Source organism: [Enterobacter] lignolyticus SCF1, assembly GCF_000164865.1.
GTDB classification, from domain to species: domain Bacteria; phylum Pseudomonadota; class Gammaproteobacteria; order Enterobacterales; family Enterobacteriaceae; genus Enterobacter_B; species Enterobacter_B lignolyticus.
The window spans coordinates 2570508-2628178 of record NC_014618.1 but is presented as its reverse complement, the minus strand read 5'-3'; the positions used below and the strand labels follow the sequence as shown (position 1 = coordinate 2628178).

Below are 57671 nucleotides of genomic sequence, written 5' to 3'. Positions count from 1 at the left end.
GTGCACTGGCAGTCGATGTGAAAGGCCGGCATGACGGTGAGATAAATATCGTCGCTGCGAAGCTGGCATTGCCAGGCGGTGTAATACCCGGCAAAGCGCAGGTTGTAGTGGGTAATCACCACGCCTTTGGGACGTGACGTGGTGCCGGAGGTGAACAGAATTTCCGCCGTATCCTCAACGCTGAGCGGGACGGCGTGGATGAGCGTCGTCGGCTGCCCGGCTTTGAGCTGCAGAAAGTCGAGCGTCTGCGCGTCGGACTCCGCCGCCGTTTTACCAATTAACAGGATACGCTCCAGCGACGTGCTGTTTTGCGCCAGAATATGCTGATAGGCCGGGTAAAAGCCGCGAGTGGTCACCACCATTCGGGCCTGGCAGTGCTGCAACAGCCAGGCGCTTTCATCACAGAGCAGCCGGGCGTTGACAGGAACCATCACCGCGCCGATTTTCGCCAGCCCAAACCAGCAAAAAATGAATTCAGGACAGTTATCCAGATGCAGCGCGACCTTATCCCCTTTGCGTATCCCGAGCGACCAGAAAAGATTGGCGGTACGGTTAATGTCTTCATTAAGGCCGGCGTAGCTGAACTGCTGTGCTTCACCCTGCGCGGACTCAAAAATGAGCGCGGTTTTATCGCCGTAAACGTCAGCTAAATCGTCCCACATCTGACGCAAGTTTTGTCCACCAATAACATCCATCGGACGCATATCCTGTTTTCCATCGCGGGATATTCAAGTCCGGGCCGGGCCCGGCTTGAACCCTCCGGGCGATTACTCCTCTGTTTTAGCCAGCCCTTTGTCGACCAGCCCCCTGATGTCGGCCTCGCTGTAGCCGATGTTTTGCAAAATTGCCGCAGTATCCATGCCGTGAGACGGCATACCCCGCCAGATCTGGCCCGGGTTGTTTTTGAATTTCGGCATCACGTTCGGGCCTTTGCAGCTGCGGCCGTCCTGGGTCTGCCATTGGGTGATGGATTCGCGGGCCACATACTGCGGGTTGCTTTCGAGTTCCGGAATGGTCAGCACTTTGGCGCAGGCGATGTTCAGCTCCGCAAAGCGCTCCAGCACCTGGGCGATGGTGTGTGCGGCCAGCCAGGCGTCGAGTTTTTCTTCCACCAACGGGCCGTACGGGCACTCGACGCGGTGGATAAGCTGCGTACCTTCCGGTACCTCCGGCGTGCCGAGCAGGTGGGCCAGGCCGATATCCTTAAACATCTCCTGAATCTGGGTAATCCCGACCAGCTCCATCACGATGTAGCCATCGCTGCAGGCGTACAGGCCGCATCCGGCGTAGTACGGGTCTTTGCCTTTGGTCATTCGCGGGCAGATTTCGCCGCCGTTGAAGTAATCCATCATGAAGTACTGGCCCATCCGCAGCATCACTTCATACATGGCGATATCGATGCTTTCGCCTTTTCCGGTCTGGCGCGCTTTGTACAGCGCGGCGAGGGCGGAGGTAGTGGCGGTCATGCCGGAGAAGTAGTCCGCGGTATAGGGGAAGGCGGGCATCGGCTGGTCTTTATCGCCGTTTTGAATAAGATAGCCGCTGAAGGCCTGGGCAATGGTGTTATAGGCCGGTAAGTTCGTGTACTGCGGGTCGCCGTATTGTCCGAAGCCGGAAAGATGGGCGATGACGAGACGGGGGTTGCGCTCCCACAGGACCTCATCGGTGATGCCGCGGCGGGCAAACGCCGGTCCTTTGCTGGCCTCGATGAAAATGTCGGTGGTTTCCATCAGCTTGAGAAACGCCTCGCGGCCTTCGTCTTTAAAAATGTTGAGCGACAGCGCCCGCAGGTTGCGGCGCGACAGTTGCGGGTAGTTTGGCTGCACGCGGATAGTGTCGGCCCAGGCGACGTTTTCTATCCAGATAACTTCAGCCCCCCATTCGGCGAACATCTGTCCGGCAAACGGTCCGGCGATCTCAATCCCGGAAAAGACCACGCGCAGCCCGGAGAGCGGGCCAAATTCTGGCATGGGTAAATGAGCGGTCATAGCATCACCTCGTAAATAGCATCCCTGAGACCTCTGCCGGAAGGGCAGAGGTCCATCATCAATCGGTTAGCGATACTGCTTCAGAACCGAACGGCCCAGCGTCAGGATCTGCATTTCGTCTGAACCGCCCGATACGCGATCCACGCGCAGGTCGCGCCAGAAACGGGTAATGCGGTGGTTCCCGGCGATACCGACGCCGCCCAGCACCTGCATCGCGGTGTCGACAACCTCAAACGCCGCGTTGGCGCAGAAATATTTGCACATCGCCGCATCGCCGGAGGTGATGGTGCCGTTGTCGCTTTTCCACGCTGCCTCATACAGCATATTTTTCATGGCGTTAAGCTTGATGGCCATGTGGGCGAATTTCTCCTGGATCAGCTGGAAGCGGCCGATCGTTTCGCCAAACTGCACGCGTTGGTTGGCGTAGCGCGCCGCATCTTCAAACGCGCACATCGCGGTGCCGTAGTTGGTAAGGGCGACCAGGAAACGCTCGTGGTCGAACTCTTCTTTTACCCGGTTAAAGCCGTTGCCTTCGCGGCCGAACATGTCTTTTTCATCCAGCTCGACGTTATCGAAGGTGAGCTCACAGCAGCTGTCCATGCGCAGACCCAGTTTCTCCAGCTTGTTCACCTTGATGCCCGGTTTGCTCATATCGAGGCACCATTCGGTGAAAATCGGCTTGTCCGGGGACGCGGCGTCGCGCGCCATCACCACCACATAGGGGGTGTAGGCGCTGCTGGTGATAAAGCACTTGCTGCCATTCAGGTAAACCTTACCATTTTTACGGGTATAAGTAGTTTGCAAACTGCCGACGTCGGAACCGGCGCCCGGCTCGGTGATGGCGGAGTTCCACATCTGCTTGCCGGTGCCGCGAAACGCCATGATGCGGTCTATCTGCTCCGGCGTGCCTTCGCGCAGGAAGGTGTTGAAGCCGCCCGGCAGCTGATACAGCACGTAGGTTGGCGCGCCGAGACGGCCAAGCTCCATCCACACCGCCGCGACGGTGACGAAACCGGCGTCCAGCCCGCCGTGCTCCTCAGGGATAAGCAGGCTGTCGATGCCCATGTCCGCCAGCGCTTTGACGAAGCGCTCCGGGTAGACGCTGTCGCGATCGCATTCGGCGAAATAGGCCTCCCAGTTTTCGCTGGCCATCAGTTCACGGATACCCGCGACAAACAGTTCCTGCTCATCATTCAGTCTAAAATCCATCTCAATAACCTCTTAGCATGTCGTTGTAATACCAGGGACGCAGCCCAATGAGAGTCAATCTTTCCAGTTCACTTTGGCGTCTTTAATGAAGGAGAGCGTGACCATAATGTTGACGAAAAACAGCGGACAGCCGCCGGCGATAATCGCCGTCTGAATCGGCTTCAGGCCGCCGAGCGCCAGCAGAATAATGCCGATGACGCCCACCAGAACCGACCAGCCGATACGCACCAGCAGCGGCGGCTCGTCGCCGTCTTTTACCGCCCGACAGGTGGACATCGCCAGGGTGTAGGAGCAGGCGTTGATAAGCGTAACGGTGGCGATAAAGCACAGAATGAAGAATCCCCACATGGTGGCGGTGCGTAAGGGGAGCGCCGCCCAGGTTTCGATAATGGCGCGCGGTACGCCGTGCTGGCTGATGAGCTGCGGGATGTTGATGATGTTGTTATCGATAAGCTGCAGGGTGTTGCTGCCAAGGATGGTCCACAGCAGCCAGGTCGCCGCCGTCAGGCCGGCTACCATGCCGAGGCACAGTTCGCGAACGGTACGGCCTTTCGAGATGCGCGCAAGGAAGATGCTCATCTGAATGGCGTAAATCACCCACCACGCCCAGTAGAAGACGGTCCAGCCCTGCGGGAAGCCGCTCTTGCCGATAGGGTCGGTGTAGAACAGCATGCGCGGCAGGTACATCAGCAGCGTACCGACCGAATCGGTAAAGTAGTTCATGATGAAGCTGGCACCGCTGACGATAAATACCCAGCCGAGGATCAGGAAGCTCAGGTAGCTGCGCACGTCGCTGGCGATTTTAATCCCTTTCTGCAGGCCGCAGGCCACGCAGATGGCGTTAAGCACTATCCAGCAGGCGATGATGATGGCATCCAGCTCAAGGGTATGCGGAATACCGAACAGGAACTGCATACACTCGGTGACCAGCGGTGTGGCGAGACCTAAGCTGGTGCCCATGGCAAAGATCAGGGCGACTAAGTAGAAGTTGTCGATAACCGTGCCCAGCAGCCCGTTGGCGCGTTTTTCGCCCACCAGCGGAATCAGCGTGCTGCTGGGGCGGATGACCTCCATTTTGCGGACAAAAAAGAAGTAGGCGAAGGCCACCGAGAGGAAGCTATAGGTCGCCCAGGGCAGCGGTCCCCAGTGCAGCAGACTGTAGGCAAGACCGAGCTCTTTGGCCTGCACGGAGTAGGGCGCCAGACCGAACGGCGGGCTGGAAATGTAGTAGTAGATCTCAATCGATCCCCAGAACAGCACGGCCGCCGAGGTACAGGAGGCAAACATCATAAAAATCCAGCTGGCGGTGCTGAACTCCGGCGGTTCGTCGCCGAGGCGTTTTTTGGCATAACGGCCAAACACCAGCCAGAACCAGCCGCCGAACATGATGACCATGTACCACTCGAAGGCCCAGCCCCAGACGTTGGTGACGTAGCTGAATACGGCGTTAATCACGTTGTTCGCTGCATCCAGATCGCGAACCGTTAACCAACAAAGAATGCCAACAACAATCAATGGCGGGAAAAACACTTTAGGTTCTATTCCCGTTTTTTTCTTTTCTTTGCTCATAGGTAAATTCCAATTTTTTGGCACATTACGATGATCTCTACGTAATTCACTGGTGTGTTGCTATTCTGTTAATTCTGTAATAAATAGATGTTAGGTATTTCGCGCACTATGGATATAAAACTGATGCTCATCATGAATATTGGCTAAACGCAATTCTGTTATAGCGATCACATTCCATCCGACGCCGCTTTCAGGTGGCTTCATACCGTGCGGTGTTGCCTTTAATGTCTTTTAAAAACAGTTTGTTATGTTCGTTATTGCGGTCGAAGAGTCAAGGCGAGTTTCAATATTGGTGAGGAAGATAGCAATATTGAACGTCATTTATTTTTAAATTGTTGAAGTGTTCAATATTGGTGATTCAGGTTTTATTTTTGGCCGTTTTTGTATGTTACTCATATATTCCATTGGGGTAGCCAATGACGTATTTATCGATATTTCAGGAGATGTAATGAATATTATTACATGCTATAAGTGTGTTCCCGATGAACAGGATATTGCCGTAAACAGCGCTGACGGTTCACTCGATTTTTCCCGCGCGGACGGCAAAATCAGCCAGTACGATCTGAACGCCATTGAAGCGGCGGTTCAGCTCAAAGCCGGGCTGCCGGAGGCTAAGATCGTCGCGCTGAGCGTGGGCGGCGCGGCGCTGAATAACGCGAAGGGGCGCAAAGACGTGCTCTCCCGCGGGCCGGACGAGCTGGTGGTGGTGGTGGATGAGCGGTTCGAACACGCGCTGCCGCACCAGACCGCCGCAGGACTTGCGGCGGCGGCGAACAAAATTGGCTTCTCACTGATGCTCTGCGGCGACGGTTCCGCCGATCTGTATGCCCAGCAGGTGGGGCTGCTGGTGGGAGAAGCGCTGCACATCCCCGCGCTTAACGGGATTAAAAAAATTCTTGCCTTAACCCCTGAGTCCATCACGGTTGAACGTGAGCTTGAGGACGAGAGCGAAACGCTGACGGTCCCGCTTCCAGCGGTGATTGCGGTATCAACCGACATTAACGCGCCGCAGATCCCTTCGATGAAAGCCATTCTCAATGCGGCAAAGAAACCGGTGCAGGCCTGGAGCGCGGCCGATCTCGGTATCGGCGAGACGGCGGTTCTGTCCGAGCAGCGGGTTGCCGCACCGAAGCAGAAGGTGCGCCAGCGCATCATTATTGAGGGCGACGGCGACGATCAGATCGCCGCGTTTGCGGATCACCTGCGCAAAATCATCAAATAAGGGGAGAGGTTATGAGCACGTTTTCATCCGTATGGGTATTCAGCGACACCTTGTCCCGACTGCCGGAACTGATGGGGGGCGCCCGCGCCCTGGGAGACAAAATCCAGGCCTTTACGCTGAATGCGGAGCAGAGCAGCGCCGCCTTCCGGCTTGGCGCGCACGGCGTCTGGCAGCTTGAGGGAAAACCGGACGACCGAATTGTTGAAGACTACGCCGATACCATCGCCAGTACGCTGCAGGGGCAAAGCGACGGCGGGCTGGTGTTGCTGCCCAACAGCCGCCGGGGCAAACTGCTTGCCGCACGGCTCGGCGCCCGCCTTGGCGCCGCCGTCACCAACGACGCGGCCGCGCTGGCGGTCGACGGCGGCGCGCTGGTTGCCAGACATATGGTGTACGGCGGGCTGGCGTTTGGCGATGAAACGCTGCGTTCAGCCTGGTGTGTCGCTACGCTCAGCACTGGCGCATTTGACGCTATACAGCCGGATACCGCGCTCAGCGGCACCGCTCAGCTAGCGGCGTGGATAGCGCCGAAGCACAGCGTGGTGCGTACCGCCGTTCAGGCCCGGGAAAGCAACGCGGTGGATCTGGATAAAGCCCGCCTGGTGGTCAGCGTAGGGCGCGGCATCGGCAGCAAAGAGAACATCAGCCTCGCCGCCGACCTCTGCAGCGCGATTGGCGCGGAGCTCGCCTGTTCCCGCCCGGTGGCGGAGAACGAAAAGTGGATGGAGCACGAGCGCTATGTCGGGATCTCTAACCTGATGCTGAAACCTGAGCTTTATCTGGCGGTCGGCATCTCCGGGCAAATCCAGCACATGGTCGGGGCCAACGGCGCGCAGACCATCGTCGCCATCAATAAAGACAAGAATGCGCCCATTTTTCAGTACGCGGACTACGGCATTGTGGGCGATCTCTTTAAGATCCTGCCCGCGCTGACCCGCCAGCTGGAGAATTAATCTCTACTCTTCATCCCTCAGACAGCCTCTGCGTTGGCTGTTTGAATGATTTTGAGTACAACCTGGCGAGGCCAGAAATACGCTTCGCCGTTTTACTGCATGTAGTGGAGTGGTTATGTCCGAAGATGTCTTCGATGCCATTATCGTAGGGGCTGGTCTGGCGGGCTGCGTTGCGGCGCTGGTGCTCGCCAGAGAAGGGGCGCAGGTATTACTGATCGAACGCGGCAACTCCGCGGGTGGGAAAAACGTCACCGGCGGGCGAATGTATGCGCACAGCCTTGAGCGCATTATCCCAGGCTTTGCTGAAACCGCGCCGGTGGAACGGGTTATCACCCGGGAAAAGCTCTCATTTCTGAGCGGATCGCGGGCGATGACCGTGGATTACCAGAGCGGCGACGAGCGCCATCCCGGCGAGGTCTCCTGGTCGGTGCTGCGCAGCAAATTTGACGCCTGGCTGATGGAGCAGGCGGAAAACGCGGGTGCGCAGTGCATCACCGGGATCCGCGTCGACAGGTTGGTGGAAAAGGACGGCAGGGTCATTGGCGTGGAGGCCGACGGCGATGTGCTGGAGGCGAAAACGGTGATCCTCGCCGACGGCGTCAACTCGCTGCTCGCCGAACAGCTCGGGATGACGAAACCGGTGGCGGCGGAGAACGTCGCCGTCGGCGTTAAAGAGCTCATCGAATTGCCGAAAGAGGTGCTGCAGGACCGCTTTAACCTGACGGGCAATGAGGGCGTCGCCTGGCTGTTCGCCGGTGCGCCCACCGACGGTCTGATGGGCGGCGGTTTCCTGTATACCAATGAATCGACCGTGTCCCTCGGTCTGGTGTGCGGGCTGCATCATCTGAAAGAGGCGAAAAAGTCGGTGCCGCAGATGCTGGAAGATTTCAAACAGCATCCGGCCGTCGCGCCGCTGATCGCGGGCGGCAAGATGGTGGAATACGCCGCGCACGTGGTGCCGGAAGCCGGGTTGCGCATGCAGACCGAGCTGGTGCGCGACGGCGTGCTGGTGACCGGAGATGCCGCCGGAATGTGCATGAACCTCGGCTTTACCATCCGCGGGATGGATCTGGCGATTTCATCGGGCGAAGCGGCGGCTAAAGCGGTGCTGGCGGCAATGCAAAAAGCCGATTTCAGCAGGCAGAGCCTGAGCGAATACCTGCGGCTGCTGGAGGCCGGGGCGCTGCGGGACATGAAGATGTATCAGAAGATGCCCGCATTTCTCGATAATCCGCGGATGTTTTCGCAGTACCCGGAAATGGCGGTCGGCATCGCCGGGGAGCTGTTTACCGTCACCGGTAAAGCGCCGGTGCCGCTGCGCAAAACGCTGCTGCAATACGGTAAAAAAGTCGGCTTTATCAACCTGCTTAAAGACGGCCTGAAGGGAGTAACGTCACTATGAGTACGCCTGTCAATGTGGATGTCAAACTGGGCATCAATAAATTCAATGTGGATGAAGATAACCCGCACATCATCGTGAAATCGCAGCCGGATATGCAGGTGATGGAGCTGTTAACCAAAGCCTGCCCGGCGGGGCTGTATAAAAAACAGGACGACGGCTCCGTGCGCTTCGATTATGCCGGTTGCCTCGAGTGCGGCACCTGCCGGATCCTCGGGCTGGGCAGCGCGCTGGAGAAATGGGAATACCCGCGCGGAACGTTCGGTGTGGAATATCGCTACGGTTAACGATTTTTCTTCTGGTTCTCCCGCGGCTCCGTGCCCGGGAGTTTTTTTGTCCGGCGGATAACTTATTTTGGACATATAACGAGAAATAAAAATGCAAGCCAGAAATTTTGACGATATTCGATTCACATCAATACATCGCCGGATAATGCTGTGGGGAAGCGGAGGGCCGTTTCTTGATGGCTATGTTCTGGTGATAATTGGCGTGGCCCTGGAACAGCTGACGCCGTTATTACATCTTGATGCCGAGTGGATAGGCCTGCTCGGCGCCGCGACGCTGGCCGGATTATTTATTGGTACGTCATTATTTGGTTATATTTCCGACAGGGTCGGGCGACGCAAAATGTTTCTTATTGATATTGTCGCTATCGGTATTATTTCGCTCGGCACTATGTTTGTTTCTTCGCCAATGGAGCTGCTGGTGATGCGGGTGCTGATCGGCATCGTGATTGGCGCCGATTATCCCATCGCCACCTCGATGATCACCGAGTTTTCCAACACCCGCCAGCGGGCGTTCGCCGTCGGCTTTATCGCCGCGATGTGGTACGTCGGCGCCACCTGCGCCAACCTGGTGGGGTATCTGCTGTACGAGGTCGACGGCGGCTGGCGCTGGATGCTGGGCAGCGCCTTTATTCCGTGCGTAATTATCCTGATTGGCCGCTTCGATCTCCCCGAGTCGCCGCGCTGGCTGCTGCGCAAGGGGCGGGTGCAGGAGTGCGAGCAGATGATGCTGAAGCTGTTCGGCGAGCGGGTGGTTTTTGATGAGGAACCGCAGCAGGAAACGCGGTTTATGCAGTTGTTTAATAAGCGCCATTTTCCGTTTGTGCTGTTCGTCGCCGCTATCTGGACCTGCCAGGTGATCCCGATGTTCGCCATCTATACCTTCGGGCCGCAGATTGTCGGGCTGCTTGGCTGGGATGAAGGGCGCAACGCCGCGCTGGGCAACGTGGTGATCAGCCTGTTTTTTATGCTCGGCTGTATTCCGGCGATGTACTGGCTGAACAAAATTGGCCGGCGGCCGCTGCTCATCGGCAGTTTCGCCATCATGACCATTGCGCTGGCGGTGTTAGGGCTGGTCTCCAACCTCGGGATCTGGCTGGTGGTCATCGCTTTTGCCGTTTACGCCTTCTTTTCCGGCGGGCCGGGGATCCTGCAGTGGCTCTATCCTAATGAGCTTTTTCCCACCGATATCCGCGCGTCGGCGGTTGGGGTGATCATGTCCATTAGCCGGGTCGGCACCGTGGTTTCCACCTGGGCGCTGCCGGTATTTATTACCCGCTATGGCATCAGCACCGTCATGCTGATTGGCGCATTGATATCGCTGGTGGGGCTGGTTGTTTCTATTTTGTTCGCTCCGGAGACGCGCGGACTTTCTTTATCGCAAACCGGAAAGATAACCATTCTGAAAAAATATAGCTGAATGACGGAAACGATATATTTGCTGAAGCGATTTTATTCAAGTTATCCAGAATGATATTCCCCTGGATAATTAAAAGTTGATGGAAATCAATTCATGTCTGCGGAAAACAATCACCCTATATAGGCATGCATTGAATCTTGTACCGGTTGTCAAAAAGGAACAAATAAAAAGAATGGAAAATCAGTTGCTTTTTCCTGAGGGTGTCAATCGTCGTGATTTTCTTAAGCTTTGTACTGCGCTTGCAGCCACGATGGGGTTATCCCCCGGCGCGGCGGCTGAAATCGCAGACTCGGTAACGTCCCCGCAGCGCCCGCCGGTTATCTGGATTGGCGCTCAGGAGTGCACCGGCTGTACGGAATCGCTGCTGCGTGCGACCCATCCCACCATCGAGAATTTACTGCTCAACGTTATCTCCATGGAGTACCACGAGGTCCTCTCCGCCGCATTTGGCGAGCAGGCCGAAGAGAACAAGCACCGGGCGATCGCCCAGTATAAAGGCAAGTACGTGCTGGTGGTCGACGGCTCCATCCCGATGAAGGATGGCGGGATCTACTGTATGGTGGCCGGTAAGCCCATCGTCGAGCATATCCGCGACGCCGCGGAGCATGCGGCGGCGGTGATCGCCATCGGCTCCTGCGCCGCATGGGGCGGCGTGGCGGCGAGCGGCGTCAACCCGACCGGCGCGGTCAGCCTGCAGGACGTGCTGCCGGGCAAAACGGTGATTAACATTCCAGGCTGTCCGCCAAACCCGCACAACTTCCTGGCGACGGTGGCGCATATCATCACTTACCAGCGTCCTCCGAAGCTTGATGCCAAACAGCGCCCGGAATTTGCCTATGGGCGGCTTATTCACGAAAACTGCGAGCGGCGCCCGCACTTTGACGCCGGACGCTTCGCCAAACAGTTCGGCGACGAAGGCCATCGCCAGGGCTGGTGTCTCTATCACCTTGGCTGTAAAGGGCCGGAGACCTGGGGCAACTGCCCGACGCTGGAGTTCTGCGATATCGGCGGCGGAATATGGCCGGTCGGTATTGGTCATCCCTGCTACGGCTGCAACGAAGAGGGCATTGGCTTCACCAAAGGGATTGCCCAGCTGGCAAGCGTCGAGAACCCGACGCCGCGCAGCGCCAAACCCGATGTCAAAAGCCAGGAGGGCGGGCATATCAGCCCGACGGCCATCGGCCTGCTCGGCGGTGTGGTGGGCCTGGTGGCAGGCGTCAGCCTGATGACGGTAAAAGAGCTGGGACGGCAGAAAAAAACGCAGCACAAAGATGACGAGACGCCATCGCACAAGGAGTAAGCCGTGAACAGACGTCATTTTTTAAAACTGGCATCCGCAGGCGCGATGCTGGCAGGCGTCGCGCCGTCGGCTCGCGCGGGCGCCGAGAATAAACCGCCTGTCCCGAATTCCCTGGGCATGCTGTATGACTCAACGCTGTGCGTGGGCTGCCAGGCCTGCGTCAGCGAGTGCCAGCGCATCAACCATACCGATGAGCCGCACGGCGAAACCTACGCCTATGCGGGCACCGAACCGACCTGGTCGAACAACGACAAGCTCAGCCCGTACACCAACAACATCATTCAGGTCTGGCATAGCGGCAAGGGCGTGAATAAGGATCGGGTGGACGACGGTTACGCCTACATCAAAAAGCAGTGTATGCACTGCGTGGATCCCAACTGCGTCTCCGTCTGCCCGGTGCAGGCGATGCAGAAAGACCCGAAAACCGGCATCGTCCATTACAACCCCGATGTCTGTACCGGCTGCCGCTACTGCATGGTGGGGTGCCCGTTCAACGTACCGAAATACGATTACGACAACCCCTTCGGCAAAATTCACAAGTGCGAGCTGTGCAACCAGAAAGGCGTCGAGCGGCTGGATAACGGCGGTCTGCCGGGCTGCGTCGACGTCTGCCCGACGGGGGCGGTCATCTTCGGCACCCGCGAGCAGCTGATGGAGGAAGCCCACAAGCGGCTGGCCGCCAAACCTGGGGAAACCTACCGCTACCCGCGCCAGACGCTGCAGAGCAGCGATCGCTATGAGCACCCGGTGGCGCACTATGAGCCGCATCTGTACGGCGAAAAAGAGGGGGGCGGCACGCAGGTACTGGTGCTGGCGGGGGTGCCGTTTGACAACCTTGGCCTGCCCGCGCTGGCGGAGCTGTCGACCGGCGCGCGTTCGGAGCATATACAGCATTCGCTGTACAAGGGGATGGTGCTGCCGTTTGCCGCGCTCGCCGGGATAACCTTCCTGGTGCAGCGCAACATGCGCCATAAGCCTGCGGATAAGCACGAAGACAAAAAGGATGATAACCATGGCGACGCATAAAATGAGCCCTCTCGGCGGGCGCCTGGTGAGCTGGCCGGTGATGCTGATGGCGCCGTTTGTCGTGCTGTGCCTGCTGCTCATCGTCAAGCGTCTGGTGTTTGGCATTGGCGATGTTTCCGATCTTAACGGCGGCTATCCCTGGGGGATCTGGATAGCCTTCGACCTGCTGGTGGGCACTGGGCTGGCGTGCGGCGGCTGGGCGTTGGCCTGGGCGGTGTATGTCTTTAACCGCGGCGAATATCACCCGCTGGTGCGACCGGCGCTGCTGGCCAGCCTGTTCGGCTACTCGCTGGGCGGTCTGTCTATCACCATTGACGTCGGCCGCTACTGGAACCTGCCGTACTTCTACATCCCGGGCTATTTCAACACCTCGTCGGTGCTGTTCGAAACGGCGGTCTGTATGACGATTTACATCGGCATCGTCACGCTTGAGTTCGCGCCGGCGCTGTGCGAGCGCCTCGGCTGGAAGCGTCCGCTGCGCTGGCTGAACAAAGCGATGTTTCTGATTATCGCCCTTGGCGCCTTGCTGCCGTCGATGCACCAGTCGTCGATGGGGTCGCTGATGATCGCCGCCGGCTACAAGGTACATCCGCTGTGGCAGAGCTACGAGATGCTGCCGCTGTTCTCGCTGCTGACCGCCGCCATTCTGGGCTTTTCGATCGTCATTTTCGAAGGCTCGCTGGTACAGTCGGGGCTGCGGGGCAAGGGGGCTGACGAAACGCCGCTGTTTACCCGCCTGACGCGGCTTATCGAGGTCTTCCTGCTGCTGTTTATCGTCCTGCGCTTTGGCGAAATCATTGTGCGCGACAAGACGGCGTACCTGTGGCATTTCGACCGTTTCGCCCTCTCTTTCTGGGTGGAAACGCTGCTGATGCTGACCCCGCTGCTGATTTTCCGCTGGAAGCGCAACCGCCGCGACCCGCGCTGGCTGTTTGTCGGCGCGCTGTGCATGGTCTGCGGCGCGGCGTTCTGGCGTCTTAACTATGCGCTGCTGGCCTATGACCCGGGCAACGGCTACGGCTATTTCCCGACCCCCAGCGAGCTGCTGATTTCCATTGGCTTTGTCGCCATTGAGGTGTGTGCGTACATCCTGCTTGTCCGGCTGCTGCCGGTGCTGCCAGCGCACGAACGCCAGAGTGAACATAAAAATTTAGAGGTAGAGCATGAGCCAACGCATCACCATTGATCCCGTTACCCGCATTGAGGGGCACCTGCGTATCGACTGCGAGATTGAAGGGGGCAAAGTCGTCAAAGCCTGGTCTTCCGGGACAATGTGGCGCGGTATGGAGGAGATTGTTAAAGGCAACGACCCGCGAGATGCGTGGATGATCGTGCAGCGCATCTGCGGCGTGTGCACCACCATTCATGCGCTGGCCTCGGTACGCGCGGTGGAGAATGCGCTGGGCATGGAGGTGCCGGTCAACGCCCAGTACATTCGCAACATTATCGCCGCCGCCCACAGCATTCACGACCATATCGTGCATTTTTATCAGCTCTCGGCGCTGGACTGGGTGGACGTGACGTCGGCGCTGAAGGCCGACCCGCAAAAAGCCGCCGACCTGCTGCGCGGCCTGTCAAACTGGCCGCTGAACAGCGCGGCCGAGTTCAGTAAAGTGCAGCAGAAGATTAAAACCCTGGTGGACAGCGGCCAATTGGGTATTTTCGCCAATGGTTACTGGGGACATCCGGCAATGGCGCTGCCGCCGGAGGTTAACCTGATAGCCGTAGCGCATTATCTGCAGGCGCTGGAGTGCCAGCGCGATGCAAACCGAATTGTCGCCGTGCTTGGCGGGAAAACGCCGCATATCCAGAACCTCGCGGTCGGCGGGGTGGCGAACCCGATCAACCTCGACTCGCCGGGCGTGCTGAACCTCGAACGGCTGATGTACCTGAAAAGCTTTATCGACAAGCTGGGCGACTTTATCGAGCAGGTTTATCTGGTCGACAGCGCGGTCATCGCCGCGCACTACCCGCAGTGGCTGGAAATGGGCAAGGGCGCCGACTGCTATCTTTGCGTGCCTGAGCTGCCGGTCGACCGCAAAGGCGACACCTTTTTGCTGCCGGGGGGCTACCTGGAAAAAGGCGTCTTCCGCCCGATTGCCAGCCAGCGCGACGACTACCTGCTCAAGGGCATTGAGGAGAGCGGCAAGCATGCCTGGTATCAGGATGACCAGCCGCTGGCGCCGTGGGAAGGGCTGACCCGCCCGAACTACACCGGCTGGCAGGAAGACGGCAAATATTCGTGGGTAAAAGCGCCGACCTTCTACGGCAACGCGGTCGAAATGGGGCCGCTGGCCTGGCTGCTGTGCAGCCTGCAGACCGGACATCAGCCGACCAAAGACACTTTCGCGCGGGTCAACGCCTCTTACAAAGCGCTGACCGGCAACGCGCTGACCACTGAACAGCTGCCGTCCACTCTGGGACGCGTCGTCGGGCGCGCGGTGCATGCCTGCGTGCTGCACCAGACGCTGGGCGAGCAGTGGCAGGCGCTGGTGACCAATATCGGCAAAGGCGATCACGAAACCTTTATTCCGCCGAATATCCCGCTGAACGGCGAAGTTCGCGGCGTCGGATTTATCGAAGCGCCGCGCGGGGCGCTGTCGCACTGGGTGGTGATCCGCGACGGTAAAATCGCTAACTATCAGGCGGTGGTGCCGTCCACGTGGAACGCCGGGCCGCGCAACTTCAACGACGAACCCGGACCGTACGAGCGCTCGCTGGTGGGAACGCCGGTCGCTGACCCGGCGAAACCGCTGGAGGTGGTGCGTACTATCCACTCGTTTGACCCTTGCATGTCCTGTGCGGTGCATATCGTCGACGCCACCGGCGGCGAGGTGACCCGGGTGAAGGTGCTGTGATGCGCATTCTGGTACTCGGGATTGGCAACCTGCTGCTCGGCGATGAGGCGGTAGGCGTGCGTATCGTCGAAGCGCTGGAGCAGCGCTATACGTTACCCTGTCACGTTGAGGTGCTTGACGGCGGCACCTCCGGAATGGAGCTGCTGGATGTGATGGCGGGGAGGGATCATCTGATTGTCGCTGACGCGATACTGACCGGCGCGACGCCGGGCAGCGTGGCGGTACTGCATGATGACGAGATCCCCGCGTTTTTTTCCCGCAAGGTTTCGCCCCACCAGCTGGGGCTTTGCGATGTGCTGATGGCGCTGAAGCTGACCGAGGAGTTTCCCCGTCGGCTGACGCTGGTCGGCGTGGTGCCGTCGTCGCTTGAGCCGGGGATCCGCTTAACGCCGGTGGTGAGCGAGGCGATTGAGCCCGCTCTGGCGCAGGTGCTGGCGGCGCTGAGGGAGAGCGGCGTCGAGGCGACGCGCAAAACGGAGGTGGCCGATGCCGGACGTGATTAACGGACTGATGCAGGACCCGACGCCGCAGCTGGAGGCGGCGTTCCAGGCGATCGCCGACCGGGAGATGCGCGAGCTGCCGTTTTATCGCCCGCAGATCCCGGTGCGCGCCTGCGGGTTTCAGCGCTTCGAGCAGCAGTGGGTTGGCAGCATGCTGACGCCCTGGATGCTGAGCCTGCTGGTGCTGCCGGGGCCGGGCGAGACGTGGCAGCGGCGCGTGGTAGGGGAAAAGCTGGCGCTGCGTCTGCCGTGCGGCGACGTCCTTTTTTCCGTCGGGGAGATAGACGGTTGCGGACAGTACCTGGCGGCGTCGCTGATGTCGCCTGTCGATAAGCACCTGACGGCGGAGCAGATGCTGGATCTGGCCGAAAACAGCGTGCGGATGGCGCTGTCATTGCCGGTGGCGGACGCCAGCGAGCCGGCGAACCCCGGGCGTCGGGCGCTTTTCCGCCTGCCGCAAAGGAGCTGAACCTGTGCATGAATTAAGCCTCTGTCTGAACATGATAGAGCTGATTGAGCAGCACGCCCGCCAGCACAAGGCCCGGCGGGTGACGGCCGTATGGCTGGAGATTGGCGCGCTCTCCTGTATTGAGGAGCACGCGCTGCGTTTTGGTTTTGACGCCGCCAGCCGACGTTCGGTGGCGCAGGGGTGCCAGCTGTGGCTGGACTATCAGCCCGCCCGAGCCTGGTGCTGGGACTGCGGCACCAGCGTGCAGATTGATAAACACGATGCGCCGTGCCCGCAGTGCGGCGGGCACGCGCTACGCATTGAGAGCGGCGATAGCCTGCGGATAAAACAACTGGAAGTGGAATAGCGTTAAGGAGTCGAAGTTATGTGTACTACCTGCGGTTGCGCCAGCGGAGAACGCCATATTGAGGGTGATGCGCATCATCACCATGAGCACGAGCATGAACACCACCACGACGGGCACCACCATCACGAGCATGGCCATCACGCGCCCGCCGCGGTCATTATTCACCATCACCACTATTATTCCCATCACGGGGACGTCCACCATCACTATGCGGAGCCCGGCAATGCGGCGCAATTTACGCCGCAGGTTCAGCCGGAAACTCAGGATCTGCACTATGGCCACGGCGAGGCCGGTGGGCATGCGCCGGGGATGGGGCAGCGCCGTTTGCTGCAGATCGAGCAGGATGTGCTGAGTGAGAATAACCGCCAGGCGGCGCATAACCGCGAGCATTTTGCGGCACAGAACATTCTGGCGCTCAACCTGGTTTCCAGCCCCGGTTCCGGAAAAACGACGCTGCTGACGGCAACGCTGCAGCATCTGGCGCCGCAGCGGCCGTGCGCGGTGATCGAAGGCGATCAGCAGACCAGCAACGACGCCCGACGCATTCGCGCCACCGGGGTGCCCGCGATTCAAGTGAATACCGGTAAGGGCTGCCACCTGGACGCGCAGATGGTGCATGAGGCGGCGCACCGCCTGGGCTTGCAGGATAACAGCCTGCTGTTTATCGAAAACGTCGGCAATCTGGTGTGTCCTGCCAGCTTTGACCTTGGCGAGCGGCATAAGGTTGCGGTGCTGTCGGTCACGGAGGGGGAAGACAAGCCGCTGAAGTACCCGCATATGTTTGCCGCGGCGACGCTGATGGTCATCAACAAAATCGACCTGTTGCCCTACGTCGATTTCTCGGTCCAGCAGTGCATTGCGGCCGCCCGGCAGGTGAACCCGGCGATTGAGGTGATCACGCTTTCCGCGACCAGCGGCGAGGGGATGGATAGCTGGCTTGCCTGGCTGGAGGCGCAATAATGTGCCTTGGCGTACCCGGCAGAGTGACTGCCGTTGGCGAAGATTGCCATCAGCTGGCGACCGCCGACGTCTGCGGCGTGGCGGTGAAAGTCAATATTGCGCTGGTGTGCGAGGAGACGCCGCAGGCGCTTCTCGGCCAGTGGGTGCTGGTGCACGTGGGCTTCGCCATGAGCATCCTTGATGAGCAGGAGGCGCTCGATACCCTGGCCGCGCTGGAGCATATGCGCGCCGTCGGCCTGGCGCCGGATGATGAGGGCCGAGATGCGCTACGTTGATGAGTTTCGCGATCCGGCGCTGTGCGAGGCGTTGCTGCGCCGCATTGAACACCTGATGCTGAACATGCCGCAGGCCCAGCGCCTGCCGCTGCAGATTATGGAGGTCTGCGGCGGCCATACCCACGCCATTTTCCGCTTCGGAATCGACAAACTGGTGCCGGACAACCTGGAGTTTGTCCACGGGCCGGGCTGTCCGGTGTGCGTTTTGCCGATGGGGCGGATAGACAGCTGCATTGAGATAGCCTCCCGCCCGGAGGTTATCTTTTGTACCTACGGCGACGCGATGCGGGTGCCGGGGCGCAGCGGTTCGCTGCTTGACGCCCGCCAGCGCGGCGCCGACGTTCGTATCGTCTATTCACCGCTCGATGCGCTACAGCTGGCCGTTGATAACCCGCAGCGCGAAGTTGTGTTCTTCGGCCTCGGTTTTGAAACCACCATGCCCGCAAGCGCCATGACGCTCCAGCAGGCACTGCTGCGCAACGTTGGCAACTTCAGCCTGTTCTGTCAGCACATCACTATTACCCCGACGCTGCGTAGCCTGCTGCAGCAGCCCGATGTGCGGATCGACGGCTTTCTGGCCCCGGGCCACGTCAGCATGGTCATTGGTGCGCATCCGTACCGCTTTATCAGCGAGACGTTCGGCAAACCGCTGGTCATCAGCGGCTTTGAGCCGCTGGATATCCTGCAGGCGCTGGTGATGCTGCTGGAGCAGTTCAGCGACGGCCGCTGCGCAGTGGAAAACCAGTACCGGCGGATTGTGCCCGAGCAGGGCAACCGTCTTGCGCAGCAGGCGCTGGAGGCGGTGTTCAGCCTGAAGGCGAGCAGCGAGTGGCGCGGCCTGGGGGAGATACCGTTCTCCGGCGTGCAGATAAACCCTGAATATGCCGACTTCGACGCCGAGCGGCGCTTTACGCCGCAGGCCCGGGACGTGGCGGACGATCCGCGCTCGCGCTGCGGCGATGTGCTGACAGGCCGCTGTAAACCTGCGGCCTGTCCGCTGTTTGGCCGCGAGTGTACGCCGCAAAACGCCTTTGGCGCCCTGATGGTCTCTTCGGAAGGCGCCTGCGCGGCGTTTTATCAGTACCGTCGCGAGACGGCGTGACGCCATGGGTGAAATTGTGCCCTGACCGCATAACTTTACGGCAGGGCGCCTGATTTTCCGCCATACTGTCAATAATTCTTGACAGCCATCTTCCCGACGGCAGAGAACTGTCTTATTATCCTCAGGTCATTGGCTGTTAAGGGTGAAAATTCCCATGCGTCTTGAAGTTTTCTGCGAGGACCGCCTTGGTCTGACCCGCGAATTGCTCGATCTTCTGGTTCTGCGCGGCATCGACCTGCGCGGTATCGACATCGACCCTATTGGCCGTATCTATCTTAATTTTGCTGAGCTTGAATTTAACAACTTCAGCAGCCTGATGGCGGAAATCCGCCGCATTCATGGCGTCACGGACGTGCGTACGGTTCCGTGGATGCCGTCTGAGCGTGAGCACCTCGCCCTGAGCGCGCTGCTGGAAGCCATGCCTGAACCGGTGCTGTCGCTGGACACCAAAAGCAAAGTCGAACTGGTGAACCCGGCCGGCTGCCAGCTGTTCGGCCAGAGCCTGGATCGTTTGCGCAGCCACACGGCCGGGCAGCTCATCAACGGCTTCAACTTTCAGCGCTGGCTGGAGGGCAGCCCCGTGGAGTCGCACATCGAGCATGTGGTGATCAACGGGCAAAACTTCCTGCTGGAAATCACCCCGGTATACCTCGACGGCGAAGACAACGCCCGCGTGCTGATGGGGGCGGTGGTGATGCTGCGTTCCACGCTGCGCATGGGACGTCAGCTGCAAACCCAGACCCGTCAGGATATGAGCGCCTTTAGCCAGGTTATCGCCGCCAGCCCCAAAATGCGCCACGTCGTCGAGCAGGCGCGCAAGCTGGCCCTGCTGACCGCGCCGCTGCTGATCATGGGCGACACAGGCACCGGTAAGGATTTGCTGGCCCACGCCTGCCATCTGGCAAGCCCGCGCGCGCAGAAGCCGTATCTGGCGCTGAACTGCGCGTCTATCCCGGAAGATGCTGTCGAGAGCGAGCTGTTCGGCCATGCGCCAGAGGGCAAAAAAGGCTTCTTCGAGCAGGCTAACGGCGGCTCGGTGCTGCTGGATGAGATCGGCGAAATGTCGCCGGGCATGCAGGTGAAGCTGCTGCGTTTCCTTAATGACGGCACCTTCCGCCGCGTCGGGGAAGATCACGAGGTGCACGTTGACGTGCGGGTGATTTGCGCCACGCAGAAAAACCTGGTGGAGCTGGTGCAAAAAGGGCTGTTCCGCGAGGACCTCTATTACCGCCTGAACGTGCTGACGCTGACGCTGCCGCCGCTGCGCGACCGTCCGCAGGACATCATGCCGCTGACCGAACTGTTCGTGGCGCGGTTTGCCGATGAGCAGGGCATCGCGCGGCCGAAGCTGTCCGCTGACCTGAACAGCGTGCTGACGCGCTACGGCTGGCCGGGCAACGTCCGCCAGCTGAAGAATGCTATCTACCGGGCGTTAACCCAGCTTGAAGGCTATGAGCTGCGTCCGCAGGACATTCTGCTGCCGGACTACGACACCGCCACGGTGGCGGTGGGCGAAGATGCGATGGAGGGCTCGCTCGACGACATCACCCGCCGCTTCGAGCGTTCGGTGCTGACGCAGCTTTACCGCAGCTTCCCGAGCACCCGCAAGCTGGCAAAACGCCTGGGCGTATCGCACACGGCGATTGCCAATAAGCTTCGCGAGTATGGCCTCAGCCAGAAGAAGGGTGATGAGTAAGGCGCTGCTGCCCTGGCTAATACTGCTGCTGGTCTCAGCAGCAGTCTCCTCCCTGTTATTCTATCTCCACCTGCCGGCGGCGTTCCTGCTAGGACCGATGGCGGCAGGCATCACGCTTAGCCTCTGCGGCGCGACGCTGCGCATTCCGCGCCCGTGCTGCCTCGTCGCCCAGGCGATTCTCGGCTGCATGATAGCGCAAACGCTGTCGCCCGCGATTCTGGGAGTGCTGGCGGCCAACTGGCCGGTCGTGCTGCTTATTCTGTTCACCACTCTCGGAATCAGCGGGCTTTCCGGCTGGCTGCTGGTGCGCTATAGCGCGCTGCCCGGCGTGACCGGCGCGTGGGGCTCTTCGCCCGGCGGCGCCGCAGCGATGGTGGCAATGGCCCACGACTACGGCGCCGACGTGCGTCTGGTTGCCTTTATGCAGTATCTGCGGGTGCTGTTTGTCGCAGGCGCTGCAGCGCTGGTGGTGCGTTTTGCCATGGGGGAGAACGCCCAGGCGATGAGCCAGCAGGTCGTCTGGTTTCCGCCGCTGGACGCGGGATTTCTCTGGACGCTGCTGCTGACGGCGGTCGCCGGGGGGATTGGCTTTTTGCTGCGCATTCCGTCCGGCGTCATGCTGCTGCCGATGCTTATCGGCGCCGGTTTGCAAACCGGCGGCTGGCTGCACATCGAGCTGCCGGAATGGCTGCTGGTGCTGGCCTATATGGTGCTCGGCTGGAGTGTGGGGCTTGAATTCAGTAAAGCGATATTCATACTGGCGCTAAAGACACTGCCGCAGATTCTGCTGTCGATTTTCTGCATGATCCTGCTTTGCGGGCTGATGGCGTACGGACTGACGCGATGGCTGGGGCTGGATTTTCTGACCGCCTACCTGGCGACCAGCCCGGGAGGTATGGATTCGGTGGCGATTATTGCGGCCGGAAGCTCTGCTGATATGTCGTTTATCATGGCGATGCAGACGCTGAGGCTGTTCAGTATTTTGCTGACCGGTCCGGCGATTGCGCGGTTTATTTCCCGGCACGCGCCGCGGGAGAATCCGCTGAGGGAGGCGTCCTGACCCGCAGGTCAGGACGTGGGGATTATGCTTTCAGCACATCCAGCGCGGAGGTGTAGTCCGGCTCGGTGGTAATTTCGTTGACCAGCTGGCTGAAGACGACGTTGTCGTTTTCATCAATGACCACGACGGCACGCGCCGCCAGGCCTTTCAGCGCGCCTTCGGCGATGCCGACGCCGTACTGCTGCATGAACTCAGGTGCGCGCAGCGTGGACAGCGTAATGACATTGCTCAGACCTTCCGCGCCGCAGAAGCGGGACTGGGCGAACGGCAGGTCAGCGGAAATGCACAGCACCACGGTGTTGTCCATTTCGGTCGCCAGCTGGTTGAATTTACGCACGGATGCCGCGCAAACGCCGGTATCGATGCTTGGGAAAATGTTAAGCACTTTGCGTTTACCCGCGAACTGGCTCAGTGCGACGTCGGAGAGATCTTTGGCAACCAGCGTGAAGGCTGGCGCTTTGCTGCCCGCGTGGGGAATGGCGCCCTGAACGGAAACGGGATTGCCCTGAAAATGCACAGTTTGTGACATGATTAATCTTCCTGTTTACATATAGTTAACGTCGTGGCTAGTGTATGCCATCAATAGCGAGCACGGCAAATCCTTTTGTGTCTGGCCGAAGAGGTGCAGGGAATGAGAAGTTTGAGAGTGTATGAGGAAGCCTGGCCGCTGCATACGCCGTTCGTTATTGCGCGCGGCAGCCGCAGCGAGGCGAAGGTGGTGGTCGTGGAAATCGAAGAGGACGGCGTTAAAGGCATAGGGGAATGCACGCCGTATCCACGCTACGGCGAAAGCATCGTGTCGGTGATGGCGCAGGTCACTACGGCGTGCGACGCGCTGGAAGCCGGCGCCAGCCGGGAAATGCTGCAATTGCTGCTGCCCGCGGGCGCCGCGCGTAACGCCATCGACTGCGCGCTGTGGGATCTGGCGGCGCGCAGGGCGCAGAAAAGCCTGAGCGCGCTGCTGGGCGTGACGCTGCCTGCCAGCGTGACCACGGCGCAAACGGTGGTGATAGGCACTCCGGACCAGATGGCCAACAGCGCCAAAACGCTCTGGCAGACCGGCGCGCGCCTGCTGAAGGTGAAGCTGGATGACCACCTGATCAGCGAACGCATGTTCGCCATCCGCGCCGCCGTCCCCGAGGCGACGCTTATTGTCGATGCCAATGAGTCCTGGCGCAGCGACGGCCTGGCCGCCCGCTGCCAGCTGCTGGCGGATCTCAATGTCGCAATGCTTGAGCAGCCGCTGCCGGCAGGGGAAGACGAGGCGCTGGCGCATTTTATCCACCCGCTGCCCATCTGCGCCGACGAAAGCTGCCACACCCGCGACAGCCTGCCGGGGCTGGCGGGACGCTATGACATGGTTAACATCAAGCTCGATAAAACCGGCGGATTGACCGAGGCGCTGGCGCTTGCCGCGGAGGCCAGCGCGCAGGGGTATGGGTTGATGCTCGGCTGCATGCTGTGCACCTCGCGGGCGATTGCCGCCGCGCTGCCGCTTACGCCGCAGGCGCGTTTCGCCGATCTCGACGGCCCGACCTGGCTTGCGGTGGATGCGAAACCGTCGCTACGCTTTTCCAGCGGTACGCTTCATCTGTGACGTTTCAGGATGCCAGTGCAGCAGCCCGGTCATGGCCGCCAGGTATTTTTCGCTGGCCTCGTCTGAGGAGATGGGCGGGAACTCTGCGGTGATGCAGTGCATGCCGATATCAGCGCACCAGCTGCCGAACGAGCCGGGCGTGGCGTAGCCGACGCTGCTCACCAGCGGCAGTGCGAACGCCTCTGCCAGCCATTTGCCCAGCGGTGAATGGCGGGGGTCCTCAATGCAGGCCAGCGGGTCGTGAAACGACACCACCCAGGCCGGGTGAATTTTGTGGATCAGCTGGCACAGCGCCTGCGTTTCCGGCTCGGAGCCCGGATGCTCGCCGGTGAGCAGCACCACGTCGCGCTCATCCGCCGAGCTGTTCCAGCGGTACACCGTCTCGCCGGCCTTCCAGTTCGCCGCCGGAAAATTGCGGTTCAGGTCCACGCCGTTGGCGTTTGCCCGCAGCCCCAGCTGGCAGCCGTCCGGGTTAACGGTCAGCACCACGTGATGGCGCCGCAGGTCAGGCGACAGGGTGCGCAGCGCGCAGGAGAGGGTGACGATAGAGGAATTTTCGTCGCCATGCGTTCCCGCGATAATCAGCCCGCTGGCATGGTCGGCCAGCGGCGCCGGAAACCAGATAAGCGGCGCGCCCAGCAGCGAGCGGCCATAGTGTTGGGTGCCGGGCGGAAACGCGCCGCGCTGCTGGCGAGGACGAGTAGCTGGCATAGTCATTCCTGGATAGCGAGAGGGTTTCTGGCAGTGTTGTGCAAAACAGGCCGATAATCAAATAGTTTCCGCACTCTGCAGCGAAGCGGCAATAAGCGCTGCGGTAGTCAATTTTCTGTCACAAGTTATTTGCAATTCTTCCTGATGAAACAAATAATTATCCGGTTCTTTTATTCTTTAGGGGATCCCATGAAGCTGCCTGTTTCGTTAACCTGCTGCGCGCTGTGGTTCGGCGCCTTTTCTTCGTTATCCTGGGCGGCGGACGTGCCGCCGGGAACGGTCCTTGCCAAACAGCAGGAACTGGTTCGCCATATCAAAGATGAACCTGCTTCGTTGGATCCGGCCAAAGCCGTGGGGCTGCCTGAAATCCAGGTGATCCGCGACCTGTTTGAAGGGCTGGTCAATCAGGACGATAAAGGCAATATCATCCCCGGCGTAGCGAGCAAATGGCAGACCAATGACAACCGGGTCTGGACCTTTACGCTGCGCGAGAACGCAAAATGGTCCGACGGTACGCCGGTGACCGCGCAGGATTTTGTCTACAGCTGGCAGCGGCTGGTCGACCCGAAAACCACCTCGCCGTTCGCCTGGTTTGCGGCGCTGGCGGGGATTAACAACGCCCAGAACATCATTGATGGCAAAGCGACGCCGGATAAGCTCGGCGTCATTGCGCTCGATGCCCGCACGCTGCAGGTCCAGCTGGATAAGCCACTGCCGTGGTTTGTCAACCTGACGGCCAACTTCTCGCTGTACCCGGTCAACAAGGCCAATGTGGAAAGCGACCCGAACTGGACGCGTCCGGGCAAACTGGTGGGCAACGGCGCCTATGTGCTGAAAGATCGCGTCGTGAACGAAAAGCTGGTGGCGGTGCCGAATACCCACTACTGGGACAACGGCAAAACGGTGATTCAACAGGTCACCTTCGTGCCGATCAACCAGGAGTCGGCGGCGACTAAACGCTATCTGGCGGGCGATATCGATATCACCGAATCTTTCCCGAAAAACCAGTATCAGAAGCTGTTGAAGGATATCCCGGGCCAGGTTTATACGCCGCCGCAGCTGGGCACCTATTACTATGCGTTCAACACCCAGAAGGGACCGACGGCCGACGCCCGCGTGCGCCTGGCACTCAGTATGACCATCGACCGACGCATTATGGCGGAGAAGGTGTTAGGCACCGGCGAAAAACCGGCATGGCATTTTACGCCTGACGTGACCGCGGGCTTTACGCCGCAGCCGTCGGCGATGGAGCAGATGAGCCAGGAAGAGCTGAATGCGCAGGCGAAAACGCTGCTGCAGGCGGCGGGCTATGGCCCGAATCGTCCGCTGAAGCTGACGCTGCTGTACAACACGTCGGAAAACCACCAGAAAATCGCTATCGCGGTGGCGTCGATGTGGAAGAAGAACCTCGGCGTGGACGTGAAGCTGCAGAATCAGGAGTGGAAAACCTATATCGACAGCCGCAATACAGGCAACTTCGATGTGATTCGCGCGTCGTGGGTCGGCGACTATAACGAACCTTCCACCTTCCTGTCGCTGTTGACCTCGACCCACAGCGGCAATATCTCCCGCTTTAACGATCCGGCGTACGACAAAGTGATCCACCAGGCGACGCTGGAAACGACCGCCAAAGCGCGCAATGCGGATTATAACGAAGCGGAAAAAATCGTTGCCGAGAAAGCGCCGATCGCGCCGATTTATCAGTACACCAACGGGCGTTTAATCAAGCCCTGGCTGAAGGGGTATCCCATCAATAACCCGGAAGACGTGGCCTACAGCCGCACAATGTATATTGTGAAGCACTGAGTCGGATGACGTTTCTGTAAACCCGGAACTGGCGCGATGCACGCGCCAGTTTTTCTTTTCAGCCCTTACTGCTGCAGCACCTCGACAAATTTCGCCAGCCACTGCGGATGCGCGGGCCAGGCGGGGGCGGTGACCAGATTGCCGTCAACATACGCCTGATCGATACCGATTTCGGCATAATGCCCGCCGCTAAGCCGCACCTCCGGCGCACAGGCCGGGTAGGCGCTGCAGGTCCGGCCTTTCAGCACCCCGGCCGCCGCCAGCAGCTGAGGGCCGTGGCACACGGCGGCAATCGGCTTATACGCGGCGTTAAACTCCTGCACCAGCTTGAGCACTCGGTCATTCAGCCGCAGATATTCCGGCGCCCGTCCGCCGGGGATCAGCAGCGCGTCGTAATCCTGCTCTTTGACTGGCGCAAAATCGGCGTTGAGGATAAAGCGGTGACCCGGTTTCTCGCTGTAGGTCTGGGCGCCGTCAAAATCGTGAATCGCCGTCATGATGTAGTCGCCTTTGGCTTTGTCAGGACAGACCGCATCCACCTGATAGCCCAGCATCTGTAATGCCTGAAACGGTACCATGGTTTCGTAATCTTCGGCGTAATCGCCAACCAGCATCAGAATCTTCTTGCCCATCATCACCGTACCTGTATGAAGAAAGATGTCTAAAAGATATAGCCTGGCGGGAGAGGGAATGCGAACTGCGAACAGCGCGATGGATGCAATGTTTCCGCTGCAGGCAACAGAAACATTGCACGTCAGGTGGGTTATCAGAAGACGTACTTCAGGCTGACCGCCAGCACGTTGTCCGTCATGATGCCTGCGTTTTGCGTGAAGGTGTTGTTATCAAGTAAATTGATCTTGTAGTCCACATAGGTCTGCATGTTTTTGTTGAAGTTGTAGGTAAATCCGAGATCGACAAACTTGACCAGGTCTTCGGTATCATAGCTGTTACCCTTGATATCCGTCCCTAAATTATTCCCGCGCGTCTGGTTGTAGGCAATAAACGGAACCCAGCCGGACTCGAAGGTATAGCCTGCATAAAGCTCAACGGCCTGTGATTCGTTGGCAAAACCGTAGGCGGTTCCTTTTGTCGAACCAAATTTCGCCGCATTATAGGCTTGGGTATACATCGCTGCCAGATACAGGTTGTTGGCATTATATTTTATCGCAGCGGTATAACCTTCTGCTTTATTTCCGCCCCCCATGATTCCCGGCGCCATGTTTTGCTCATCGGTACGGTTTGAGTTAAAGAACGCACCCGCAACGCTGATTCCTGAATTAAAGTCATAACTCAACGACGCGCCGTAGCCGTCGCCGTTTTGCGTCAGCACGCTGCGGGTGCCGGCTTCCGCTGCGCCGCTGTCGTTTTTCCCCTGGTACTGAAGCGCAAGCTTCAGACCGTCAACCAGACCAAAGAAGTCGCTATTACGATACGTCGCGATACCATTGCCGCGTTTGAACAGGAACTGGTCTGAGCCGTAGGTGCCCGCATCGAACTCAGGCTGCATATCAGTATATGCGGCAGCATCGTACAGGACCCCCGTATTACGACCATAGTCGAAGGAGCTGGTGCCCCAAAATTTCACGCCAGCATATGCATAGCGGGTGAATGCTGTGCTTGAACTTTCAGCTTGGTTGCCTTGTACCTGATATTCCCAACGACCAAATCCCACGACATCATCCGAAACCTGGGTCTGCCCTTTAAACCCAAAGCGCATATAGGTCTTGTCGCCATTGGAGCCTGGATCGTCAGAAAAATAATGCATGCCGTTAATAAAACCATATAAATCTAATTTATTGCCGTTTTTGTTATAGATTTCGGCCGCCCCGGCGGTCGCAGAGGCCAGCAGCGCCGGCAGCAATAAAGATAATACACTTGCTTTCATGTTATATGTCCTTGTGGATATTCAAATTTATCAAATGTTATATTTTTCTTAATAATACGGAGTGTTTTTAAATAAAATGTTCGGAGACCCTCTTTACTTTACATAGCGATTCTTAAAATATGCTCAGTGAGCTAATTCGGTGACGGGTGCAGATGCCGTTTTGTTATTAACGGGTTCCTGTACCGGAATATCCTCAAAGCCCAGCAGCAGGGTCAGGACGAAAGAGAGCACCACCGCCAGCGCCATCACCCCAAAGACCCAGACGATGCTCATCGGGTTGGCCGGGTCGAAGAACTGCACGCTGGTGAACAGCCCCGGCGCCGCCATCGAGTGGCTGGCAAGCCCGGCGATGCCAGCCACCGCGCCGCAGACAAAGCCGCTTATCAGGCTGGCAATCAGCGGGCGCTTCAGGCGCACTGCCACGCCGTACAGCGCCGGTTCGGAGATCCCCGCCAGAATGGCCGAGGCGGCGGCGGCCAGCGCCGTCTGGCGCAGCTCCGGGTTTTTGGTTTTCCACGCCACGGCGAGCGACGAACCGCCAAGCGACAGGTTGGCGCCGATTTCCGACGGCATCACCATGCCTTCCCTGCCGGTTTCGGCGATGGTCTGAATGATGGTGGGGGTGAACACGCGGTGCATCCCGGTCATCACCAGCAGCGGCCACAGCGCGCCCATGATGGCGACCGACAGCCAGCCCAGGTAGCCGTGAATGGTGTACACCAGCGCGGAGATGGCGCTGCCGATCCAGATACCGACGGGGCCAATCAGCAGGATGGCCAGCGGGGCGGCGATCAGCACGATAAGCATCGGCTTGAGGAAGTTTTTGGTGACCGCCGGGGTGATACGGTCCACCCAGCGTTCGATATACGACAGGCACCAGGTCATCACCAGCGCCGGGATCACGGTGTAGGTGTACTTCACCGCGGTCACCGGGATAAGGGCAAACTCGACGTGCTCGCCCTGCGCGGCTTTCGCCATCAGCTCAATAAAGCTCGGGTGCACCAGCACGCCGGCGATGGCGATGGCCAGCGACATGTTGGTTTTAAATTTGATGGCGGCGGAGGCGGCCACCATCAGCGGCAGGAAGAAGAAAGCGCCGTCGCCGATGGTGGTGAGGATGGTCAGGGTCGGGGAGCCTTTCGTCAGCACGCCGCTCATCTCCAGCACCATCGCCAGCAGCTTGACCATCGACCCGCCGATAATCGCCGGGATCAGCGGCGACATGGTGCCAATCAGCGCATCGAGGATGCCGGCGCCGATCCGGCGCAGCGTCAGCGGCGGTTTGCCCTGGGGTTCGGCGGGCTGCAGGTTTTCCGGCAGCAGCCGGACCACTTCCCGGTAGGCCTGGGACACGGTATTGCCGATAATGACCTGGCACTGGTTGTCGCTGCGCACGACGCCCATCACGCCCTTAATGCTTTTCAGCGCCGCGCTGTCCGCGAGGGTCGGGTCCTGCAAAACAAAGCGCAGGCGGGTCATACAGTGGGTGGCGGCGACAATGTTGCCCGCGCCGCCCAGCGCCAGCACAACGTCGCCGGCCAGCGCGGCATAGTTTTTAGACATCGGATTTCTATCCTGTGTTATCAGTAAGGGACAGTTTCATGTTGCTGCCTTTCATACCCTGGATTACGGTATGAAACACCTATAGGAAACCGGTTCCACATAAAAGACATTTTGACTATAAAAAAGTCAATTAAAAAACAAATAAAACATTAATAATTGTGATGCGGGCTACATAAATGGGGCGATAAAACCGTCAGTATGTGGGCCTCTCACGAGATGGTTTTAAAAAGCGATGACGGATTTAGATATTTTTAAATATTCAGGATATTAAAATGAACGATTCTCTGGCGAGGTACCGGCTTTTTGAATCTGTAAAACAGGGTAGGCATATTTTCCCCCCCAAATAAGGCACTGTGGGGGGATGTTGGCCGGGTTAAAATAAGTGAAAAATTAAATCTCGATATCAATTCATCGCGATGCAACGAATTATTCCCGGGGCTATCCGGCGTTAAACGGCAGCCCCCCGATCGATGGCGAGATCGAAGAAATGACGCTGGCTTTCCTCCAGGGCGAGCGCCGACTCTCTGAACGGCGCGGGAAGGGCGGGCGCCAGTGGAGGGTAGACGACGTCGTCTCCGGCGACCGGGTCGGCGTCACCGCTCAGGATGCGCTGTATGAGCGCCAGGTTGCGCTCATACTGACTGACGATAGCCATCGCCTGCTGCCGTATTTCTGACGACGGATCTGCAGCGACCTTTCCCATGCTAAATGCAAGCTTATCTGTTTCAATAAGCATGTTTTTGACGATATTCAGTATCTCATGCCCTTTTTGCAACAGCGCGTCGTGGGTGCCTTCCGCGCTGCGCCACGACGGTTCAAGCGCCACCCGGGCGGCAAGATCTTCGCACTCGGTCAACGCCATAAACGCCGGAGTTCGGCCCTGCTGATGCTCCGCCGGGCTATGCAGCCAGTTTTTGAGGCTGTCGATAAGCTTCGCCAGGCGCGAGAGCATTATTTCCCCTTCACGTTCCGGCGAAATCGTCGCATGAACAATGCCCGCGACGGCGATACCGAGGATGATGCCTACCAGGCGATCCCGCACTTCGGTCAGGTTCACCACTGGTCCAAACGACTCCAGCACCGCCAGCGAAAAGGTAAACATTATCTGGATCCCCGCGTAGCTGATACGCTCCGGCCCGGCGGATATCCAGGACGAAATCGCAAGGATCGGCAGCACAATGCCCAGCAGGCCAAAGAGCGAGTCGACATGGGGAGTGATAAAAACGATAGCGATCAGCGCCAGCAGGCTGCCGATGGCGGCCCCGGTAAAACGCAGAATGATTTTTCGCTGCGTATTGCCAAGCCCAGGCTGCGCCACAATCAGGCAACTGAGCATGATGGTATGAATCCCCGCCCAGTCGGTAGCGGTGTAAAAGAGATAGCACAGCACGGCGCTCAGAAGCGTCTTTAGCGCAAAAATAACGTAGCGCGGGTTGCTGAAGGCATCGTCAATCAAAAAGGGCGCGGCCGCCGCTGCCTGGCGGGAGTCGGCCTTAGCGCCCGAAGAATCCTGCTGCTGGGGCGCTGCATGCAGTATGCGCCACATCAGGTTGAGCGGAGGATACTCTGAGTCGGCTGGCGCATCGGTCGCCGTGGTCAGCGGCTGTCCGCCGTGCGCCATGGCCTGCACGTGGCGCAAGGCCTCCTGCAGCCGCCGGGCGCTGGTAACATTATGTTCGCCTGTCAGGTATTCCGGCAGCTGGCAGGATGCTGCGCGCAGTTCGCAGACCATCGTCACCAGCGCGAGGGGGTTATTGTCGTTGAATTCGCCGGTGGTATCGCGCATCGCCGCGTAGCGCAGCAGCCGGTACAGCGACTGCGCATCGCTGCCCGCGCGGTTGGCGTCGTCGGTCCGTCTGGCGTTGGCGGCGGCGGGATCGAGCTGACGGATAACCAGCGCCAGCTGGCGGTCGATAGCGGCCATCAGCTGCTTGTGCGGCTCTGCGGGCATCAGCAGGGTGTTGACCAGCAGCGTGACGGCGATGGGATAGTTGACGGCAACCCAGACCCACAAAATTCCCCTGACCAGCAAATCCGCATCGGGGGTGCTGTCGACCAGGCTTTGGGTGTAGATCGCCACAATCGCCACGACGAAAAAAATCACGCCGATCCTGCTGGTTCGCATCAGAAACACGCTGGCGAAAAAGACGCTGAATGCCGCCATAATTCGTAAAAATGGCACATCCCAGGTGATTTTCAGTATCAGCAGCGACACGGCAATCGCCGCCGTGGAACCGAGAATAAAAAACAGGCCGGTCAGCTTCGTCACCACCACATTGGTTTGCGTGACGAAAAACACGGTGATAAGCGACAGCGCCAGCAGGGGAACCTGCAGGCTCTGCGAAATAATCACGACTGCGGTGCAGGAGACCAGTGCCCGGAGGACGTGATTGCTCCGTCCCGGGTAGGGCATCAGCGCCTGCATTAGCCCTGAAAGCGTATCGGTTTTACCGCTCATCATGGCTCCGGGACGCCGGGGCGTCGCGATAGACGGTCACCACCGCAGAGGCGCCTATGCGAAACAGCGACGGATCAGGGCTGGTGATGCGAATTTTGGTGGGAAAACGCTGCGAAACGTGAACCCAGTTAATGGTTTTCTCGACAAACGGCAGGCCGCCTGGCGCCGCGCTGTCGCCTGTCGCTACGCCGTAGCTGACCGAATCAACGGTACCGGAAAAGGGCTCACGGGTATTTCCCATGATAAAGACCTCGGCCCTGCTGCCGGCCGAAATGCCGTTAAGATCGGTTTCGCGGAAGTTGGCGATGACGTACCACTGGCGAATATCGATAAGCGTCATAATGGACTGCGCCGGAGATGCGTACTGACCCACGGTCGTTTTGAGCGAGGCCACACGACCGTCAAAGGGCGCGCGGACTTCGCTGTATTCCAGGTTCAGCTGCGCTTCGGCGATCTGCGCTTTGACCTCCTCCCGCTGGGCGACCAGCGCATCCACTCCGCTGACCGCTGCCGTGGCCTGGCGGGCCTGCAGGCGGGCCGCGTTATAGTTCGCCTCGGCGCTGTCCTTAACGGTTTTGGCCTGATCGAGCTCCTCTTTGGACACGTAGTTTTTGCCGATCAGCGCGCGCTTGCGTTCCCAGGTATCTTTGGCCTGCTGGAACTGCACGCGGGCGCTTTCTACCTGGGCGGTTACCGCATCGGCGTTATATTGCTGGGCGTTAACCGACCGTTGGGTGAGCTTGATCTGCTCATTCAGCGTCGCGAGCCTTGCGGTCCCGGCATTGAGAGCGTTCTGAAAGGGGCGAGGATCGATGCGAAAAAGCAGGTCGCCTTTGCGCACCAGCTGGTTGTCCTGGACGGGCAGCGCAATGATGCGTCCGCTGACTTCAGGAACGACGTTGATGGTATCGGCATAGACATAAGCGTCGTCCGTGCCAGGCGCGCGATCGATTTTAACCAGCACAATGGCCAGAACCAGCAGCGTTACCGCCAACAGACCGGCAATGTAGATTTTTTTCTTCAGTGGCATGGCGGGCACCTTAATGTGGAAATACCAATAACCAGGTCAGCATGGCGATAAGCGCGGTAACGCAGGGATACACCACGGCGGCGGGCTGCAGCCATTGTGTTTTCTTGCGCCGTACCGATACCACATGCAGCAGGATCATGCCCGCCACACCGGCCCCGGTGCACAGCAGCCAGTCGGGGAAGGCGGCGCCAAATAGCACGATGGAGGGCGCAGGCGCGCAGCCGGTGAGCGAAAGCAGGGCGGCCAACGGCCCGAGCCGCTTCCCTGACGCCAGGCGCTTACTTACTTTTGATGTGTGCATGATAGTTAACTTGATGATAATTATGAATAAAACAAACAAATTTGAATTATTATTCAAATTTACTCTATCCCAATTTGAAAAATTACTCAAGGTTGATTATTTTTGGAGACCTATTTACACGACATGGAGCTCTGATGCTGAAAAGTCCCCAGGGGCAGTCCCGTCTCCCCAGTCAGAAAAGAGGGCACAAGCGCGTGCAGCAGATTCTGGACGCTGCCGCGGAAATACTGAGCGATGCATCGGAACCGCTGACCATCAAGTCGCTTGCCGCCCGTTCAGGAACGGCGCCGGGCTCGCTATATCACTTTTTTTCGGATATTGAATCGGTGAAGGCGCAGCTTAAGGAAGAGTATGATGCGCAGCTTGAAGCGATGCTGGAGAAAATAAAAAACAGCCATCCGGCGCAGGCGTGGGCCACCATGAGGCCAGCGGCGGCGATAGCCAATCTGTTTACGCCTTATGCGAATTTTATCATTGAGCACAAAGCCTATTTGCCGCTGCAGGAACAAAGCAACTTTGATTTCAGAAACTCGCGGTTTCTGCAGTTTATTATCGACGTTCTGACGCTCAGAATGCCGCCGGAGCGCGCGCCGGATATCGTGAAAGAGGCTATTTTTCTGCACGCGCTGTCGATAGGTACGCTGCAGCAGGCAGGCCAGCATGGCAAAAGCTTACCCTACGATTTTATTCCGCGGATCCTGAGCGTGCTGGCGCTGTATCTGGAAAATATTGAACAACTGCCAGCCCAGTGACGGGCGTAAAAAAGCCCGTCAGAGAAACGGGCAAACGATAAAAGCAAATTATGCATTAGCGCTTCTCATGACAGGATGCGCTAATGGCCTAATTTTACATGGCTTTCCCTCCGGCTGAACCTGACAATTTTTGTAGGTTGCCTTTCAGGCCGCCAGCACCTTATTGCGCCCGCCGTTTTTGGCCTGATAGAGCGCGGCGTCCACCCGGCGGAAAAGGGCGTCCCGCGTTTCGCCGGGCTGGTGGCGCGCCACGCCGATGCTGACGGTAAACTCAGGCAGCTCGCTGTTAACGCTTTTTGTGACAGCGTCACGCATGCTTTCCGCCACCGCCAGCGCGGTTTCAAGAGAAGTGCGCGGAAGCAGGACCGCAAACTCCTCGCCGCCCCAGCGGAAGATGTAATCGCCTTTACGGCTACAGGATTCCAGTATTCGGGAGAGATGGATCAGCACCTCATCGCCCTTCAGGTGGCCATAGCTGTCGTTGATGGACTTGAAATTGTCGGTGTCCACCAGCAGCAGGCAGTAGTCGCTGGTGAACGGAATCGGCAACGCGCTGTGGCTTTCCGTTAAAGCGTAAAATTGTCGACGGTTGAGCAGCCCGGTCAGCGAATCCCGCAGCGCGGCATGTTCTAACTCCTGTTCCAGGCGCTTTTGCTCGGTAATATCATGCACAATGCACAGCATCAGCTTATCGCCGTCAATCTCAAGCGGACCGGCATAGGTTTGCACGTGCCGGAGCGCGCCATCGGCCATTTTATGGATAAAATTTAACGGTTTGTGTCCGCCCGGGAGCCGTGAGATTTCCGCCATTACCGGCAGCACCTGACGGCCAAGCGAATTGATTTCCCAGGTATGCCTTTGGCACATTTCGTGTCGGGAATAGCCATAGAATCGCAGCGCCGCAATATTTGCATCGACGATAAGCCCATCGCGCGCGGGGTCGATCAGCAGCATCGGCGCGGAGGTGGTCATAAAAAAACGATGGTAGAAATTATGCTTATGCGGCTTATAGGTGGCGGACCGCGCATAGTTTTCGGAAGCGGCGTGGCTGATATTGGCCCCTTCGAAAATAATCACATCGGGAAAATCGGAAAAACTCGCCTGCGACAAGCGACAGCGCAGCGCCAGAACGCCTTTTGCGGTTTTGATTGACCAGATTTCGACGACCTCGTGCTGATTTTTCAGATCGGCCATGTAGGCGGTGAGGCGGGTTTGCGCGCAGGCGGACAGCGCGCCTGAGCGAAGGGCGGCAAGCGACATCTCGCCTGTCAGCGTTTGCGCGGCGCGATTGGAAAAAAGCAGGCTTTCGCAGACAGGGTCGACCACCCAGATAGGGGTGCTCAGGTAGTTAAAGGCTGACAGTTCTGCAGGCAACATGATGCTCGCTCTCCCAACAACGCACTGGCTCTCAGATTCCGCGAGTATTAAACATAAACATTTTTGTTACATCATGCCTGCTTTTTTTGCACGAAAACGGAGCATCCGGGGAGGGTTGCGGTTTTCTGACGCCCAGGCGCGCCAGCGGCGGTTGTTGATCCTGCGTTTCGAGTTAGAGAGCGATGGTGTTTCTGGAAAATAGTTTTATGGGGGGCGTCGGTTATTAATTCTGTACTCATAAAAAACCTCTTAAGCATGGCTTAATAACTGTGAATCGCCAATAAAATACGTCCTGCGGCGGTGAGGTGGTAAACTGTTGATTTGCAGTAATGTGCTGGTAAATCATCAGTTTTTGGCGTTTTATTCTGCTTTTGTACGGTGTTTTTGTATTACCGCTATGCTAAAGGCAAATTCTCCGGGCTTAACGGCGAAGATGATTTTCTGATGCCGGGAATATGGCAACAGCGAAGCCAGCTGCTATAACCATATTACCCGTCCAGGTGTCCATGTGAGTTTAATTATGCTAAAAAATACAAGCATCAGAACATTTATACTCATTTTCCTGTTGGTGGATTTCTTACTGATTGATGTCGCAGCTTTTTTACTTTCTGCAAGTATGATTACGTTAGCCATGCTAAATATATTTTGGCTGGCGACGTTTATTCTTTTGTGGCTGTACATGACCCGATATCTTGTTTCGCCGATCAATGCGGTGCGTGAAAGTATTAATGAAGTGACTTCAGGGAATTTATCGGTTTGCATTCCGGTATTTGGTAATAACTGCGCCGGGCGACTGATTCCCGGTATTAACAGCCTGTCGAGTAATATTTCCACGCTGGTATCCGATATTCGGATATCTTCCCAGACGGCAATGAGCTTATCCGAGCAGCTGGCGAACCGCAGTACCGAGCTGTCGGTGAAAACGGAAGAGCAATCGGCAACGCTGATGCAAACGACCTCCAGTATGGAGGAGATCGCTGCCAGCACGAAAAACAATGCGGAAAATACGCGTCTCGCCAGCGAACGGGCGGGCGAAGCAACGCTGTGCGCCCGCAGAGGCGGCGAGCTGATGGTGGAGGTCGCGACGAATATGCAGTCGATTACGGACTGCGCCCGCCAGATGACGGAAATCATTACCTTAATTGATGGTATTGCCTTTCAGACCAATATCCTGGCGCTGAATGCGGCCGTGGAGGCCGCCCGGGCGGGCGATCATGGCAAAGGGTTTTCTGTGGTTGCCGGCGAGGTGCGCAATTTGGCGCATCGCAGCGCCGAAGCGGCCAAAAATATCAAAACGCTGATCGGCGTCACCAGCGAAAACGTCACCCAGGGGGCAAACATTGTTCATGAAGCGGAAAAAAATATGCAGGACATCGTTTCGGGATCCGGGTTGCTCAGCAGCCTGATGGAGCAAATCTCCGTATCGACCCTGCAGCAGGAAAAAGGGATTGATCAAATTACCCTCGCGTTGTCCGAACTGGAGAAAGTGACGCAGAGTAACGTGGCGGTTGTGGAAGAGCTGGCGGGATCGTCCGATGTTCTGAAGCAGCAGGTGGTTTCGCTGCAGGCCCGCACCCGTAATTTTCGGCTGGGAAGCGATGCGCCAGCCGCCGCCGTGGCGCCTGCGCGGCTGACCAGACCGTCCGCCGCGGGTCCGGTCGACGATCCGAACTTCTGGCGCGCTTTCTGATAAAGCGCGCACGGCCTGCAGGGATGCAGGCCTTTTTATTCAAACAGCACCCAACGGTTGCGCCCCTGCTGTTTTGCCTGGTACAGCGCTTTATCCGCATTATGGATAAGCGTCCGCGCCTTCATCCCTTCTGACCAGCTTGCCACACCAAGGCTTACCGTCACCCGCGGCAGTACGGGAGAAGTCAGGTGCTCGATGTTCTGTAGCCTCATCTCCTGGGCGATGTCGCGGGCGACATCCAGGGCTTCACTCGGGGTGCTACGGGGCAGCAGCAGCACAAACTCCTCGCCGCCAAAGCGCCCCGGAATTCCGGTCACGGGTAGCGCCGCTCGCGCGAGGCACTGGGCGATCGTCACCAGGCAACGGTCGCCGCGCTGGTGTCCGTAGTAGTCGTTGTAAAGCTTGAAATGATCGACGTCGAGCATGATAAGCGTAAAGGTGCCGCCTTCACGCTTGTGGCGCGCGATTTCCTGGTCCATTCGGGATTCGAACGCCCGTCGGTTGGCGATTCCGGTGAGCGGATCGCGGTTTGCGAGCAGTTCGAGCTGGTCTATCAGGTCGGCATTCTCCTGCTGATGGCGTAGCGCCAGTAAAAACCAGCGGTTAAGCATTTGCCGCCCGGACTCGATAAGACCCGCCAGCAGCACCCACATAAAGGCGTTAATCACGGTCAGATTCGCCGTATAGAACAGTGACATAACCAGCACGGTAAGCCAGATAGGGGCGATGAACCCCAACAGGATCCGCGGGTCGAAGTACAGCGAAATTAACGCCGTGAATAGCAGCAGGGCGGTAAACGGGAAAATAATCCGCATGTCCTCATTGATAATAAGGACGTAGAACCCCACCGACCAGCAGAGACTCAGCGTGAGGATGGTGGCTTTCGCCAGCTTCCGCAGCCAAAGAGCATCCTGAAACGGCGCCATCCGCATAATGAATATCACGCTCGCCGAAATGAACAGCACCAGCAGCGCCATTGTTTCCAGCAGCGCCGCAAGGGTGTGGGGGGCAACAATCAGCGACTGCGGAGCGAACCAGCTGCGGCCGAGAATAAAGAGCGAAAAAAGAATGTTCACCCATAAAAACCAGGGCGTACTGGTTTTGATCGCCGTTTCGCGCATTTCTGCCAGGCGTAGATCAAATGCCCGACAGGGCTGGTTTTTCGACACTGCATTGCTCCGGATACATTTTCGCTACACTATTACTGCTGTTAATTAACTTTAACGATTTACCCGTTGTTGTCTATCTTATCCTGGTAAAAAATCTTATTTTCGCCATGAAATTCAGTGCGATGGCCGTGTTCATGGTTGCTTATTGGCCTTAGAACGCTAGACTAACTGCACAAAAGAGCACGATACGGAGGCGTTGTGGAAGCCATTAGGGGATCGGAAATGAATGTGCCTGATGCCGTTTTTGCCTGGCAACTGGATGGTAAAGGGGGCGTCAGCCCGCTAACGGACAACGATACGGTCGACAGAGAGCGCCCGTGCTGGCTGCATCTTAACTATACCCATGCGCAAAGCGCGCAGTGGCTGGCGACAACTACGCTGCTGCCGAATAATGTTCGCGATGCGCTTGCCGGGGAAAGTACCCGTCCGCGCGTGACCCGCATCGGCGAGGGGACGCTTATTACGCTGCGCTGTATCAACGGCAGCACCGACGAACGTCCCGATCAGCTGGTCGCGATGCGCCTTTATATGGACGAGCGTCTTATCGTGTCGACGCGCCAGCGCAAGGTGCTGGCGCTGGACGATGTGGTCAACGACCTGGAAGAGGGAACCGGGCCGGTGGACTGCGGCGCATGGCTGGTGGACGTCTGCGATGCGCTGACCGATCACGCCAGCGAATTTATTGAAGAACTTCACGACCGGATTATAGATCTGGAGGATAACCTGCTCGATCAGAAGATCCCACCGCGTGGGCATATGGCGCTGCTGCGTAAACAGCTCATCGTGATGCGTCGCTATATGGCGCCTCAGCGCGATGTCTACGCCCGTCTTTCCAGTGAGCGGCTTGCGTGGATGAATGATGACCAGCGCCGACGGATGCAGGATATCGCCGACCGGCTGGGGAGAGGGCTCGACGAGATCGATGCCTGTATCGCGCGAACCGGCGTAATGGCTGATGAAATCACCCAGGTGATGCAGGAGTCGCTGGCGCGCAGAACCTACACCATGTCGCTGATGGCGATGGTCTTTTTGCCCAGCACCTTCCTGACGGGGCTGTTTGGGGTAAACCTGGGGGGAATTCCCGGCGGCGGCTGGCAGTTTGGTTTTTCGCTCTTTTGCATTATGTTGGTTGTGTTGATTGGTGGTGTTACATGGTGGTTACATCGTAGTAACTGGTTGTAAAAGAGAAGATTTTTTCCTGACAATGGGGCTTAAAACGCGGGGAAAATTGAGCGAAGTCAATAAACAATCTCCCTGTTCGGGGCAATATCATTCCCGCAGGTGAATGCAACGTCAAGCGATGGGCGTTGCGCTCCATATTGTCTTACTTCCTTTTTTGAATTACTGCATAGCACAATTGATTCGTACGACGCCGGCTTAGATAAGTCGGCTTTTTTTTTTTGCCCTTCGTTCAGCAGACTCTACCCTTATAAGGGACCCTGAAGAAATGGAGGCCAGTATGACACGGTATCAGTTACGGGTGAGCGACCCTATTCCAAACGATCCGGTGCCGATTCCCAACCCCATACCCAAACCCCAGCCGATTCCTGAACCACCGGTTGATCCGGACCCGCATCCGATCGTAGTTCCGCCTGCGTGCTGATAGCAAGCGCCCTCCGGCAAGGGGGGCGAATGACGTTTACTGAACGATGGCGTTTTCTTTGAGCTCATCGTAAGGCACCAGATGTTCGCCATTGAACACCGTAATGTCGCGTTCTGCCGCTTCGCCAGGTGATAGCGCGGGAACTTTGTCTGAGTCAAATCCGGCGATCCACTCGAAGAGCGACATGAATTTTCTCGCACTTATCGGCGTATCGTCGGTGATATGTTTTTTCGTATCGCTGGTAAACAAGAAGAGCGGAATATTAAAGTTTTGACGTGCGTCCGCGCCGTGACGTACCGGGCGCTCGCTCTCATCGACGGTCATTCCGTGATCGGAAAAATAGATCAGCGCATACGACTCACCGCGCTGTTCCAGAATCTGATGGGCGTGTTCAAGGAAAGCGTCGAGTTTTTGCAGCGTTGCCAGATAACAGTTCAGCTTTTGCTGATGGCTGATGTTGAAATTCACAGGGAAGTCGTTAAGCCTGGAACAGGTATCCGGATGCGAGCCGATCATATGCAAAAATACGGCATTGTGCGCATTGTCATTGTTCTTCACCACGCGCTGAAGTTCACCTAATAGCGCCATGTCATCGGTACTATTGGTATTGTAATCTCCTTTTTTGAAGAAAACTTTATGCTGCGCCTTACTGGCAATAACGGTAGCCGGGGTATCATATTCGCCAAGAAAACCCTGGTTGGAAATCCAGTGAGTAGAAAAGCCGGCTTTTTTAGCCAGCGCGACGATACTGTTGTATTCTTCTGTTTTAACGCCATCGCTGATCGTGAGCGTACGCGACAGAGACAGAAAGGTGTTTGGCGCGGCGGAAATATAGTGCGTGTAGAAGTAGCCCGGCGCCGTATTTAACCATGGTGTGGTGTTATGCGGATAGCCATACACAGACAGGTAGTCACGGGCGACGCTCTCGCCAATCACGACGACGACATTCTTATACTTTTTATGGTTACTGATGATTTGAAAATTGTCCGGAACATTACTGTTTTGCTCAAGGCCAGCGAGCGCTGAGTTGGCCTGTTGCGCGTACGCCGCCGTTGCCGTCAGCATTCGCTTCGGCCAGGCATTCAGATTGATTAAAATAAAGGCGATGAGGTAGATTGTGCGGTATTTCTTATCAAAATCCTGACCATTTCGGGCAAACAGATAAATAGCTAAAATGGCCGAGCTCGTCAGCAGCCAGGCATTAAGGCTGGTTCCCCGGAGAAACTCCAGAAATTCACCGCTGTTCGTCTGCAGTGCGGAAACGACATACGCATAGCTTATCTTGCCAAAGCTATAGCCGACTGGAATGTACAGGGAAAGACAGAGCAGGGCTGTGCACGAAAAATAAAAGGTGAGTGGATTTTTTCTCGAGAGGTACAGGGTGACAAAAGTCACTATACAACTGGATATCCCGTTATAACCCATGTTCAGTGGGATAATTAGTGAGATAATAATTACAGGCGTTATCCAGGATAATGCTCTTCTTATTGCTGTCGTTTTGCTTTCTGTGCGCGAAAAAACACCAGAAAGGTGTAAAAGTTTCCCAAACATTATTATTATTCCAGAGTAAAAATGCCCGGGCATTATAGGCATTTTCTTATGGAAGCAAAGCTATTTATAAAATATGGGAAAATTTAATTTAAGTTGAATTAAATTTTTGCAGCAAGAATGCGCGGCAGTAAAAACCCTCCATCAGGAGGGTTCGTCTGTTACTTGATTTCTACAATATCCAGGCGGTTAGCGAGGGGGGCGGCGTCATCCTCTTCCGGCTGCCAGCCTGCGGGCTGCAGCGGGATCTCTTCGCGATCGAAGGCTAAATCCCCGCCGTCAACGACCGCTGAGCCGTGGGTAAGTCCTTTGAAATCGAACATCTCGCCGTCGCACAGGTGTGACGGCACCACGTTTTGCATGGCGCTGAACATCGTCTCAATACGGCCTGGATAGCGTTTGTCCCAGTCACGCAGCATGTCGGCAATGACCTGGCGCTGCAGGTTAGGCTGCGAACCGCACAGGTTGCAGGGGATAATTGGAAACGCTTTAGCCTGCGCAAAACGCTCAATATCTTTCTCGCGACAATAGGCCAGCGGACGAATAACGATATGCTTGCCGTCATCGCTCATCAGCTTAGGCGGCATGCCTTTCATTTTTCCGCCGTAGAACATATTCAGAAACAGGGTTTGCAGAATGTCATCGCGGTGGTGCCCAAGTGCAATTTTGGTGGCGCCCAGCTCGGTGGCCGTGCGGTACAGGATCCCGCGGCGCAGACGGGAACACAGCGAACAGGTCGTTTTACCTTCCGGGATCTTCTCTTTGACGATGCCGTAGGTATTTTCTTCCACGATTTTATACTCAACGCCCAGCTGCTCGAGGTACTCCGGCAGCACGTGCTCCGGGAAGCCCGGCTGCTTCTGGTCGAGGTTCACCGCCACCAGCGAGAAGTTTACCGGCGCGCTTTGCTGCAGATTACGCAGGATCTCCAGCATGGTGTAGCTGTCTTTGCCGCCAGACAGGCACACCATAATGCGGTCGCCTTCTTCAATCATGTTGAAATCGGCAATCGCTTCTCCGACGTATCGGCGCAGGCGTTTCTGGAGTTTATTGAGGTTGTATTGCTCTTTTTTGCTAATATCTTGATTCTGCTGCATCTGGATCTCTGTTCAATACGGGACAGCATCGCGCGAAGGATGAGGGTGCCGTTGCTGATTATGCATAGTATGCCGCGTATGGTACGGATTACGGCGACGAATACCAGCATGTTTTGCTGTTGCGCGGCAACTAAATGAAAAAAATCCCCGCCACGGCTGACGAGGATTTTTGGCGCCGGAGGCCGGCCGTGTTCAGCTAGCTCAGCGTAAAGTCATTGACCAAGGAGTCGGAGCTGATTTGATACCCTTTACCCATTCCGGCGCCATCCGAGATGGTCACCGTATCGGTGTTGCCGTTAACAGGAAGGCCGCCAATCCACCAGTTATTTGAACTGCCGGTGTGCCCCTGTCCCAGATACAGATTGGCTAAAAATACTTTGCCATAGATAGTGAAGCTGACCGCCAGGCCAAAATAGAAGTTCAGCTGCTCAGGAGCGTTGTCCGATGCGCCGAGACCGTACATATGCGGCAAACTGCTGCTTGCGGTTGCATAGCGACTGGCGACCTCTCCCGATCCTTTTCTGCCGCAGTTCCAGTGGATTGACCAGGTATTGCCGCTTCTTGTGATAATCGGTGAGTTTTGATGCGGCTGCCCGGAGGTAATATCAAAGCTGTCGGGGATATATTGTATATTTGTAATGTTAGCGCAGGAGAGGGTGACAAGATTATCATGCGTTGATGTTCTCAATGATTCAAATTCGGTGCTTAGCGTAGTCATGAAAATAGCCTCAAGAAACACGAAGTGAGATGTCAGTATAGAATTCTATTGGCTTAGGGTTATTTTGCGAAAACTCTAAGAAATAATCTGATATGTACAATATATTCGGAGCGCAGCGGTTTACTTTTTTATTGTTTCTCAAGGTTAATTTCATCCCCCCCTGTGGGAGCTGAAAAACCTCTGCTGCTTAAGTATGAAGGTGAGTATGATTCTTTTATGATTTTTTAGCGTTTCGCGCTTATTTTCGTTGTTTTCTTTCTTGTTTGCTCTGTGATTTATTGTGATTTTGGGTTTTAATGCTAATGGCTATGTTTATTGTTATGTTGGCCGCGCGATCTGCCGTTTTATCAAAGAGACGCATCGAACAACAGATAATTTAAAGCGTTATGAAGCGGTACGCGACAGCAGCCGTTTCCTCTGTCGCGTCCTGTCGATTGAAGACGTTTGGAAGATGAACCATGGATATCAGCTCAGTAGCGATAGTTTATAGCCGTTGTGCTGTAAGAGATCATCTGATTGTATTAAAGCTGAATGTTGTTTCATGCATCAAAGGTTGTTTAACCTTTCAATTACGTAGAAAATGGGAAGGAACAGGCCCGCTGCTGCCAGCGGGCCAGATGCATCAGAACTGGTAAACCAGGCCCAGGGCGACAATGTTATCGGTGCTGATACCATTATCTTTGTAGAAGTCATCATTACCGTCCAGCAGGTTGATTTTGTAATCAACGTAGGTGGACATGTTTTTGTTGAAATAATAGGTCGCGCCAACGTCCATATATTTCACCAGATCTTTATCGGAATCTCCGCCGTTAACCAGGTTCAGATCCTTGCCTTTAGACTGCAGGTAGGAAATGGCCGGACGCAGGCCGAAATCAAACTGATATTGCGCAGTGATTTCAAAGTTCTGGGTTTTGTTGGCAATACCGCCGCCGCTGGCGCTGTCTGCAGAACCATATGGCGTCATATTGCGCGTTTCTGAGTACATCGTTGCCAGGTAAATATTATTAGCGTCATATTTTGCGCCAACGGTCCATGCGTCAGCTTTTTCACCGTTGGCATACTGTGAAGAAACATCGTCAAAGGCATTTTTCTGGTCACTGGTACGGTCAGAGGATGCATAGGCGGCGCCCACGCTGAAACCCTGGCCGATATCATAGGTTGAGGAGATACCGAAACCGTCGCCGTTAGCATTACGGAAGCTGCGATCGCCATTGTTGGTGCCTTCGCCGCTGCCTGGGTTTTCGTTCTTACCCTGATACTGCAGGGCGAAGTTCAGGCCATTAACCAGGCCAAAGAAATCGCTGTTGCGGTACGTTGCCACGCCGTTCGCACGGTTCGTCATGAAGTTATCGGCCTGCGAATAGGAGTCGCCGCCAAACTCCGGCAGCATATCGGTCCAGCCTTCCACGTCGTACAGCACGCCGTAGTTACGACCGTAGTCGAATGAACCGTAGTCGCCGAATTTCAGACCGGCGAATGCCAGACGGGTCCAGGACTGGTTCGCGTTATCGCTGGTGGATTCTGCGTTATTGGCCTGTACGTTGTATTCCCACTGGCCGTAGCCGGTCAGCTGATCGGTAATCTGCGTTTCGCCTTTGAAGCCAAAACGAACGTAGCTCTGATCGCCGTCTTTACCTGAATCACTGGAGAAGTAATGCAGACCGTCTACCTTGCCGTAAACATCTAATTTATTGCCGTCTTTGTTATAAATTTCCGCCGCATGGGCAGCACCTGCCGCTAAAAGCGCAGGGATAACGAGGGCCAGTACTTTTCTTTTCATTTGAATAATCCTTTAGCTGTTATTTTATACTTACTTCTTCATGCTGCTTCCGAATGAGAAGTTAATTAATGCTAATGGAGTTAGTTCCCTGAAGGTAAAAAACATTTGTTACTAAATAAGTGAAATATCGATGAATTACTTCTGTTGAAATGATGATAATTTTCGTGAATGATTTGCGCTAAATATATATAAAATAAAAATTATACGCATATGCCATTAGGTTTTATGATGGCCGCGTTATATGCCAATTATTGTCACACATCGAATCATCCGTTGCCGTGTGTCTTTTAATTATTTTTGTACTTTGCCCTTAATTAACAAGCCCGAATGATTATTCGGGCTTTTTTCATTTATACCGTCGGAGCGTCCGTTACTTTATTCCGATTCCGTTTTCTCCGCTTTACCGGCAAGCTGAGCGAGGAAGTCGTAGCGCTTTTGCAAATCCGCCGCGGCGTCTTTCCAGATCTGCTCCGCCACCTCCGGCTGCTGAGCGTTAAGACGACGGAACCGCTGTTCGTTGAGCAACGTTTCCGCCAGCGCGTCTGACGGCGGGCGGGAATCGAGCGCCAGCGGCAGTTTACCTTCATCAGCGCGGCGCGGGTCAAAGCGATACAGCGGCCAGAAGCCCGTAGCGGTGAGCTGGCGCATCTGATCGTGGCTCAGCGCCAGGTCATAACCATGCTCTTCGCACGGGCTGTAGGCGATAATCAGCGACGGGCCAGGATAAGCTTCCGCCTCCTGAATCGCCTTCACCGTCTGGTTAAGCTGTGCGCCAAGCGATATCTGGGCCACGTAAACATGTCCGTACATCATCATGCTGACGCCGAGATCTTTACGCGCCTTACGCTTGCCGTGCTCGCCAAACTTAGTGACCGCGCCGAGCGGGGTGGCTTTAGACGCCTGGCCGCCGGTATTGGAGTAACACTGGGTATCCAGGACCAGAATATTGACGTTTTCAGTCAGGCTCAGGACGTGGTCGAGGCCGCCGAAGCCGATATCGTAGGCCCAGCCGTCGCCGCCGATAAGCCAGATGGATTTCTCAACCAGCGCGTCTGCATCGGTCAGCAGCTCTTCGGCGCCCTGTTGGCCTGCCAGATGCTGACGCAGCGCGGCGACCTGCTCGCGACGCTGCTCCGGCGTGGCGTCCGCATGCAGCGCATCGTTCAGCGCCGCGGGCAGCTTATCGGCAACATTGTCCAGCAGGCGCATGACGCGCTGGCGATGCTGGTCGACCGACAGGCGGAAGCCCAGCCCGAACTCGGCGTTATCTTCAAAGAGCGAGTTGGCCCATGCCGGGCCGCGGCCGTTGGCATCGGTGGTATACGGTGTTGAGGGCAGGTTGCCGCCGTAAATCGACGAGCAGCCGGTGGCGTTGGCGATCAGCATGCGGTCGCCGTACAGCTGGGTCAGCAGCTTGATGTACGGCGTTTCGCCGCAGCCGGAGCAGGCGCCGGAGTATTCAAACAGCGGGGTGATGAGCTGCGACGTGCGAATGTCGATGCGCTCAAGCTTGCTGCGGTCGATTTCCGGTAGATTGAGGAAGTAATCGTAATTGATCTTTTCCTCTTCCACATGCTCAAGGCGGGACATCATATTGATGGCCTTGATGTCCGGGTTCTGGCGATCTTTCGCCGGGCAGACCTCAACGCACAGGTTGCAGCCGGTGCAGTCTTCCGGCGCCACCTGCAGAACGTATTTCTGGCCGCGCATATCGCGGGATTTGACGTCCAGCGAGTGCAGGCTGGCCGGCGCGTTTTCCATTGCCTCCGGCGGAACGACCTTAGCGCGGATGGCTGAATGCGGACAGGCCGCGACGCAGTGGTTGCACTGCGTGCAGAGCTCCTCTTTCCAGATGGGGATCTCTTCGGCGATGTTGCGTTTTTCCCAGCGGGTGGTGCCCATCGGCCAGGTGCCGTCCGGCGGTAGCGCCGAGACGGGAAGGGCGTCGCCCAGGCCCGCCAGCATCGCGGCGGTGACGGTTTTGACAAAATCAGGCGCCGCATCGGAGACCACCGGCGGTCGGTTCGGGCTGCTGGCGTTTACCGGCTGCAGCGGCACCTCCGCTAAGGATTCGCGGGCCAGCGCCAGCGCCTGCCAGTTACGTTCGACCAGCTCCTTGCCTTTGCTGCTGTAGCTTTTGGCGATAGCGCCCTGCAGTTCCGCCAGCGCGCTGTCGCCGGGCAGAATGTTCGTCAGGTGGAAGAAGGCCATCTGCATCACGGTGTTAATACGCGCCGCGAGGCCGCATTCGCGGGCGATTTTAGCCGCGTTGACGACAAAGAAGCGGGCTTTCTTCTGATTCAGCACGGCCTGCACTTCCTGCGGCAGGCGTGACCAGACCTCATCCGCGCTGTAGGGCGTATTGAGCAGGAAAATGCCGCCAGGCTTCAGGCGTTCGGCCATCTGGTATTTATCGATGAACTGCAGCTGGTGACAGCCGACGAAATCCGCCTGCGATACCAGATAGGCGGAGCGAATCGGCTGCTCGGAGACGCGCAGGTGCGAAACGGTCAACCCGCCGGCCTTTTTCGAGTCATAAACGAAATAGCCCTGGGCGTACCACGGCGTCGAGTTGCCGATAATTTTGATGTTGTTCTTGGTGGCGGAGACGCTGCCGTCGCTGCCAAGACCATAGAACAGCGCTTCCAGTTTGGCGGTAGAGGGCAGGGAATTTTCCGGCAGCGGTAGCGACAGATTAGTGACATCGTCATAGATACCGACGGTAAAGCGCGGCTTCGGCTGCGCGGTGTTCAGCTCGTTAAAAATAGCCAGCACGCACTCCGGTCCGAACTCTTTTGACGACAGCCCGTAGCGGCCGCCGATCGTGCGCGGCAGGGTGGCGCGTTCGCCGCGGTTGAAGGCTTCCGCCAGCGCCGTCATCACGTCGAGGTACAGCGGTTCGGCCTGCGCGCCCGGCTCTTTGGTGCGGTCGAGCACGGCGACGGTGCGCGCCGATGTTGGCAGTTCGCTTAACAGGTGGGCAGCCGAGAACGGGCGATACAGCCGCACTTTCAGCACCCCGACCTTCTCACCGCGGGTCAGCAGTTCATCGACGACCTCTTCGCAGGTGCCAATCGCCGAGCCCATCAGCACAATGACGCGCTCCGCCTGCGGGTGGCCATAGTATTCAAACGGTTTGTACCGGCGTCCGGTTTCGGCGGCAAAATCGTTCATGGCCTGTTCGACGTGCTGACAGACGGCGTCATACCACGGGTTGGTGGCCTCACGGGACTGGAAATAGGTATCCGGGTTGGCGGAGGTGCCGCGGATCACCGGGTGCTCCGGGTTCAGCGCGCGCGCGCGGTGCGCGTCTATCTCCGGCTGCGGCAGCAGCTTAAGAATGGTGCTGTCGGCCAGCGGCACGATTTTATTGATTTCGTGCGAGGTGCGGAAACCGTCAAAGAAATGGATAAACGGCACGCGGCTCTTCAGCGTGGCGATATGGGAAATCAGCGCGAAATCCTGCGCTTCCTGAACGTTTGCCGCACTGAGCATGGCGCAGCCGGTCTGGCGTACCGCCATCACGTCGGAATGGTCGCCGAATATCGACAGCGCGTGGGTCGCTACGGTGCGGGCGGCGACGTGCAGAACAAACGGCGTGAGCTGTCCCGCCAGCTTGTAAAGCGTCGGGATCATTAACAGCAACCCCTGCGAGGAGGTAAAGGAGGTCGAAAGCGCGCCGGTCTGCAGTGCGCCGTGCACCGCGCCGATGGCCCCGGCTTCCGACTGCATCTCCACGACCCGAGGAACATCGCCCCAGACGTTTTTTAATCCGTCGCCTGCCCAGGCGTCCGCCTGTTCCGCCATGGTTGAACTGGGCGTAATCGGGTAGATGGCGATCACTTCACTGGTGCGAAACGCCACCGACGCGACTGCGCCGTTACCGTCAATCGTAATCATAAGACACCCTTACATTGCGCAAAAAAGGGACCCGCAAAAACGTCCGCGAGTCCAGTAATTATGCGCCAGTATAGGACGAACGGGTATTCCATTGAAGTTATGGGGCTTTCGAGTGCACAAATTGATCCATGGAGCCGTAACCGCATCCGTTAGCGCGCGAAAGGGGCAGGTTTCTTAACTATTTTACTTATAAATTATCACCGTATGGCATCAAATGCTTAAAAGCGTTTGTTTTCTCGCTGGCAGAATTCGGGCAACCATTATTGTTGATGAGAACAGAGGTATTATGAAGAAAACGGCATTGTTAGCGGTGGGTTTTTTGATGTTGTCTGGTCAGGCGGCTGTCGCCGGAACAAAAACCTTGGTCGAATACGGCACGGTACAGGAAAGCCATATTATCAGCAGCTCGCAGGGCAGTCGCCCGCTGCGCACGCTTGCCGCAGGGGCCGTCGGCGGGGCAATCGGCCATCAGTTTGGCAGCGGTAATGGAAATACGGCAATGACAATCGCTGGCGCAGCGGCAGGAGCGGGTATTTCACATAACCGGCAAAGCAAGCAGCAGAGCGCCCAGACCGTTGATTTATTGATTAAAACGAATGGCGGCCAGCTAATAGAGGTTACGCAGCCTTATAACGGCTCGCTTATTTTTAATAAAGGGGACAAGGTGCGTATATTGACGTCAGGTTCAGATACCAGCGTTGATAAAAACGTGTAGCCGGGGGTTTGAATAAAAAAATGCGGGGATGGCTCCCCGCATGCATCATGAAACAACCAGGGATTAGAACTGGTACACTAAGCCCATCGCGACGATGTTGTCGGTCGCAATACCGTTGTCTTTGTAGAACTTGTCGTTGCCGTCCAGCAGGTTGATTTTGTAATCAATATAGGTGGACATGTTTTTGTTGAAGTAGTAGGTCGCGCCCACTTCCATGTAGTTAACCAGATCTTTGTCATCACCGCCGCCGATCAGGTTCAGGTCCTTACCTTTAGACTGCAGGTAGGAGATGCTCGGACGCAGACCGAAATCGAACTGGTACTGAGCAACGATTTCAAAGTTCTGGGTTTTGCTCGCGATACCGCCGCCGTTGGTGCTGTTAGCATCACCGTACCAGGTCATGTTGCGGGTTTCGGAGTACATGGTTGCCAGGTAGATGTTGTTCGCATCGTACTTCATACCCACGGTCCATGCGTCGGCCTTATCGCCGTCAGTGTACTGCTGGCCGTGCGTGGCGTAGGCGTTTTTCTGCTCCAGAGTGCGGTTAGAGGTGGTGTACGCCGCACCCGCGCTGAAGCCTTCGCCGAAGTCATAGGTAGTAGAAATACCGAAACCGTCGCCGTTCGCCTTGGTAAAGTCACGATCGCCGTTGTTGGTGCCTTCGCCAACGCCCGGGTTCTCGTTCTTACCCTGGTACTGCAGGGCGAAGTTCAGACCGTCAACCAGGCCGAAGAAGCCGCTGTTGCGGTAGGTTGCAACACCGTTAGCACGACCGGTCATGAAGTTGTCGGATTTGGTGTAAGAGTCACCGCCGAATTCCGGCAGCATATCGGTCCAGCCTTCGATGTCGTACATAACGCCGTAGTTACGACCGTAATCGAATGAGCCGTATTGACCGAATTTCAGGCCCGCGAACGCCAGACGGGTCCAGGAGTTGCTTTCGCTCTCGGTGGTGTTAGCATTCACCTGGTATTCCCACTGGCCGTAACCGGTCAGCTGGTCAGTAATCTGGGTCTCACCCTTCAAACCTAAACGCATGTAGGTCTGGTCGCCATCGGCGCCAGTATCGTTAGAGAAGTAGTGCAGACCGTCGATTTTACCGTACAGGTCCAGTTTATTGCCGTCTTTATTATAGATTTCTGCTGCCTGGGCGGTACCAGCAACCAGCAGGGCGGGGACCAGTAAAGAGAGTACTTTGATCTTCATGTTGAAATCCTTGTGTTCTTAACCGTTTTTATATACGTGTGCCACTGTAAATTCTGACGTTTGAAATCCTGCCGTCAGAGGTCTGCATAATAAACACTGAGTTCAATTTTTAATAAGCGGCATTTGTAATAAGTTTTATTATAAATTTATCTTTGCACACAGTTTATTATTGAATAAAAATATATTTTACTTTTTGGTCGCTTGATGGGATATCTGTAAGTGTTTAACTTTCATGTATTTTATCTTTGCATAAATGTGCCTTATTCCGTTTATTATGATTTCGGAGCCTCGCGGCTCCGTTTTTTTTTGTACCGCTGAAAACTGATTTTCAGGTATGTAAAAGGCACAAAAGTAATTTACTTTGAAATTTATAAATAAATGAAAATTAATAAACTGAAAATCGTCGGGGATTATTTTTGGTGCGCTAAAAAAAGAAATAAACCCGGGAATGACCGTGCGCTTGACGGCGCAATGCCGCAGAGGGCGCGAGAGAGTGGCAGGAGCAAAATTGGCAGAAAATGTTTCTGTAGCGCATAAATGCGGGATACGTCTCTCGACGAAACGGCCTGCAGTGCCTATGATGCTTAGATTTTGCGAAATTTTTGTCAGGGGAGCGAGAAAATGCGAGCAGCGTTTTGGGTAGGGTGCGCGGCGTTATTATTATCAGCCTGCAGCAGCGAGCCGGTGCAACAGGCGACAGCGGCGCACGTGCCGCCTGGGCTGCGGGCGTCGATGTCGGATTCAGGGCAGGCCAACTGCGCCATGGTCGGCGGTTCGTTATCGGTTGCCCGGCAGCTTGACGGCTCGGCTATCGGCATGTGCGCATTACCCAACGGCAAACGCTGTAGCGAGCAGTCTCTGGCTACCGGGAGCTGCGGTAACTACTAGCGGCTCAATGCATCAGGTCGGCAAGCTTATAAACCAGCGAGTCACTGGCGGTCGCCAGCGTCAGCTGGTTTTCGGTTAAATCGACCTGGGCGCCGTTACGCAGCATTTTGCTGACGGCGGCATCCAGTGTATTGAGCTGAGAATCGGTACACAGCCTGCCGGTCATCGCCAGGTTTTTCACCTTCAGCTCGCCCAGCGACAGCGCGCCGTCGCCCATAAACGTGTTGCACATATTGCCGTAGACGTGCATGTTTTCGCCAAAGCTCAGCTCAAGGAGCTTATCGCCGCTTTTCACCGCATGGCCGTTCACGCTTTCCAGAACGAAACGGTGGTGCTGCAGCTGTTCCGGGCGAATCGACACTTTACTGTTGTAAACACAGCCCCCCAATACCGTCACGGCCGCCAGCAGGGCCGCCGCTTTTTTCAAACTGCACATCAGAATATTCACCATACCAATAAAACAATGCAAGGGTGTCACTGTAGGGCGGGGCGCGTCTGTGGGGATTATCTGAAAGTGCTCCCCGCTGGCGGGGAGCAGGAAAGGTTAAACCAGCGCGTTCGGGCAGGTTTCGCCGCTATCGATAAGGCGCAGGTTTTCCAGCGTGGTCTCTGAAATGCTGGTCAGCGCTTCGGCGGTCAGGAAAGCCTGATGTCCGGTGAACAGCACGTTATGGCAGGCGGAAAGGCGACGGAAAACGTCATCCTGAATAACGTCATTGGACTTATCTTCAAAGAACAGATCGCGTTCATTCTCATACACGTCCATGCCCAGCGCGCCGATTTTCTGGGTTTTGAGCGCTTCGATCGCCGCCTGGGAGTCAATCAGGCCGCCGCGGCTGGTATTGATGACCATCACGCCGTCTTTCATCTGCTCGAACGCCGTGGTATTGAGCAGGTGATAGTTCTCCGGCGTCAGCGGGCAGTGCAGTGAAATCACGTCGGACTGGGAGAACAGCGTCTGTAAATCAACGTACTCGACGCCAAGCTCCAGCGCCGCTGCGCTCGGGTACGGATCGAACGCCAGCAGCTTCATACCGAACCCCTTCAGGATACGCAGCGTCGCCACGCCGATTTTCCCGGTACCGATCACCCCGGCCGTTTTGCCGTACATGGTGAAACCGGTCAGGCCTTCGAGGGAAAAATTGGCGTCGCGGGTGCGCTGATAGGCGCGATGAATACGGCGGTTCAGCGACATCATCATGCCGATAGCGTGCTCGGCCACGGCTTCCGGCGAGTAGGCCGGGACGCGGACGACCCGTAAACCCAGCTCTTTTGCGGCGTCCAGGTCGACGTTGTTGAAGCCCGCGCAGCGCAGTGCGATATATTTAACTCCATGATTTTTAAGTTCTTCCAGAACCGGGCGGCTGCCATCGTCGTTGACGAAAATACAGACCGCTTCGCAGCCGTGCGCCGTTTTCGCTGTTTTCTCGGTTAAAAGGAAGTCAAAAAATTCAAGTTCAAAGCCAAATGCATCATTAACATTTTGCATGTACTTTTTATCGTACTGCTTTGTGCTATAAACTGCGATTTTCATAAGACTTTTCTCCAGTGATTTTAGAGTCACGGTAGCATAATTCAAATAATCTTACAAATTTTAAAATTTAGTTTAATCATGAGGTTATACGCGTTATTTTAGCCTGGAATCTGCGGAATTTTTTGAGAATTATCCGCTACGAGGCGAGCATACCTATACAGAGCATATATGCTTAAATTTGATAGCGACTTTAACTGGCGAACATAACATGCCAAACTATGGGCTAATTCGGCTTTTAATCACAGATAATCAGGATGTTAACTGCCCATGAGAGGGACCTGGAAAGCCGCGATAGCGCTCCTGCTATTACTGATACTTATACCGCTAACGCTACTGCTCACGCTGACGCAGTGGGTTCCTACGCTTGCCGGGATCTGGCTGCCGGTGGGAACGCGTATTGATATCGCCGAACGGCCGCACTTCAGCCGTGGCGCGGTGCGCCTCCCCGAGCTGCGCTACCTGGTCGGCGATTGCCAGATAGCGGTGGTGAAGGACGCTAAGCTCTCCCATCCCAGCCGCTGGCGCTTGAACATCGCGGCGCTGGACATCAACTCGGCCTGCCTGAGCAAACTTCCCGGCAGCGAACCCATTCCCGGCGCGCCGCGCACGCTCGCCCAGTGGCAATCCATGCTGCCCTACAGCTGGCTGACTATCGAACAGCTGCGCCTCTCGCCGTGGGAGAAATGGCAGGGGCGTCTGACGCTCTCAATGACGCCGAAGCGCCAGGAGCTGCTCTATGGCGGCGACGCCGTGACCCTGAGCGCCAGGCTGCAGGGGCAGACGCTGACGGTGGACAGGTTTGAAGCCCAGCTGCTGGAAGATCGCCCGCCGGTGAAGCTTGTCGGGGAGTTCACCCTGCCGCTGGTGCCGGACGGCCTGCCGGTGAGCGGGCACGTGGAGTCCTCTTTCCAGGTCCCTGACGTCGACGCGCTGGTCGATGCCGAGCTTGACTGGCGCGAAAACGCGGGGCAGCTGGTGGTAATGGCGCGCGATAACCCCGAGCCGATTTTTGACCTGCCCTGGGAGCTGACCCGCGAGCGGCTCACCATCAGCGACGGCCGCTGGAGCTGGCCGTGGCAGGAAGGACTTTCGCTCAGCGGCCGCGTCGGCGTGAAGATTGATAACTGGCAGCAGGGGCTTGATAAAATGCTGATCGCCGGGCGCCTTAACGTGCTGACGAAGGGGGCGGCGGGCAAAGGCAACGCCGTGCTGACGGTAGGCCCCGGTACGCTGAGCATGGATAACAGCGCTATGCCGCTGCAGTTAACCGGCGAAGCCAAGCATAACGACCTGGTGTTCTATTCGGTACTGCCTGCGCAACTGACCGGGTCGGTGATGGATCCGAAGCTGGCCTTTTTACCCGGCGCGCTGCTCCGTTCCCGCGGGCGGGTGATCGATTCGCTCAATATTGATGATATCCGCTGGCCGCTGGCCGGGGTTAAATTAACCCGTGAGGGCGTTGACGGCCGCCTGCAGGCAATCCTCCGCGCGCATGAGCAGCAGATGGGGGATTTTGTGCTGCATCTTGACGGGCAGGCCAATAATTTTCTCCCCGACCAGGGAACCTGGCGCTGGCGTTACTGGGGCGACGGGCGCTTCACCCCCATGCAGGCGAAATGGGATGTGAAGGGCGACGGCGAATGGCGCGACAGCGCGATCCTCCTCAACAGCCTGTCGACGGGGTTCGATAAGCTTGAGTATGGGACCATGCTGGTGAGCAAACCCCGCCTGGTGCTGGAGCAGCCGGTGCACTGGATCCGCAACGAGCAGCACCCGCGGTTTACCGGCGCCTTGTCGCTGGATGCTGAAGAGACGCGTTTTACCGGCGGCGGCTTTCTGCCGCCGTCCTCCCTCAAATTCAGCGTTTCCGGGCGCGACCCGACCTGGTTTCAGTTCAAAGGCGACCTCCATGCCGATAAGATTGGCCCCATCCGCCTGACCGGACGCTGGGACGGCGAGCGCCTGCGCGGTGAAGCCTGGTGGCCGAAACAGTCGCTCAGCGTTTTCCAGTCGCTGGTACCGCCGGACTGGAAGATGAGGCTGCGCGACGGCACCCTGTACGCCCAGGTGGCGTTTTCCGCCGCGGCAGGGCAAGGCTTTGAGGCCGGCGGACACGGCGTCCTGAAGAGCGGCAGCGCCTGGATGCCGGACAACCAGATCAACGGCGTCGATTTTGTGCTGCCGTTTCGTTTCGGTAAGGGCGCGTGGCAGCTGGGCGGTCGGCGTCCTGTGACGCTGCGTATCGCCGAGATAGTCAACCAGATAACGGCCCGCAACTTAACCGCGGACCTGCAGGGGAGCTACCCGTGGAGCGAGCGCGATCCGCTGCTGCTGAGCAATGTGAACGTCGACCTGCTCGGCGGCAAATTGTCGATGCTGCAGCTGCGGATGCCGCAGCACGATCCGGCGCTGCTGCGGGTGCAGAATATATCCTCAAGCGAGCTGGTCAGCGCGGTCAATACCAAGCAGTTCGCCATGTCCGGCCCGTTCAACGGCGCGCTGCCGCTGTGGCTGGACAACGCGCAATGGATAATCAAAGACGGCTGGTTGGCTAACGCCGGTCCGATGACGCTGCGTATCGATAAAGACACTGCGGATGCGGTGGTCAAAGACAATATTGCGGCGGGCGTGGCGATAAACTGGCTGCGCTATATGGAGATTTCGCGCTCATGGACGAATATCAACTTAAATAACCTGGGGGTCCTAACCCTGCAATCCACCCTCACCGGCACCAGCCATGTTGAGGGAAAAAGCAATACTGTGCATTTAAACTATACCCATGAAGAGAATATCTTCGATCTTTGGCGCAGCCTGCGCTTCGGCGACAATCTTCAGGCGTGGCTTGAACAAAATGCGGCACTGCCCGACCTTCGCTGTCGGGACGGTAAGGAATGTAAGGAGCAATAATGAGATACGTCATCGCCGTGCTGGGCCTGTGGTCCGCACTCATGCTAACCGGCTGTACGCCCCGGATTGAAGTCGCCGCGCCCAAAGAGCCTATTACCATCAACATGAACGTGAAAATCGAGCATGAGATCCATATCAAGGTGGATAAAGACGTCGAAAATCTGCTGAAATCCCGTAGCGATCTGTTCTGAGGACACCATGAAAAAATACCTGTTAATGGTTCTCCTCAGCCTGGGGCTATTGAGCCAGCCGGCGATGGCCCTGACCCTCAACGAAGCGCGGGCGCAGGGGCGCGTCGGAGAGACGCTGAGCGGCTATCTGGCGCCGCTGAAGCAGGATAAAGAGACGCTGGCGCTGGTCAATCAGATCAACGCCGCGCGCAGCGAAAACTATCAGCAGCTTGCCGACAGCAATAATCTTCCGGTGGATGAAGTGGCGAAAATGGCGGGGCAGAAGCTGGTGTCACGCGCCCAGCCCGGCGAATATGTGCAGGGGTTGAACGGCAAATGGCTCAGGAAATGATCAGCGGTGACGCTTGCGGTACTCGCCCGGCGAAATGCCAAAACGCTGGCGAAAGGCGGTAGAAAAATGGCTGTGGTCGGTAAATCCCCAGTGATAGCCGATCCCGGCCAGTTTCTCATCATCCGCCGCGCAGCGTAGCGCCCGGGCGCACAGGTCCAGGCGGCGGTTTTTAATATACTGCGCGACCACCAGGCCATTATCGGCGAACATCCGGTACAGGCTGCGCACCGACATCCCCGTTTGACCGGCGATCCACTCCGGGCGCAGGGATTCCGACTGAATATGCTCATCAATCAGGGCGACCACCTTTTCGAACTGCCGCTCGCGGCGCGACGGCGTCACCTCCTGCTGCTGTAGCACCGGGCGCAGCAGACATACCAGCGCCTCAAGGGCGGCGGCGCTTTCCGTCTCCGACAGCTCGCGGTTATTCATGCTCTCCTGCAGCAGACGGTGGCTCAGCTGCACCATCGGCAGCGATTTATCCAGCCGCGGCACGCAGTGGGCATCGCCCATGCGCAGCTGCTGTTCCAGCAGGGGGCGCGGCAGCAGCAGCGAGATCTGCCGCGAGCGCTGCTGCCAGTAGAATGAGCAGGGACGCGAGGCGTCGACCAGCGTAATGTCGCCCGCCTCAAGGCAGGTCTGCTTATCGTTTTGCTCCATCACTGCCCGGCCTTCAAGCTGAAATACCGTGTAGAACCACGCATCGTTGTGATCCTTAATCTCCCGTTCGGTACGGTAGAGATTGACGTTGGCGGTGGTGACCGTGCTCAGCTTCAGCGCATGGGTATAGCCCGTCTCCAGCTCGCCGGTGAATTCGCCGTTCAACGTTTGTGCGGCAAAGCTTCCGCACTCCTGGTTGATTTGCGCCAGCCAGCGCTGGAACTGCTCATTGTCGGTTGCGTGCGCCATGGTCAGTCTCTGTAAGCAAAATGATTTTTTATTGTTGCATTTATGTTGCATGAAAAGCCATCAACGTGACTATACGAAAGAAGTATCGCCAGCAACAGCAGGGGTACTGACTATTGTCACTATTTGCGGCAGCTGTCACAGCTGGCAAAGCGAATGACAGAGAGATAAAAGCGCGTTTCGTCGCAGGGTTCTAGACTACTGAAAACCGCGATGGGTAATAAGGAGTTGATATGTCTGATTCACAGGTTGCTATCCTGGAGCGCGTGCAGCAGTTTCTGGCGCGCCAGCACGGGCTGTTCATTGATGGCGCACAGCAGCCGTCGCGTAGCGATAAGCGTCTGACCGTCTGGAACCCGGCAACGGGCGAAG

At 57.1% G+C, this 57671-nt stretch carries 52 protein-coding genes (2 of these 52 cut by a window edge); 29 read left to right on the top strand and 23 right to left on the bottom strand.

Annotation, left to right across the window (positions count from 1 at the left end; all coding sequences use genetic code 11):
- From caiC to caiT, 4 genes are all read right to left on the bottom strand, one after another.
- On the bottom strand, positions 1-695 hold the 5' end (the start) of the coding sequence (gene caiC / locus ENTCL_RS12330) for a crotonobetaine/carnitine-CoA ligase (protein WP_013366464.1). 859 nt of this gene lie to the left of the window's left edge; the window shows 695 of its 1554 coding nt (coding positions 1-695); it begins with the start codon at positions 693-695; its stop codon lies beyond the left edge, outside the window.
- A gap of 72 nt (positions 696-767) precedes the next feature.
- Positions 768-1988, bottom strand: coding sequence for an L-carnitine CoA-transferase (gene caiB / locus ENTCL_RS12325; protein WP_013366463.1), 1221 nt, complete (start codon positions 1986-1988; stop codon positions 768-770).
- Between the two features lie 66 nt (positions 1989-2054).
- Complete coding sequence (caiA, locus tag ENTCL_RS12320) at positions 2055-3197, bottom strand: crotonobetainyl-CoA dehydrogenase (protein WP_013366462.1); 1143 nt, start codon at positions 3195-3197, stop codon at positions 2055-2057.
- A gap of 54 nt (positions 3198-3251) precedes the next feature.
- The gene (gene caiT, locus ENTCL_RS12315) at positions 3252-4766 is read right to left on the bottom strand and encodes an L-carnitine/gamma-butyrobetaine antiporter (protein ID WP_013366461.1); all 1515 of its coding nucleotides are present in this window, start codon (positions 4764-4766) and stop codon (positions 3252-3254) included.
- 448 nt (positions 4767-5214) lie between these two features.
- Between caiT and fixA the strand changes: the two genes are divergently transcribed.
- The 17 genes from fixA (at position 5215) to ENTCL_RS12230 (ending at position 21636) form a co-directional block, all read left to right on the top strand.
- Positions 5215-5988 (top strand): putative electron transfer flavoprotein FixA, encoded by a 774-nt coding sequence (gene fixA, locus ENTCL_RS12310; protein ID WP_013366460.1) that lies wholly within the window; start codon positions 5215-5217, stop codon positions 5986-5988.
- Between the two features lie 11 nt (positions 5989-5999).
- Complete coding sequence (locus ENTCL_RS12305; protein WP_013366459.1) at positions 6000-6941, top strand: FAD-binding protein; 942 nt, start codon at positions 6000-6002, stop codon at positions 6939-6941.
- Positions 6942-7056: 115 nt separating this feature from the next.
- A complete protein-coding gene (gene fixC, locus ENTCL_RS12300; protein WP_013366458.1) occupies positions 7057-8343 on the top strand; it encodes an FAD-dependent oxidoreductase FixC in 1287 nt (428 codons plus the stop codon).
- A complete protein-coding gene (gene fixX / locus ENTCL_RS12295; protein WP_013366457.1) occupies positions 8340-8627 on the top strand; it encodes a ferredoxin-like protein FixX in 288 nt (95 codons plus the stop codon). The genes fixC and fixX overlap by 4 nt, the downstream gene beginning before the upstream one ends.
- Before the next feature lie 91 nt (positions 8628-8718).
- Complete coding sequence (locus ENTCL_RS12290; RefSeq protein WP_013366456.1) at positions 8719-10044, top strand: MFS transporter; 1326 nt, start codon at positions 8719-8721, stop codon at positions 10042-10044.
- A gap of 172 nt (positions 10045-10216) precedes the next feature.
- The gene (hybO, locus tag ENTCL_RS12285; protein WP_013366455.1) at positions 10217-11344 is read left to right on the top strand and encodes a hydrogenase 2 small subunit; all 1128 of its coding nucleotides are present in this window, start codon (positions 10217-10219) and stop codon (positions 11342-11344) included.
- Positions 11345-11347: 3 nt separating this feature from the next.
- Positions 11348-12370, top strand: a complete 1023-nt coding sequence (gene hybA / locus ENTCL_RS12280) for a hydrogenase 2 operon protein HybA (RefSeq protein ID WP_013366454.1) — start codon at positions 11348-11350, stop codon at positions 12368-12370.
- Positions 12357-13556, top strand: coding sequence for a Ni/Fe-hydrogenase cytochrome b subunit (hybB, locus tag ENTCL_RS12275; RefSeq protein WP_013366453.1), 1200 nt, complete (start codon positions 12357-12359; stop codon positions 13554-13556). The genes hybA and hybB overlap by 14 nt, the downstream gene beginning before the upstream one ends.
- The gene (hybC, locus tag ENTCL_RS12270) at positions 13534-15228 is read left to right on the top strand and encodes a hydrogenase 2 large subunit (RefSeq protein WP_013366452.1); all 1695 of its coding nucleotides are present in this window, start codon (positions 13534-13536) and stop codon (positions 15226-15228) included. Before hybB ends, hybC begins: the two co-directional genes overlap by 23 nt.
- Positions 15228-15731, top strand: a complete 504-nt coding sequence (locus ENTCL_RS12265) for a HyaD/HybD family hydrogenase maturation endopeptidase (RefSeq protein ID WP_013366451.1) — start codon at positions 15228-15230, stop codon at positions 15729-15731. The genes hybC and ENTCL_RS12265 overlap by 1 nt, the downstream gene beginning before the upstream one ends.
- Positions 15715-16197 (top strand): hydrogenase-2 assembly chaperone, encoded by a 483-nt coding sequence (gene hybE, locus ENTCL_RS12260; protein ID WP_013366450.1) that lies wholly within the window; start codon positions 15715-15717, stop codon positions 16195-16197. The genes ENTCL_RS12265 and hybE overlap by 17 nt, the downstream gene beginning before the upstream one ends.
- A 4-nt stretch (positions 16198-16201) precedes the next feature.
- Entirely contained in the window at positions 16202-16543 is a 342-nt protein-coding gene (gene hypA, locus ENTCL_RS12255; RefSeq protein ID WP_013366449.1) for a hydrogenase maturation nickel metallochaperone HypA, read from the top strand.
- An 18-nt stretch (positions 16544-16561) separates the two neighbouring features.
- The gene (hypB, locus tag ENTCL_RS12250; protein ID WP_013366448.1) at positions 16562-17503 is read left to right on the top strand and encodes a hydrogenase nickel incorporation protein HypB; all 942 of its coding nucleotides are present in this window, start codon (positions 16562-16564) and stop codon (positions 17501-17503) included.
- On the top strand, positions 17503-17778 hold the full coding sequence (gene hybG, locus ENTCL_RS12245; protein ID WP_013366447.1) for a hydrogenase maturation factor HybG: 276 nt from the start codon (positions 17503-17505) through the stop codon (positions 17776-17778). Before hypB ends, hybG begins: the two co-directional genes overlap by 1 nt.
- Positions 17765-18880, top strand: coding sequence for a hydrogenase formation protein HypD (gene hypD / locus ENTCL_RS12240; protein ID WP_013366446.1), 1116 nt, complete (start codon positions 17765-17767; stop codon positions 18878-18880). The genes hybG and hypD overlap by 14 nt, the downstream gene beginning before the upstream one ends.
- 154 nt (positions 18881-19034) lie before the next feature.
- Positions 19035-20576 (top strand): transcriptional regulator TyrR, encoded by a 1542-nt coding sequence (tyrR, locus tag ENTCL_RS12235; RefSeq protein WP_013366445.1) that lies wholly within the window; start codon positions 19035-19037, stop codon positions 20574-20576.
- Entirely contained in the window at positions 20569-21636 is a 1068-nt protein-coding gene (locus tag ENTCL_RS12230; RefSeq protein WP_013366444.1) for an AbrB family transcriptional regulator, read from the top strand. The genes tyrR and ENTCL_RS12230 overlap by 8 nt, the downstream gene beginning before the upstream one ends.
- Before the next feature lie 22 nt (positions 21637-21658).
- Here the strand turns inward: ENTCL_RS12230 and tpx are convergent, their stop codons facing one another.
- Positions 21659-22165, bottom strand: a complete 507-nt coding sequence (gene tpx, locus ENTCL_RS12225; protein ID WP_013366443.1) for a thiol peroxidase — start codon at positions 22163-22165, stop codon at positions 21659-21661.
- A gap of 102 nt (positions 22166-22267) precedes the next feature.
- Here tpx and ycjG point away from each other — a divergent pair, with 102 nt between their 5' ends.
- Complete coding sequence (gene ycjG, locus ENTCL_RS12220; RefSeq protein ID WP_013366442.1) at positions 22268-23233, top strand: L-Ala-D/L-Glu epimerase; 966 nt, start codon at positions 22268-22270, stop codon at positions 23231-23233.
- On the opposite strand, the gene mpaA is transcribed toward ycjG, so the two are convergent.
- Positions 23201-23944: a murein tripeptide amidase MpaA gene (mpaA, locus tag ENTCL_RS12215; RefSeq protein WP_013366441.1), complete on the bottom strand. Its 744-nt coding sequence runs from the start codon at positions 23942-23944 to the stop codon at positions 23201-23203. The genes ycjG and mpaA overlap by 33 nt on opposite strands.
- Positions 23945-24133: 189 nt before the next feature.
- Between mpaA and ENTCL_RS12210 the strand changes: the two genes are divergently transcribed.
- Positions 24134-25750 carry a peptide ABC transporter substrate-binding protein gene (locus tag ENTCL_RS12210; protein WP_013366440.1) on the top strand — a complete coding sequence of 539 codons (1617 nt, stop codon included), beginning with the start codon at positions 24134-24136 and terminating at the stop codon, positions 25748-25750.
- A gap of 65 nt (positions 25751-25815) precedes the next feature.
- Here ENTCL_RS12210 and ENTCL_RS12205 read toward each other — a convergent pair whose 3' ends face one another.
- The 6 genes from ENTCL_RS12205 to ENTCL_RS12180 form a co-directional block, all read right to left on the bottom strand.
- Positions 25816-26382 (bottom strand): DJ-1/PfpI family protein, encoded by a 567-nt coding sequence (locus ENTCL_RS12205; protein ID WP_081449274.1) that lies wholly within the window; start codon positions 26380-26382, stop codon positions 25816-25818.
- A 134-nt stretch (positions 26383-26516) separates the two neighbouring features.
- Positions 26517-27635 (bottom strand): porin OmpC, encoded by a 1119-nt coding sequence (gene ompC, locus ENTCL_RS12200; protein WP_013366438.1) that lies wholly within the window; start codon positions 27633-27635, stop codon positions 26517-26519.
- A gap of 123 nt (positions 27636-27758) precedes the next feature.
- Positions 27759-29198, bottom strand: a complete 1440-nt coding sequence (ascF, locus tag ENTCL_RS12195) for a PTS cellobiose/arbutin/salicin transporter subunit IIBC (RefSeq protein WP_013366437.1) — start codon at positions 29196-29198, stop codon at positions 27759-27761.
- Between the two features lie 448 nt (positions 29199-29646).
- Positions 29647-31656 carry an FUSC family protein gene (locus tag ENTCL_RS12190; RefSeq protein WP_013366436.1) on the bottom strand — a complete coding sequence of 670 codons (2010 nt, stop codon included), beginning with the start codon at positions 31654-31656 and terminating at the stop codon, positions 29647-29649.
- The gene (gene mdtN / locus ENTCL_RS12185) at positions 31646-32686 is read right to left on the bottom strand and encodes a multidrug transporter subunit MdtN (protein ID WP_013366435.1); all 1041 of its coding nucleotides are present in this window, start codon (positions 32684-32686) and stop codon (positions 31646-31648) included. The genes ENTCL_RS12190 and mdtN overlap by 11 nt, the downstream gene beginning before the upstream one ends.
- Positions 32687-32696: 10 nt before the next feature.
- Entirely contained in the window at positions 32697-32987 is a 291-nt protein-coding gene (locus ENTCL_RS12180) for a YtcA family lipoprotein (RefSeq protein ID WP_081449262.1), read from the bottom strand.
- 134 nt (positions 32988-33121) lie between these two features.
- On the opposite strand from ENTCL_RS12180, the gene ENTCL_RS22410 reads away from it, so the two are divergent.
- Positions 33122-33739 carry a TetR/AcrR family transcriptional regulator gene (locus ENTCL_RS22410; RefSeq protein WP_013366433.1) on the top strand — a complete coding sequence of 206 codons (618 nt, stop codon included), beginning with the start codon at positions 33122-33124 and terminating at the stop codon, positions 33737-33739.
- 144 nt (positions 33740-33883) lie between these two features.
- Here the strand turns inward: ENTCL_RS22410 and ENTCL_RS12170 are convergent, their stop codons facing one another.
- Entirely contained in the window at positions 33884-35116 is a 1233-nt protein-coding gene (locus ENTCL_RS12170; protein ID WP_013366432.1) for a sensor domain-containing diguanylate cyclase, read from the bottom strand.
- Positions 35117-35636: 520 nt separating this feature from the next.
- Between ENTCL_RS12170 and ENTCL_RS12165 the strand changes: the two genes are divergently transcribed.
- Positions 35637-36806: a methyl-accepting chemotaxis protein gene (locus ENTCL_RS12165; RefSeq protein ID WP_013366431.1), complete on the top strand. Its 1170-nt coding sequence runs from the start codon at positions 35637-35639 to the stop codon at positions 36804-36806.
- Between the two features lie 35 nt (positions 36807-36841).
- On the opposite strand, the gene ENTCL_RS12160 is transcribed toward ENTCL_RS12165, so the two are convergent.
- Entirely contained in the window at positions 36842-37975 is a 1134-nt protein-coding gene (locus tag ENTCL_RS12160; protein WP_013366430.1) for a GGDEF domain-containing protein, read from the bottom strand.
- Between the two features lie 198 nt (positions 37976-38173).
- Between ENTCL_RS12160 and zntB the strand changes: the two genes are divergently transcribed.
- Together zntB and ynaL are read left to right on the top strand one after the other, a co-directional pair.
- Positions 38174-39157: a zinc transporter ZntB gene (gene zntB, locus ENTCL_RS12155; RefSeq protein WP_013366429.1), complete on the top strand. Its 984-nt coding sequence runs from the start codon at positions 38174-38176 to the stop codon at positions 39155-39157.
- 277 nt (positions 39158-39434) lie between these two features.
- Positions 39435-39578: a proline-rich small protein YnaL gene (gene ynaL / locus ENTCL_RS24165; RefSeq protein WP_013366428.1), complete on the top strand. Its 144-nt coding sequence runs from the start codon at positions 39435-39437 to the stop codon at positions 39576-39578.
- 36 nt (positions 39579-39614) lie between these two features.
- Here ynaL and ENTCL_RS12150 read toward each other — a convergent pair whose 3' ends face one another.
- The 5 genes from ENTCL_RS12150 to nifJ all read right to left on the bottom strand — a co-directional run bounded on the left by ENTCL_RS12150 (position 39615) and on the right by nifJ (position 48621).
- The gene (locus ENTCL_RS12150; protein ID WP_013366427.1) at positions 39615-41129 is read right to left on the bottom strand and encodes a phosphoethanolamine transferase; all 1515 of its coding nucleotides are present in this window, start codon (positions 41127-41129) and stop codon (positions 39615-39617) included.
- A 158-nt stretch (positions 41130-41287) separates the two neighbouring features.
- The gene (ttcA, locus tag ENTCL_RS12145) at positions 41288-42223 is read right to left on the bottom strand and encodes a tRNA 2-thiocytidine(32) synthetase TtcA (protein ID WP_013366426.1); all 936 of its coding nucleotides are present in this window, start codon (positions 42221-42223) and stop codon (positions 41288-41290) included.
- 196 nt (positions 42224-42419) lie between these two features.
- Positions 42420-42941 carry a hypothetical protein gene (locus ENTCL_RS23705; protein ID WP_013366425.1) on the bottom strand — a complete coding sequence of 174 codons (522 nt, stop codon included), beginning with the start codon at positions 42939-42941 and terminating at the stop codon, positions 42420-42422.
- A gap of 622 nt (positions 42942-43563) precedes the next feature.
- Complete coding sequence (ompC, locus tag ENTCL_RS12135; RefSeq protein ID WP_013366424.1) at positions 43564-44721, bottom strand: porin OmpC; 1158 nt, start codon at positions 44719-44721, stop codon at positions 43564-43566.
- Between the two features lie 375 nt (positions 44722-45096).
- Positions 45097-48621 (bottom strand): pyruvate:ferredoxin (flavodoxin) oxidoreductase, encoded by a 3525-nt coding sequence (gene nifJ / locus ENTCL_RS12130; RefSeq protein ID WP_013366423.1) that lies wholly within the window; start codon positions 48619-48621, stop codon positions 45097-45099.
- Positions 48622-48835: 214 nt separating this feature from the next.
- Between nifJ and ENTCL_RS12125 the strand changes: the two genes are divergently transcribed.
- Positions 48836-49336, top strand: coding sequence for a glycine zipper 2TM domain-containing protein (locus ENTCL_RS12125; protein ID WP_237325132.1), 501 nt, complete (start codon positions 48836-48838; stop codon positions 49334-49336).
- A 63-nt stretch (positions 49337-49399) separates the two neighbouring features.
- Here the strand turns inward: ENTCL_RS12125 and ompC (ENTCL_RS12120) are convergent, their stop codons facing one another.
- Positions 49400-50542, bottom strand: coding sequence for a porin OmpC (gene ompC, locus ENTCL_RS12120; protein WP_013366421.1), 1143 nt, complete (start codon positions 50540-50542; stop codon positions 49400-49402).
- 621 nt (positions 50543-51163) lie between these two features.
- On the opposite strand from ompC (ENTCL_RS12120), the gene ENTCL_RS22980 reads away from it, so the two are divergent.
- Entirely contained in the window at positions 51164-51430 is a 267-nt protein-coding gene (locus ENTCL_RS22980) for a putative hemolysin (protein WP_013366420.1), read from the top strand.
- A 4-nt stretch (positions 51431-51434) separates the two neighbouring features.
- Here the strand turns inward: ENTCL_RS22980 and hslJ are convergent, their stop codons facing one another.
- Together hslJ and ENTCL_RS12105 are read right to left on the bottom strand one after the other, a co-directional pair.
- Positions 51435-51857: a heat shock protein HslJ gene (gene hslJ / locus ENTCL_RS12110; protein ID WP_044612128.1), complete on the bottom strand. Its 423-nt coding sequence runs from the start codon at positions 51855-51857 to the stop codon at positions 51435-51437.
- Between the two features lie 117 nt (positions 51858-51974).
- Positions 51975-52964 carry a 2-hydroxyacid dehydrogenase gene (locus ENTCL_RS12105; protein WP_013366418.1) on the bottom strand — a complete coding sequence of 330 codons (990 nt, stop codon included), beginning with the start codon at positions 52962-52964 and terminating at the stop codon, positions 51975-51977.
- 267 nt (positions 52965-53231) lie between these two features.
- Here ENTCL_RS12105 and ENTCL_RS12100 point away from each other — a divergent pair, with 267 nt between their 5' ends.
- Genes ENTCL_RS12100 through ENTCL_RS12090 form a run of 3 tightly spaced genes read left to right on the top strand, consistent with a single transcriptional unit; the run spans position 53232 to position 56393 of the window.
- Positions 53232-55871 (top strand): YdbH family protein, encoded by a 2640-nt coding sequence (locus tag ENTCL_RS12100; RefSeq protein WP_013366417.1) that lies wholly within the window; start codon positions 53232-53234, stop codon positions 55869-55871.
- A 41-nt stretch (positions 55872-55912) separates the two neighbouring features.
- Positions 55913-56062 (top strand): YnbE family lipoprotein, encoded by a 150-nt coding sequence (locus tag ENTCL_RS12095; protein ID WP_418112725.1) that lies wholly within the window; start codon positions 55913-55915, stop codon positions 56060-56062.
- A 7-nt stretch (positions 56063-56069) separates the two neighbouring features.
- Positions 56070-56393 (top strand): YdbL family probable chaperone protein, encoded by a 324-nt coding sequence (locus ENTCL_RS12090; protein ID WP_013366415.1) that lies wholly within the window; start codon positions 56070-56072, stop codon positions 56391-56393.
- Here the strand turns inward: ENTCL_RS12090 and feaR are convergent, their stop codons facing one another.
- Positions 56394-57302: a transcriptional regulator FeaR gene (gene feaR, locus ENTCL_RS12085; RefSeq protein WP_013366414.1), complete on the bottom strand. Its 909-nt coding sequence runs from the start codon at positions 57300-57302 to the stop codon at positions 56394-56396.
- A 230-nt stretch (positions 57303-57532) separates the two neighbouring features.
- On the opposite strand from feaR, the gene ENTCL_RS12080 reads away from it, so the two are divergent.
- Positions 57533-57671 carry the 5' portion of an aldehyde dehydrogenase family protein gene (locus ENTCL_RS12080; RefSeq protein WP_013366413.1) on the top strand. Its footprint extends 1361 nt past the window's final position, so 139 of the gene's 1500 nt are visible here — the first part of the coding sequence; it begins with the start codon at positions 57533-57535; the stop codon falls past the right edge of the window.

Bases quoted from the DNA above. Each gene is read 5' to 3' on its own strand.
- ompC (WP_013366438.1), bottom strand. From the start codon at position 27,635: ATGAAAGCAAGTGTATTATCTTTATTGCTGCCGGCGCTGCTGGCCTCT.
- mdtN (WP_013366435.1), bottom strand. From the start codon at position 32,686: ATGCCACTGAAGAAAAAAATCTACATTGCCGGTCTGTTGGCGGTAACG.
- mpaA (WP_013366441.1), bottom strand. From the start codon at position 23,944: ATGCCAGCTACTCGTCCTCGCCAGCAGCGCGGCGCGTTTCCGCCCGGC.
- ENTCL_RS12090 (WP_013366415.1), top strand. From the start codon at position 56,070: ATGAAAAAATACCTGTTAATGGTTCTCCTCAGCCTGGGGCTATTGAGC.
- tyrR (WP_013366445.1), top strand. From the start codon at position 19,035: ATGCGTCTTGAAGTTTTCTGCGAGGACCGCCTTGGTCTGACCCGCGAA.
- ttcA (WP_013366426.1), bottom strand. From the start codon at position 42,223: ATGCAGCAGAATCAAGATATTAGCAAAAAAGAGCAATACAACCTCAAT.
- nifJ (WP_013366423.1), bottom strand. From the start codon at position 48,621: ATGATTACGATTGACGGTAACGGCGCAGTCGCGTCGGTGGCGTTTCGC.
- fixX (WP_013366457.1), top strand. From the start codon at position 8,340: ATGAGTACGCCTGTCAATGTGGATGTCAAACTGGGCATCAATAAATTC.
- ENTCL_RS22980 (WP_013366420.1), top strand. From the start codon at position 51,164: ATGCGAGCAGCGTTTTGGGTAGGGTGCGCGGCGTTATTATTATCAGCC.
- caiA (WP_013366462.1), bottom strand. From the start codon at position 3,197: ATGGATTTTAGACTGAATGATGAGCAGGAACTGTTTGTCGCGGGTATC.
- caiB (WP_013366463.1), bottom strand. From the start codon at position 1,988: ATGACCGCTCATTTACCCATGCCAGAATTTGGCCCGCTCTCCGGGCTG.
- ENTCL_RS23705 (WP_013366425.1), bottom strand. From the start codon at position 42,941: ATGACTACGCTAAGCACCGAATTTGAATCATTGAGAACATCAACGCAT.
- ENTCL_RS12290 (WP_013366456.1), top strand. From the start codon at position 8,719: ATGCAAGCCAGAAATTTTGACGATATTCGATTCACATCAATACATCGC.
- ENTCL_RS12205 (WP_081449274.1), bottom strand. From the start codon at position 26,382: ATGGGCAAGAAGATTCTGATGCTGGTTGGCGATTACGCCGAAGATTAC.
- ynaL (WP_013366428.1), top strand. From the start codon at position 39,435: ATGACACGGTATCAGTTACGGGTGAGCGACCCTATTCCAAACGATCCG.
- ENTCL_RS12165 (WP_013366431.1), top strand. From the start codon at position 35,637: ATGCTAAAAAATACAAGCATCAGAACATTTATACTCATTTTCCTGTTG.
- ENTCL_RS12210 (WP_013366440.1), top strand. From the start codon at position 24,134: ATGAAGCTGCCTGTTTCGTTAACCTGCTGCGCGCTGTGGTTCGGCGCC.
- ompC (WP_013366421.1), bottom strand. From the start codon at position 50,542: ATGAAGATCAAAGTACTCTCTTTACTGGTCCCCGCCCTGCTGGTTGCT.
- fixC (WP_013366458.1), top strand. From the start codon at position 7,057: ATGTCCGAAGATGTCTTCGATGCCATTATCGTAGGGGCTGGTCTGGCG.
- hybO (WP_013366455.1), top strand. From the start codon at position 10,217: ATGGAAAATCAGTTGCTTTTTCCTGAGGGTGTCAATCGTCGTGATTTT.
- ENTCL_RS12190 (WP_013366436.1), bottom strand. From the start codon at position 31,656: ATGAGCGGTAAAACCGATACGCTTTCAGGGCTAATGCAGGCGCTGATG.
- ompC (WP_013366424.1), bottom strand. From the start codon at position 44,721: ATGAAAAGAAAAGTACTGGCCCTCGTTATCCCTGCGCTTTTAGCGGCA.
- fixA (WP_013366460.1), top strand. From the start codon at position 5,215: ATGAATATTATTACATGCTATAAGTGTGTTCCCGATGAACAGGATATT.
- ENTCL_RS12170 (WP_013366432.1), bottom strand. From the start codon at position 35,116: ATGTTGCCTGCAGAACTGTCAGCCTTTAACTACCTGAGCACCCCTATC.
- ENTCL_RS12230 (WP_013366444.1), top strand. From the start codon at position 20,569: ATGAGTAAGGCGCTGCTGCCCTGGCTAATACTGCTGCTGGTCTCAGCA.
- ENTCL_RS12150 (WP_013366427.1), bottom strand. From the start codon at position 41,129: ATGTTTGGGAAACTTTTACACCTTTCTGGTGTTTTTTCGCGCACAGAA.
- feaR (WP_013366414.1), bottom strand. From the start codon at position 57,302: ATGGCGCACGCAACCGACAATGAGCAGTTCCAGCGCTGGCTGGCGCAA.
- ENTCL_RS12100 (WP_013366417.1), top strand. From the start codon at position 53,232: ATGAGAGGGACCTGGAAAGCCGCGATAGCGCTCCTGCTATTACTGATA.
- ENTCL_RS12180 (WP_081449262.1), bottom strand. From the start codon at position 32,987: ATGCACACATCAAAAGTAAGTAAGCGCCTGGCGTCAGGGAAGCGGCTC.
- ENTCL_RS12305 (WP_013366459.1), top strand. From the start codon at position 6,000: ATGAGCACGTTTTCATCCGTATGGGTATTCAGCGACACCTTGTCCCGA.
- tpx (WP_013366443.1), bottom strand. From the start codon at position 22,165: ATGTCACAAACTGTGCATTTTCAGGGCAATCCCGTTTCCGTTCAGGGC.
- hybG (WP_013366447.1), top strand. From the start codon at position 17,503: ATGTGCCTTGGCGTACCCGGCAGAGTGACTGCCGTTGGCGAAGATTGC.
- ENTCL_RS12095 (WP_418112725.1), top strand. From the start codon at position 55,913: ATGCTAACCGGCTGTACGCCCCGGATTGAAGTCGCCGCGCCCAAAGAG.
- ascF (WP_013366437.1), bottom strand. From the start codon at position 29,198: ATGTCTAAAAACTATGCCGCGCTGGCCGGCGACGTTGTGCTGGCGCTG.
- hybC (WP_013366452.1), top strand. From the start codon at position 13,534: ATGAGCCAACGCATCACCATTGATCCCGTTACCCGCATTGAGGGGCAC.
- ENTCL_RS12265 (WP_013366451.1), top strand. From the start codon at position 15,228: ATGCGCATTCTGGTACTCGGGATTGGCAACCTGCTGCTCGGCGATGAG.
- ycjG (WP_013366442.1), top strand. From the start codon at position 22,268: ATGAGAAGTTTGAGAGTGTATGAGGAAGCCTGGCCGCTGCATACGCCG.
- ENTCL_RS12125 (WP_237325132.1), top strand. From the start codon at position 48,836: ATGCTTAAAAGCGTTTGTTTTCTCGCTGGCAGAATTCGGGCAACCATT.
- caiT (WP_013366461.1), bottom strand. From the start codon at position 4,766: ATGAGCAAAGAAAAGAAAAAAACGGGAATAGAACCTAAAGTGTTTTTC.
- hypD (WP_013366446.1), top strand. From the start codon at position 17,765: ATGCGCTACGTTGATGAGTTTCGCGATCCGGCGCTGTGCGAGGCGTTG.
- hybB (WP_013366453.1), top strand. From the start codon at position 12,357: ATGGCGACGCATAAAATGAGCCCTCTCGGCGGGCGCCTGGTGAGCTGG.
- hybE (WP_013366450.1), top strand. From the start codon at position 15,715: ATGCCGGACGTGATTAACGGACTGATGCAGGACCCGACGCCGCAGCTG.
- hypB (WP_013366448.1), top strand. From the start codon at position 16,562: ATGTGTACTACCTGCGGTTGCGCCAGCGGAGAACGCCATATTGAGGGT.
- ENTCL_RS12105 (WP_013366418.1), bottom strand. From the start codon at position 52,964: ATGAAAATCGCAGTTTATAGCACAAAGCAGTACGATAAAAAGTACATG.
- ENTCL_RS22410 (WP_013366433.1), top strand. From the start codon at position 33,122: ATGCTGAAAAGTCCCCAGGGGCAGTCCCGTCTCCCCAGTCAGAAAAGA.